The organism is Enhydrobacter sp. (assembly GCF_030246845.1).
Classification (GTDB): domain Bacteria; phylum Pseudomonadota; class Alphaproteobacteria; order Reyranellales; family Reyranellaceae; genus Reyranella.
On the sequence record NZ_CP126889.1, the window covers coordinates 57,672 to 110,359 of the forward strand.

The following is a 52,688-nucleotide window of genomic DNA, read 5'->3' on the forward strand; positions in this document are numbered from 1 at the left end:
GCTCTAGCCCGCAGTCCGGCCAGCGGTGCGCGATCGCGCCCGACGCAGGTGACTGGGCGACGGCCGGTCCCCGAGAAAATGCCGCCGCCGCCCAGCGCCTCACGACGCGTCGGCCACCACGGCATCCACCACGCATGCGGGCCGGCCGACAACCAGGACATACCAAGCGCCGAAGGAGCGCGAGCGGCAGCTAATGTTTCAGTTGTAAAGGACGAAAATTTCAGAGATACGGAAAGGAGTTGGCGGCCCAAGCCCAACTTGATCCGCGAAAGATCTGGCAAAAGACTGAAAAGACGGTTGTTTTCACAGGTTCAGACGGAATCCAGACCGCCGATACCTGCATATCTGCCTTCGCAGGGTTCGCGCGTTTTCAAGTGACTAGCGTTTCGCTCTAATGCGAGATATGCAAACTTGCAGATCACGGCCGGCTGCGGCCGATGGTAAGAGTCCAGTCCATAAGCTCAGTCGTTCTTTTGATCGAAAGGTATTCAAGCTCTGCACCGCGCCATCCCACACGGCGCCTCGACAGAAACCCAGAGATCCCAAGCCCGCCCGCGGTCACCCAGCCGCGTATCCCCGAAGCCCCCTTCCCACACACCCACAGGCTTCAGGTTGGCGAGCTCACTAGGAAGGCCGGTCGTCCCCAAGCGACCGGCCTTTCGTGTTTCTGGGGACAGGTTCGCGACAATGGTCCCAGATTGATCACCGTTGCGCCCTTGTGTGGCGCGCTTCGTTGCAAACATTCGTTGCCGTTTGGACTAAGAATTATTTTGAAGGTTCGGGGGTCATGGCTGGCGATCGAAGCATGGGCAAGGGCACGGGCCTGCCGCCGCTCACACCGCGACCGGTCCACAAGCCGACGCCTGAGGAAGTCGATCGCCGCGGCGACGAGATCTTCAAGAAGTCGATCGCCGATCTCGCGCAACGCCTGAGCGAGCGCGCCAGGGAGCAGCCGGTCGATCTGCGCACCGAGAACGAGAAGCGCCGCGCCGCGCTGCTGGCCTACGAGCTCGCGCGCAAGCGGCGGCTGAAGCTGATCGCGGGAGCGAGCGGCGCCCTGGTCGCCGTCGTCTGCATCGCCTGGTTCGTGGTGACGATCAGCGCGCCCGGGCCGGTGGCGACGGCAAGCGCCGCGCCCGAGCCATCGCCCGCGACGCGGGTCGAGACCGCGAGCCTCGTGCCCTCGGCCGCGCCGCCGGTGGCGACGGCCCCTGCCCCGGCTGCGCCGGCGCCTGCCGCACCGATGGCGTCTCCGCCGACGCCTCCTCCGTCAGCGCCCCCTCCCTCGACGCCGCAGGCAACGACCTCGCCCTCACCTGCGCCGACTCCACCGGCGCCGCCTGCAGCCGCAGCGCCGGCCGCGACGCCCGAAGTGACGGCCTCCCCGCCGTCATCGCCGCCGCAACCGCCGCCGGCATCGACAGCGGCATCGCCGCCGGTATCGACAGCGCCGGCATCGACAGCACCGGCATCGACGGCGCCGTCGCCGGCCTCACCGCCGGCCAGCGCGCCGCCGCCTGCCGTCGCCGACGCGCCGGCTGCGCCGGCCCAACCGGACACCAGGCCGCTGCAGCGCGCGGAGATCCAGGAGATCCAGACGAAGCTCTACACCTTCGGCTTCAATCCCGGCCCGATCGACGGCGCGGAAGGACCGATGACCAAGGCGGCGGCGATGCATTACGAGGCCGATCGCGGCCTGCCGCAGAGCGGCGAGATCGATCGCGCGCTGCTCGAGACGTTGCGCCACGACCCCGCGCCGCAGGTGGCCCAGGCGCCACCGCCGCCGCGGCGCTCGCCGCGCGCCTATGCCCAGCGCCGGTCGGACGATCCCTTCGCATCGCTTCGCGCCGCCGGCGACCGCCTCGGCCGCTGGCTCGAATCGCTCAGCCGCTGATTTGCGTCACCGGCTATGTGTCCGATACGTCGACGCCGAGCTGCTTCAGGATCTCCGACTGCTCGCTCTCGCTGATCGTGACGCCGGCATAGTCGGCGAGCCGCGCGAGGTTCAGCCCGGAGAGGCGCGAGCCGCGAAGGTCCGCCTTGGCGAGCCGGGCGCGGTCCCAGTCGATCCGGTCGAGCGCGCAGGCGAGCATCGTCGCATGGCTGAGATCGGTGCCGATGAACGACGCCTCGGACAGGCGGCACGACAGGAACTCGCAATTCTGCAACACCAGGTCCGAGAGATCGGCGAAGCTGAGGTTGCACTTGTCGAACAAGGCCTTGGTCACCGTCGATCGCCGCGACAGCGCCTTGGTGAAGGACGAGCGATGGAAGCGCGCACCGCGGAAGCTGCATTCGACGGCGCGCAGATTGTGGAGATCGCAGCGCTCGAAGGAGCTGGTCGCGAAGTTGCACTTCTCCGCCTCGACCGCAGCCATGTCGCAGAACGCGAAGCTGCATCCCGTCCGATGCTGCACGTCGAACAGGTCGCAGCCCTGGAAATGCGCGTTGCCGAGCCTGCAGCTGGCGAAGCGTGTCTGCTCGAAACGACAGTCGCGAAAAGCCGCCCCCGAGAAATCCGCATTCTTGATGACCGGCAAGCGAAACAGGCAGCGCTCGAACCGGCTTTCCGTCAGGTCGAGATCATCCAACGCAAGAGGTACCGCGAACAGGAAACCGATAAACGTCCTGCCCCGTGCGATCGTTGCCTGTAATTCTTCCCGATCGATCGAGCGATATGCCGGCGCTGCGCCCCTCTCTTCGCCTATCATATGACCGTCACCGCGAGGAAGGAGGAATGCCGGAGGCGCCGCCTCTCTACGTCTTCCAATGTCCTGTCACGAAGACGAACGTGAAGGTGCTGGCCGACGATGCCCTGCCGGTGGGTGGCTGCCGGCTGCGCTGGCGCGTGGCGTGCGTGGCCTGCGGCGGCTGGCACCTCGTCAATGTCGCGACCGGCCGCGTGCGCGTGACGGTCGCGCCGGAGCCCGCGGCCCCCGGACCGTCGAACGATCAGGCGGCGAGCGCGCGATAGCGCCGCGCCTTGCCCTCGAACTCCTGCGCCAGCCGCAGCATGGTCTCGATCGTGGCGCCATCGTTCACCGCCATGGCGAGCCGGCGGCATTTCTGCGCCTGGCCCTGATGGAAGGCAGCCAGCTCGGCGAAGGGAAGCTCGACCAGCGCGTTCACCGCGCCGATCAAGGCGCGCGAGCCGTCGACGATCGGCGTCGGGCAGGCGAGGAAGCCGAGCCGCGTGCCGTCCGGCCGCTCGGCGATCGCCGCCAGCCCGCGCACGCGGCGACGCTCCTGGATCGCGATCGCCATCGGGCATCGATCGTGCGGCAATGCCGCCCCGTCCTCGGTGTAGAGCCGCCACGTCACGCACCAGCGGTCGCGCCCCGCCGCGGGCCGGCGTCCGGCGAGGCCGATGCAGGCCGCGTTGAAGTGCGTCAGCAGGCCCGCCGCGTCGGTGGCGTAGATCGCCGTCGAGGCGCCCTCGATCTCGCGTGGCAGCACCGCGCCTGCGCGCATCAGCGCCTCGGTCGCGGACTGGAGGAGACGTTCGGCCGTGTCGAGCCTGGCGGCAAACATGGGAGGGAAGGATTCTCGCGCCGCCGCCGCATTGTCGAGGCCGGAATGATCGCGCGCCGGCGCAACCTCGACCCCGACGCCGGCGTTTTACGGGCCCTGACAAGGAGCCTTTGCATGACGCCGACCGATGCCCGTCCCGCCCTCGCGTGCCTGCTGGCCGCCGCCTCGCTGGCTACCGTCTTGGCCGCCTGCAGCGTGCGCACCGAGGAGCGGGTGGTGAGCCCGCCGCCTCCGCCGGTGCAGCCCACGACCGTCTACGTGCCCGCGCCCGCGCCGCCGCCGCCGGTGCAGCCCGACACGGTGAGCCCGAGCCGCGACGAGTACGGCTTCCGCTACGACGCCAAGGGCAACCGCATCGACAGATACGGCAACATCATCTCGCCCCACTCCACCACGCCGTGAGCGATGTTTGTCTCGACATCGCATGAAGGCGCAACTGGAGTTGCGCCTGTCCTGAGCGAAGCCGAAGGGCGCTCCTATGAGCGCTCAGCGGAGCGCGCCACCAACAAGAAGCAAGAGAGGCGCCCAATCAGTGTCGTGTCATCCCGAGCGAAGCGAGGGATCTTTGGTTGGCGCCGATCAAGGATCCCTCGCTACGCTCGGGATGACACCCATCTTGCGGCAGGGGACGGAGTTTCATTCCCGAGGGTCTGCCTCTGGCCGGTGACGGACTCCGGTGGCGCAATCATGGCCGCGGGCGCGGCGCGGGAAAGAGCGGCGCACGACTCGCGCGTCGAGCCAGGTGCCGGCCCATGCCTCGATGTCGGCGATCGGGTCGTCTGCGCCGGGAAAGTCGAGGATGCGGCTCATCTCGATGGCGAAGATCGGGATGTCCTGCGGACCGATGGGATCGAGGCGGCTGCGCGCCTCCAGGGCGGCGTGGACCGCCGCCCGCGCTTCGCTTCGGGTCAACATGCCTTCCTTGTCGTCCAGCGCCGGGCGCGGCCAAACAGGCTTTGTGCGACCCCGAACGCCGTGCAGCGAAACCTCCATATCTTGCCGCCGGCCCGGCCTTGGCCCCAAGCCCTTGCAAGCAACGGTGGTCCGATACAAACCTCCGCATTCTGTGATTGAACATCGCGTGTCATGGCGATAAAGCGGGAGCATTGTGGGAATGGGAATTCATTTGGGGATTTCGCATGAATCGCCAATTCGAGCTGACGCATCGGGGTCGTGCGTTGGCGGTGCGGGTACGCCCGATCGATGATGCATGGGAACTCTGGCTTTACGAGAACGGGCGGGAGCTGGCGCTGGCGGACGTGCTGTCCATCGATGACGCCACCCTCGCCCGACGCAACGGCTCGGCCGATCCGGTCGCCGACGCCGTGAGCCGCATCCGCCTGCGCCTCGACGCGGGCGAGATCCGCCTCCCTTCCTGACGCCTTTTCCGTCTTCTTCCGACACTCCGTACGATCGGGCAACCGCGCGATGCGCGGTCGCGTTCTTGCGTATGGATGCCGAACCCTTCGCGCGTTCTCCTCATCGCCGGCCTGACGGCGAGCTGCTGGCTCCTGCCGTCGCCGGCCTTCGCTTGGGCGTTCACGGCACCGCACGCCGCCACCTTTTCCCTGCTCGAGACGTCGCACGCTGACGCCAACCTTCTGCAATGCCGCGGCGGTGGAGGTGGTGGGGGCGGCAGTGGTGGCGGCAATGGCGGTGGCGCCGGCGCGGCCGCCGGTGCGAGCGCGGGCGCCGCAGGTGCCGGTGCAGGTGCGGGCGCCAGTGCCGGAGCCGGTGGCGCCTCAGCCGGCGCAGGGGCGGGCGCGAGTGCCGGCGGCGCCAGTGCCAGTGCGGGCGCCGGCGCCAGTGCCGGAGCCGGCGGCGCAGGCGCGAGCGCGGGCGGTGCCGCCAGTGGCGCGAGCGCGGCTTCTGCCGGAACAGGAGCCGCCGGCGCAGGCGGCACGAGCGCCGGCAGTGCCGGTACCGGCGCGGGCAGTGTCGGCAACGGCGGAACCGGAACCAGCGCTGCATCGGCGACGAGTGCCGCGGACCCGGGCGGGACGGCGCCAGGCGCGGCAGCGACGGCGGCATCGCTCGGACCGGCATCGCCGGCTGCCGCAAACGATGCAGCGGCCGCCGCCGCTACATCGGCCGGCGCCGGTGCCGGCGGCGCGGTCGAAGGCTCGGAGGCTCGTGCCCGCGACGATCGCTACAGGCAAAGCTATCCTTCGACCGCGCGAAGCGCGCCGGGCGGCTCCTACTCGCTGCGCGGCGTCTACTTCCGGCGCGAGTGGTTCCAGAGCACCGCCGACTGCCTGACGGCGGCCTCGGCGCGCAACCTCCCGCTCGAAGTCTGCCGGTGATCGCCACACCCAGCCGCATCTCGCCGGTCGCGCTCGCGACGTCGGCCTTGATGCATGCCGCGCTCGCGGCTTCGTTGCTCTCGGCCCTGCCGCGCATGCCGGTCCACCTGCGACCGCAGGCCATGGAGATCGCCGTCGACGTTGTCGCTGCCGAGCCTGCGACGGCGGCGCAATCGTCCCGGAACCTCGCGATGGAACTGCCGGCGCCGCCGCCTCCGGCGATCGCTGCGCCGGCCGGGTTCGGGTCGCCGCCGCCCGATCCCGCCGCGCCCGAGATCGCGACGCGGACGATGGCGCCGCTCGCGCCGCCTGCGCCGCCGGGACCGCGCGCGCAGCAGGCTGCGACCGCACGGACCGTGCCGCCGCCGCGGCCCGCGCTCGAACGGATCCTGCCGTCGGTCGAGGCGCCGCCTGTTCCTTCCGCGCAGGACTTTGCCGGCAGCGGTCCCCACAGCGCGCCGCCGCCCGTGGCGAAGGCGCCGAAACCGCAGGCGCCCATCCCGAAAGCGCATCTGCCGCGCGCGGCAGCGGCCGCGGCCGGCCACGCGGCCCGCTCGTCATTGCCGCTCACCGGAAGCGACGGCGGCCGCCGCCTGGCGCGCGAGGATTATCTCTGGCAGGTCATCCGCAAGCTTTCGCAGTACAAGGTCCAGCCCGTTTCGCGTGCGGCGAGCGAGCAGGGCCTCGTCGTGCTGCAGCTCACGCTGGCGCGGAACGGCCGGCTGGTCGGTCTCGCGCTCGCGCGCTCGAGCGGCTTTCCCGATCTCGATCGCGGCGTGATGGATGCCGCGCACGCCGCCTCCCCCTTCGCCCCGCTTCCGCCCGGCATCGCCGACGCGAGCACCACCTTTGTCGTGCCGATCCGCTACGTGCGCGACCGGTAGGCTGGCGGCACAGCTTTGTCGCGGGAATGTTCCGCCGATGCCCTCGCCGACGCGCGACGATGGCCGCGGGTGCACGACAAGGCGGAGAGAAGCGCGATGTCGCTCCTGCGCAGCAAGATCACGATGGCGGCGGCCGCGCTCGCCGTCGCCGCCTCGATGGCGGCCCGGCCGGCGGCGGCCGGGGACGACGGCACCGCGGCCTGGGGCAGCGTCGGCGGCTGGCAGATCCGCGTCGACCGCAGCATCGGCAACGGCTGCTTCGCCCTGCAGGGCTATCGCGACGGCAGCGTGCTGCGGCTGGGCTTCGACATGACCCGCAAGGCGATCTATCTCGTGCTCGGCAACGCGAGCTGGCGCTCGATCGAGCTCGGCAAGCTCTACCGCATCGACTTCGTGTTCGACGGCGCGACGCGCTACAGCGGCGACTTCCGCGGCGTGCGGCTGGGCGGCAGCGCGTTCCTCGCCGGCACCAGCCTCAGCTTCGACTTCACGCGCGACTTCATGGAGCGCAACGAGGTGCGGATCTACTACCGCGGCGCCCTGGTCGGCGACCTCTCGCTGCGCAACACCTACGCCGCCGTGGCCGAGGTGGTCCACTGCCAGCGGGAGATCGCCGCCAGCGGCTCCGGCGATCGTCCGTCCGGCGCGTACCGCAACACCGCCGGACCGTTCGCCGGCGCCTCCGGCGCCGTCCGCGATCCCTTCGCGCGCTGAGGCACCGCCGCCGGAACTGCCGGTCGTCGGAACTGAAAGGGCGGCGCCGCGCGTTGTCGTTCGGGCAATGCAGGGCGAGGCACCCGATGACGAGCTCCGACACCCCGCCACCGGCGACGATCCTCGTGGTCGAGGACGAGGTCCTGATCCGGACCGCCGTCGCGGGCTATCTGCGCGACTGTGGCTATCGCGTTCTGGAAGCGGGAACGGCGGAGGAAGCGCAGAGGATCTTCGCGTCCGACGAGCCGGTCGACATCCTCTTCGCCGACGTCGACCTCGGACCGGGCGCCAGCGGATTCGTCCTCGCCACCTGGACGAGGCAGAAGCGTCCGGCCGTGCGGATCCTGCTGACCTCGGGCGTGGATCGGATGGCGGAGAAGGCCGGCGATCTCTGCGACGGTCCCTTTCTCGCGAAACCCTACACGCACGAGAGGCTGGCCGAGGAGATCAAGCGCCTGCTCGGCCGCGCCGGAGACCGGTGACGCTCAGCCGCGCCGCCGCCTGGCAAGGACTAGGGCCTCGATGTTCACCGCCAGCTCGACGTAGGAATAGGGCTTGGTCATGAACGGCCCGTCGGAGAGACGCTCGCTCTCGCCGACCGGTCGTTGCCCGCCCGAGACGAGAAGGATCCGGATATCGGGATGGTGCTCGCGGATCCGGCGCGCGAGCGCGAGGCCGTCGGCCTCGCCACCGAGATCGATATCGGAGAACACGACCTCGACGGGCTCGCCCGCCGCCAGCAACCGCTCGGCGTCGTTCGCCGTCACCGCCTCGAGGACGCGATAGCCGCAATCGCGCAGATAGTCGGCCGCCGTGAGCCGAGTCAGCGTCTCGTCCTCGACCACGAGGACCGTCGCCGGACGCCGCTTCGCCGCCCGACGTTCGCGGGGCGTCGCTGCCAGAATGCCGTCGTCCTCCGTCCCGGGCTCCGGCGCAAACGCCGGGCCGATCGTGCTCCCCTGTTCGACTGCAACGCCGAGGCCCCGGCAATCGTTCCGGAACGGCTGCCTCAGCGCCGCTCGCAGGCGGCCAAGGGTACGTGATCGGCATAAGCGGCCGTCAGGCAGTCGGCGGTGGTCCGATAGGCGCCGCGGTCGAAACGGGCCTCGCGTCCGGCCTGGGCCAGGCCCAGCGGGCCGCCCGTCGATTCCGGCCACAGGCAGGGCAGGCCCGCCATGCGGCGCGCCTCGCAAAACTCCGCCGATGGCATCGCGGCGCCGGTGCTCGCGGCCGCCGACGATCCTGCGCTGCCGGCCGAACCGGCCGATCCACCCGACGCGCTGCCGCTTGCGGCGCCGGCGCCCGCAGCGGCTCCGGTCGCCCCGTTGGCCCCGCCGCCAGCCGCCGCCCCGCCGGCACCTGAAGAACCCGCCGCGCTCGCGCTGCCTGCGCCACCGCCGGCCGCGCTGCCTCCGGCGCCACCCGCGGCCGAGCTGCCTGCGCCACCGCCCGCACCTGAGGACGCGCCCGCGCCGCCTCCCGCTGCTCCGCCAGCCGCGCCGCCGCTGGCACTTCCGCTGGCGCTTCCCGCGCCACCACCGGAAGAGCTTGCCGAGCCCGAACCGCCGCTGCTGCCGGAGGCGCCGGCGCTACCACCGGCTGATGCTCCGCCCGAGCCACCGGCCCCGCCGCCGCTGGCACTTCCGCCGGCGCTTCCCGCGCCACCACCGGAAGAGCTTGCCGAGCCCGAACCGCCGCTGCTGCCGGAGGCGCCGGCGCTACCACCGGCTGATGCTCCGCCCGAGCCACCGGCCCCGCCGCCGCTGGCACTTCCGCCGGCGCTTCCTGCGCCACTGCCGGAAGAGCTTGCCGAGCCCGAGCCGCCGCTGCTCGCGGCCGCACCGGCCGCGCCCCCGCCCGCGCCTCCACCGCCCGACGCGCCGCCATTGCCTCCACCACCACTACCACCACCACCGGCGCCCGAACCGTCGCTGCAGCCGCCGCTCCCGCCGCCACTGCCACTGCCGCTACTCCCGCTGCTGCCGCCGTGGACCTTCACGAGCGGCACGGTGGCGGAGCCAGGCGCGACAGGAGATCGTGAATCGACGACGCCGGACCGAGGCACGACCAGGATTGGCCCGGCCGCCGCACTCGTCGTCGCGAACGAGAGCACGGCAACGGGCGCCGCAAAACTCGCGGCAAAAAGACCACGGACAATCATTCCACACCCACCTTCAATGACCCACGGCACCGTCAACGCAGGACAGAGCCGCGGGATGCACAGGGGGTCGACCTCACGGTGCAGCTGCAACCGTCCACGCCTCTGGCCGTTTACGTACCGAAGACGCCGGAAACAGCCGATGATTCCGAGGGCGAAGGACACCGATACGCGGCCTCAGGACACCGTCCTGCTGGCGCTCGCGGCGTCGTCGGTCGCCCGCCGCATGGCTGACTACCTGCGCGCCCGCGGCTTCCGGGTGGAGCAGGCGGAGAATTCGGAGCAGGCGCTGGCGCAGTTGCGAAGGCACCGCTTCAACGCCGTGCTCGTCGATGCCGAGATCCCCGGGCCGCTCGACGGATTTTCCGTTCTCCAGCATGTGCGACGCCAGGCCGCCGCGTCGGACGTGGCCTTGATCCATGGCACGGGGCATCTGCTGAGGGCCGTCGCGCGCTTGTGCGAACGCGCGCTGGCGCGGCGGCCGCCGCTTTCGCGATCCTCGATGCTCGACGCCAAGGCCTAGGCGGCGCGGCGCCGCCTTTTCGTCAGCGTGCCCGCTCGCGCAGGGAATCGGCGACCATCGCGAGGAGATCGCCATGGTCGACGGGCTTGCCCATGTAGCGGGCCTCGCGCAGCGCCGGCGGGAGGTATTCGCGGTCGTTCGCCGCGACGACCACGAACGGCACGCCGCGAGTCGCCAGCAGCGTCGCGATCGGCTCGGCCGAGCCGTCGGCCAGCTCGGCGTCGAGCACCGCGCCGTCGAACGGCTCTCCGTCGACCAGCAGCAGGCCGGCAGCGCGGCTCCAGGCCGGACCGACCACCGTGCCGCCGGCGCGTTCGATTCGCCGGCGCAGCATCGTCGCCTGCAGGTAGTCGTCCTCGACGATCAGGATCCGGCGACCCTCGAGCGACATCTTCTTGTTGGTCATGACGGAGCGCGGCGTGCGGCGAACCGCGGCGCCCGGGATTTTGCGGGCCGGCAAGTTGAACTACCCCCTTCCCCTACAACAGCAAATACCCCTCGCCTCCAATGCGCAGCAGGCACCGCCCTGTCGAGCCCTTGTTATTCACAGGCTGGGGAAAATCGGACTGGCCTGCCCGTAAAGCCGATCGCGGTGGACAGGATCGCCGCCCGTCTGGCAGCGTGGTCGAACCGACAGCCTCGTTTTCAACCCGCGGAGGCGATCATGGGTCTGATGGACATCCTGAACGGCATGCAGAACGGCCCGCGCGGCGGCGCCGCGCGCTCGGAAGGCGGCGGCATGTCGCCCCTCACCATGGCGCTGCTCGGCCTGCTCGCCTACAAGGCGATCAAGAGCTTCGGCGCAGCGTCGGCTCCCGCGACGGCTCCCTCGGCGACGCCCACCGCTCCGGCCGGAACGCCGGCGGCGGGCGGTCCGTCTTCCGGCGGCGGCCTGACCGCGGGGCTCGACGATCTGCTGCGCGGCGGCGCCGGCGCGGCATCGACCGGGCTCGGCGGATTGCTGGGAGGCCTGCTGGGCGGCCTCGGCGGCGCGGGTGCGGCCGGATCGGGCGCGGGCGGGCTGGGCGGCCTGCTCACCGGCGGCCTGGGCGACCTGCTCGACCAGTTCCAGGGCGCCGGCAAGGGCGCGGCCGCGACCTCGTGGGTCGGCACCGGCCAGAACCATGCGATCTCGGCCGACGATCTCGCCCAGGTCCTGACGCCCGATCAGATCGATTTCCTGACGCAGCACAGCGGCATGTCGCGCCAGGCGCTGCTCGACGGCTTGAGCCAGCACCTGCCCGGCCTCGTCGATCAGCTCACGCCGGGCGGCCGCCTGCCGACCGCCGACGAGATGAACCGCGCCGTCTGAGGGAGGCCACCATGGGCGGCTTTCTCTGGATCGTGCTGATCGGCTTCGTGGCGGGCATCATCGCCCGCCTGCTGTCGTCGGCGCCGAACAAGCCCACCGGCTTCATCCTGACGACGGTGCTGGGAATCGCCGGCGCCTTCCTCGCCACTTTCGTCGGCCAGGCGGTCGGCTGGTACGCGCCCGACCAGGGCGCGGGCTTCATCGCCGCGACCGTGGGCGCGATCGTCGTCCTCTTCATCTGGAACCGCATCGCCGTCGCCCGGGCGCGGTAGTTGTGCAGCATTGGTATCATCCCTCGCTTCGCTCGGGATGACACCTTTTCCGTGTGGGCCATGAAGCGACCGGGATAGCGCCGCCTACAGGTCGACGCGGTCGACGCCCCAGGTGATGCCGGCGATGTCGGGGAGCTCGCGGCCGTCGTCCTTGCCGATCTCGCTCCTGATCAGCGCCTCGAGCTTGCCGTTCATGGCCGCAAGCAGATCGGCGTTCTTCGCGCGATCGATCGCGAGATTGGCCATCTCGCCCGGATCCTCATCGAGGTCGTAGAGCTCGACGTCGTTCCATTTGAAGAGCTCGTCGAGCGTCGTCGGGCTGTTGTGGTCGAGCGGCGAGAAATAGCGCGTGAATCGGTACCGCCCGTCGAACGCCGAGCGGACGTGGCCGCGCTTCGTGAGGTCCGGCTTGTAGCCCACCCGCTTCGCTTCGGCCTTCGGATCCTTGCCGGCCATGACCGCCCTGGCGGCGAAGTCGAAGACGCCGCCGTCGTTGCTGGCGAGTCCCGAATAAGTGAAGAGCGTGGCCGGCCGCGCCGCGTCGACCGTCCGGCTGCCGGGATTGGCGAGCAGCGGCGACAGGTCCTTGCCGGGAAGCGCGCGGCCGGCGAGCTCCGCCGCCCGATCGGGCGCGACGCCCGCCATCGAGAGCAGCGTCGGAACGAAATCGATGTGGCCCGAGAGCGAGCGGCACTGCTGGCCGCCTTGGACGTCGGGATGGACGATATGGAGCGGCAGGTGCGTGGTCTCGCGGTAGGCGAACGGCCCCTTGCCGCGCAGGCCGTGGCTGCCCGCCATCTCGCCGTGGTCGGCGGTGAAGACCACGATCGTGTCCTGCGCGAGCTTCAACGCGTCGAGCTCGGCCAACAGCGCCTCGATCTGCTGATCCACGTTGCGGATGCAGTTCATGTAGTAGTCGTTGAAGCGCTTCCAGCGCGCGTCCTCGAGCGGCACGTTGCCGAGGATATAGTCCCAGATATGGTCGAACTCGCCATGCGCCCCGGGCCGTCCCGGCGCATCGAACGGCTGGCGCAGGCTCGCCGGGATCGGGATGTCCCAGCTCGCCCTGTAGAGGGCGTGCTCCGGCGCGCGCGCCGCGCGCAGACGCAGCCGGCCGGTATCCTGCACGCTCTCGCCCGGCGCATCGGTGTTGAAGTACATGACGTCGTGCGGATTGACGAAGCTCACGAACATGCACCACGGCTTGCCGTCGTCGCTGAGCGGCCGGCCCTTCGTGCGCAGCCAGTTGATGGCGCTGCCGGCCGTGATCTGGTCGAAGCTGTAGCCGCCCAGCGTATGGCCGATCAGGTCGCCCGGCGAGAAATTGTCGGCGAAGCCGTATCGCTCCATGCCCGGCGTCATGAACTTCTCGACCGAGTGCGTGTCGAAGTCGCGGCTGAGGTGCCACTTGCCCTTGTAGGCCGTGTAGTAGCCGGCCTTGCGCAGCATGTGGCCGATGGTCGGATGGCTGGTCGACAGGTCGCGCATCCACGGCACGTCGAGATTCTCGAACATGCCGTTGTCGGCCGTCTGCAGCCCGGTGACGATCACCGAGCGCGACGAGGTGCACATGGTCGCCGGACACTGGTGATTGGTGAAGGTGACGCCGCTCCGCTGCAGCCGCTCGTGGCCGGGCAGCGTGAGACCCTTGGGCCAGCTCGCGTGATAGCGCTCCTGGTCGGTGAAGACGAACAGGATGTTGAGCCCGGCCCGCGCCTTCGCCGGTGAGGGCGCCGCCGGCGTTTGCGCCCGCGCCGTGCCGATCAGGCCGGCGGCGAGAACCGACGCGGCGCCCGCGGCCTTCAGGAAATCGCGACGTATCGTGCCTTCCTGCACCGACAGGTCGTCCGACATCGTCTCCTCCATGATTTCTGATGCGTCGATGCAATCTTATAGGCTTTGCCGTTTTTTAAACAACAGCTAAAAAATGGAACGGTGCGCCGAACCCTGTCCCAGCCGCTGCCGCCCCTGCCCGCCGTCCTGGCCGACGGCCCGCTTGCCGGACCGCGCCCGCGCAAGCGCGAGCGGACGCGCCGGAACCTGATCACGGCGGCGGCGCGCGTCTACACCGCGCGCGGCGTGAGACGGGCCACCATCCGCGAAATCGCGGCGGCGGCGGAGATGACGCCGGTCACGATCTACAACCACTTCCGCTCGGAGGCCGAGATCGTCCAGGCGGTCGGCATCTGGATCGCGGACACGTTCTGCCGGCGCATCGTCGAAAGCTATGCCGACGTCGCGCGCGGCGCCGAGCGGATGGCGATCGGCTGCCGACGATTCCTGTGGCTGGCCGAGCAGAGCCCGCCCTGGGCGCTGCTGATCGCCGACGTGGCCGCGACAACGCCTGCCCTGATGGAGAAGATCGGCCACTACGTGCTGGCCGACCTGCGGCTCGGCCTGAGACAGAGGGAATTCCGTGCCGTCGGCGAGGCGGCCGCGCTCGACCTGGTGAGCGGCGCCATCCTGCAGGCGATGCGCCGGATCGCGAGCGGCCGGGCGCCGGCCGGTCACAGCACGGCGGTGGCGACCACGATCCTGCGCGGCCTCGGCCTGCCTCCCGCCCGGGTACGCGCGATCCTGCGCCGGCCGCTGCCCGCGATGCCGCTTGCTCGCGGGGAAATGTAGGCAGCGGATCGCAGAGAGAAGGTCCCCCGACCTCACTCCTGTAATGGCCTCTTCCTTCTCCCTTTCCGCTGCGAAACACCCTTCGTGTCATCCCGAGCACAGTGAGGGATCTTTCACAGCGTCGATCGATGATCCCTCGCTCCGCTCGGGATGACACCGTTCTTGCAACCTGCGTCTCTCGACCTCGCGGCGCCCGGGACGACGATGACATCGTCCTGGACGCGGCGCGCTCTACGCGAACCCGGCGACCGGCACCGAGGGGCGGCGCTCGGGCTTCTGCGCGGCGACGAGCTTGCGCGCGGCGGGGGCGCGGCCGGCCTTGATGTAGGCGGCGATCAGCGTGTTGCGGATCAGGTCGCGCTGGGCGCGGCTGCCGCCGATGCGGACCGTGCCGGCGAGCGCCGCTTCGAGCTCGGCGACGGCGCCCGGCCAGTCGCCCCTGCCGTAGGCGGCGAGCCCGCGCGCGAGCTGCGGCACGACCTCGCCGGCCGGCGATCGGCCGGACGCCGCCCGTTCCTCGAGCTCGGCCACGATGCGCGCGAGCGTCTCGCTATCGCCCGCCGCCACGGCGGCGAGCGCGCGATGGACATCGACGAAGGCGACGCCCGCCCTGGGAAAGGATTTCTGGGTGTAGCCGTGCACCGCCTGCCACGCCTCGGCCTCGTGCGGCTCGCCCGCCAGCTCGGCGCGCCACAGGAAGGACGGCGCATCGGTGGCGACGTTCAGCGCCGGTCCCCAGGCCCCGCCGGGACGGACCTGCGCCTGGTAGATCCGCCACGCCCGCGCCGCGTCGCCCAGCGTCAGCGCGAACATCGCGATGTGCCAGGAGATGTGGCAGTGCATCAGCCCCTCGCGCGGATAGTCCGGCAGCCAGGCGTCGAGATAGTCGAGCGCGGCGCGGTCCTCGCCCTGCTCATAGAGCACATGCGCCTTGATGTGCGCGCCGTGCGCGTTCCCGGGATTGGCCGCCATGCTGCGCTCGATCAGGTCGCGCGCCTCGTCGAGCCGGCCGACCTCCTCCAGCGCGAAGGCGTAGACCGACTGGAACCACCAGTCCTCGGCGAGATGGGGACGCAGCGTCTCGAGGAATTGGACCTGCTCGGGCTCGCGTTCCTGCCGGCCGCTGAAGCCGATCAGGCCGAACACGCCGGTGGCCGGCGCCGCCACCATGGCATCCCGCGGATGCTCGGCGAGATGCGCGCGCGTGGCGGCGAGCGCCTCGACCGGCTTGCCCTCGATCGCGAGGCAGAGCGCCTCGACATGGCTCTGCTCGCGCGGCGTCGCCGCGGCGGCGAGCGCGCGCGCCTTCGCCGCCGCCTCGCGCGCGCCGGCGACATCGGCCATCAGGAACAGCGCGCGGGCGAGCGCGGCATGGGCGAGCGCGAAGCCGGGATCGGCCTCGACCGCCCGCCTGAGCCGGGCCTTGTCGCCGGCGCCGGCGGCGAGCACGCCGTCGCAGCCGGCGATATAGGCCTCGCGCGCGGCGTCGGAGGCGGTGCTGATCGAAAGTCCGTAGCGGTCGGTGAGCATGGCGGTCACTCAACCGCAAAAAAGACCCCGCCGCAACGAGGGCAGCGGCGGGGCAAGTCTTCGCTCATACGATCGGGGACCCCTCTGATCGCTGGCACAGCGGCGAACCACACCCGGATTTTCGCCGCCCGCGAAAGTTGCGCGAGGCGCCGGCGCGGAGCCAGTGACCGTTCGGCCACACGCGCGGCCAAAGCTGTGGCCGTGCTGTCGGAACACGACAACGGTGTCACGGCTTTCCGCTCGGATGACACCGTTCGTCGCCGCGCTATAGTCACAAGGAAACAGCGCGGCAGAAGGAGCAAGAACATGGTGCAGTTGAACGAGGTGCGCGCCGGCGAGCGCACGGTGGCGCTGCCCGCGCACACCGACGCGGGCATCTACTTCATCGGCACGATCCGCACGCCCTGGACCGACCGTCGCGCCGCGCCGCGCCAGGGCTGCACCGATGGACCGCCCTGCCGCATCGAGGTCGCGCCGCCGTGGGACCAGGGCCTCGACGGCATTGCCCGGTTCGCGCGACTCGAGGTGCTCTACTGGCTGCACCGGTCGCGCCGCGACCTCGTGCTGCAAAGCCCGCGCGACGACGGCGCGGTGCGCGGCACCTTCGCGCTGCGCTCGCCGGCGCGGCCCAACCCGATCGGCAGCGCGATCGTCGAGCTCGTGACGGTCGAGGGACCGGTGCTGGTCGTGCGCGGCCTCGACTGCCTCGACGGCACGCCGCTCGTCGACCTCAAGCCCGACCGCAGCCTGTTCCGGCCGCCCGCGCGCGAAGGCGGCGCCTGAAAAAAGCCCCGCCGCGAGGAAGCGGCGGGGCAGTTTCTCATCGGGACACATGATCGAAAGCACGTGCGGCAGTCACACCCAGAAGACCTGCCGCGCCCACACCCTGCGCCGGCCCCTCCCGCCCCGCCAGTGACCGTTCGGCCACACGCGCGGCCAAAGCTGTGGCCGTCTGTGCTAAGCTCGGGCGCGGCGATGGAGGCGGCCATGGACCGGCAGACGTTCGAGGCGGAACTCAGGCGCGAAGGCTACGATGTGCTGACCAGCACGACGGCGGCGGCGAAGGTCAATCCCGAGCACAGCCATCCGTTCGACGTGAAGGCGCTGGTGCTGAAGGGCGCGATCACCTTGACCTGGAACGGCAGGAGCCAGACCTTCAAGCCGGGCGAGACCTTCGGCATGCCGCGCGGTTGCCGGCACTTCGAGAGCTACGGCCCGGCAGGCGCGGTGCTCCTGCTCGGCCGCCGGATGTGACGGCGATCAGGGATCGGTCGCGCCGGTCCTATCGGGCCGCGCCGGCATGGACCACCGCGCGGCCCTTGAGCCGCTTGCCCTTGTCCCACAGGAAGCCGGTGAAGACGCCGATGTCGCGCCGGGCGCCGGTGCGCGCACAGTAGTCGGCGAACTCGTCGGCCGTCACCTCGACCAGGCGCACCTCGTGATGACGCGCGACCAGCCGCGCGATCTCGCGCTCCTGGCGCTCGCGCCAGCGCGCATAGGGCTCGGCCGGATAGAGCCTGATCGAGCGCTGGAGCGCCAGATGCTCCGCCTCGTCCCGGACATCGGCCAGATAGCGGGTCGCCATGAACCACCCTCGGGGTGACAACGCACTATCTGCAACCATATGACAAATTCTCAAGAAAACGGAATAAGAGACTGATCCAGCTACATCTTTGTCACCACAGTGTGGCCGCCCGGCCACAGCCTCCGAACGTCAGGTCGAGGCCAGATACGCTGCCGGACCAAGAATCTGCACACCGCGCCATGGGTTCAGGATCTGGAGATCACTGTCGCTGCTGACGATGATGCCTGCACCGGCGGCGAGGGCCAGTTCCAGATACATGTTGTCCTTCGGGTCGCGGCACTCGGCAATTCGCACGGAAGGCTCGAACCAGATCGCCGTGCTCCTGAGAGCGTCCAGGAAGCGTTGACGCCGTTCGGCAGAAAGCGCGCGGGCGAACTTTGATCTTCCGAGAACGGCGGCTATCTCTGCGGCGACATCGGCCGACAGCGCAAGAAGATCGATCTCCTCGGCACGCATAGCGCCCGTTCGGGAACGCTGTCGGATTTCAAGGCGGCGCCGACAAGGGTCGAGGCGTCGAAGATGATCAAGTCTTGCGGCCGCGATCATTCTTGTGGGCCGCCAGCTCGGCGTCGATCTCCATATCGCTTAGCCCGCCCTGGCGCGCCTCTGCCTTGAGGTCGGAGATCGCCCGCGCCAGCGGGCTCGGGCCAGCTCGAGGGCGCAGGACGCGGCTTACCAAGCGGCCGACCGCTTCCCGGTTGCGCGCATCGGCCATTGCCGCCGCCACCTCGGGCTCGACCGGGATGGTTACGTCCACTGTCTTGTTCATCGCCGCCTCCAGAATTGTAACCATAACAATCCGACAATCTCCTGCATATCGGCTGCGACCGCTGCCCGGACCGGCGCGTCCGAGATACACAGAATATGACCTCGCTGGTCAGAGATCCGACATGTCTTTTTCGGATCCGAATCGGATAAAAATCGCATATTTTCGTCCAATCGTCCGACGGCAGAGCGTCATCGCCCTGCAACATCCTGGCCTTAAGACGGCAGAACCAATGCCGTGTCGTTCGTCTCCCGGGGAGAACGCGCCATGACGATCCGTGCCCTGCAGGAAATGCTGCTCCTGGGCGGCCTCGCGCTCATCGCGACGGGCCTGCCCGCCCTGGAGATCTTCCTCAACCGGAAGTATCCGCTCCCGCCCGAGCAGGAGGAGCAACGCCGGCGGGCGATCGCCGCCGCCCGCGACCGCCGTCCGCACGCGCCGGCAACGCCGGTGCGCGGCCCGGCGCCGATCGCGGCCGGACGGCCTGCCTGAGACTCGCTTCCTTTCCGCGACTCAGCCGTCGCGGGCGGCGGCCATGGTCGCGGTCCAGCGCGCCAGCGCCGGGAGCACGACCCGGTCGTAGATCGCCTGTTCCCGGGCGCTGAGCGACGCCAGGCCCTGGTGTGCGGCCTGTTGCGCAATGGCGTAGGCCGGCGTGCCGCTCTCGATCTCGCCGTCCGCCAGCAGGCCCTCGATTGCCCAGAGCAGATCGCTGTCGGGTTGATGTCCGCTGACTGATGCCATCCTCGCCCCCTTCCCGCGCAGATGGTGTCGGCTTTCGCCGGCAGTGCACGAACCGCATCGATTGTAGGTCGCGGCCCGGGCGGGGCAAGGCAAAACGGACTCTTTTCGTCAACCGGCCGGCGTCCGGCGGGCCATCAGCTTGTCGATGCGGCGGCCGTCGAGATCGACGATCTCGAAGCGCCAGCCCTCGTGGTCGAAGGTCTCGCCGACCTCGGGCAGATGGCCGAGCCGCATGAGCGCGAAGCCCGCGATGGTATGGTAGCCGCCGTCCGGCTCGGGCATCCGCAGCCCGAGCCGCTCGAAGGCGTCGTGCGCCGGCATCATGCCGTCGATCAGCAGCGCGCCGTCCGCGCGCTCGACGATGTCGGGCTCCTCGCCCTCCGCCTCCGGCAGCTCGCCCGCGATAGCGCCGAGAAGGTCGCTGCGCGTCACGATGCCCTCGAGGCTGCCGTACTCGTTCACGACCATGGCGAGCCGCATCGGCGCCTGCTTGAACAGCTCCAGCACCTGGAAGACCGGTGCGCCTTCGTGGACGACCGGCGGCGCACGCACGACGGCCAGCGGATCGACCGGCTTGCCGTCGAGCACCTGGTCGAGGAGATCCTTCTTCAGCACCATGCCGAGCGGCTCGTCGATGTCGCCGCGGCCGACCAGGAGCTGCTCGTGCGGACAGGCGCGGACGTCGCGCAGCATTTCTTCGCGGTCGTCGTCGGCGTCGATCCAGTCGATCTCGGGCCGGGGCGTCATGACGTCGCCGATGCGGCGCTGGCCGATATTGAGCGCGCGCACGACGACCTCGCGCTGCGCCTGCTCGAGGATGCCGGCTTCCTGGCTCGCGCGCACCAGCAGCTTCAGCTCCTCCGGCGAATGCAGCGTCCCCTCGCCGCCCGTGCCGGGCCGGAGCCCCGCGGCCTTGAGCACGAGATTGCCGAGCCCGTTCAGGGTTACGATCGCGGGCCTGAGCAGGAAGAGGAACAGCCCGAGCGGCCGCACGACCCAGAGCGCCGTGCCTTCGCTTCGCTGCAGGGCGAGGCTCTTGGGCGCCAGCTCGCCCAGCACGATGTGCAGCGCCGTGATGACGACGAAGGCGATCGCGACGGCGATGGTGTGCGCGCCGGCGGCGGCCAGCGCGCCCGGCAGGCCCGCCAGCAGCGGCTCGATCAGGTGCGCCAGCGCCGGCTCGCCGATCCAGCCGAGCGCCAGCGAGGCGATAGTGATGCCGAGCTGGGTGGCGGCGAGATGGGCGTCGAGCCGGTCGAGCGCGCGGCCGAGCGCCGCGGCGTTCATCCGGCCCGCGGCGGCCAGCTCGGCGACGCGGCTGCGGCGCACCGCCACCAGGGCGAACTCGGCGGCGACGAAAAAGCCGTTGGCCAGCACCAGCGCGAGGACCGCAAGCAGTCCCAGGATGTCGGCCGGCATGATCTTCTCCTCTAAGAGCCTATCCGGAAAGAACTTGAGTCGGAAGAATCTGTTGTGATTCATTGTTCGGCACTCTGTGGTTTGAGACAGGTGCCAGATGTGGACGACAGAGCATCGTCGGGCTCATGAGCGCAAGGCGCTGCGCTACCCCAGCGATTTGACGGATGCGGAATGGGCACTGGTGGCGCCGCTGATTCCCCCCGCCCGCCGTGGCGGGCGGCCGCGCGACGTCAATATGCGGGAAGTGCTGAACGCCGTGTTCTATCTGCTGTCGACCGGTTGCCAGTGGGACGCCTTGCCCAAAGACCTGCCGCCCAAGAGCACGGTGTACGACTATTTTGCGCTCTGGCGCTCGGATCGGACTCTGCTGCGCCTGCATCAGGCCCTGTATGTCCAGGTGCGCGAGGCGGCGGGACGCAAGCCCGAGCCGACAGTAGCAATCCTCGACAGTCAGAGCGCCAAAGCGGCGCAAAAAGGGGGGCCTCGATCGATCCGCAAGGCTACGACGCGGGCAAGAAGGTGACCGGTCGCAAGCGACATATCGTCGTCGATACGCTCGGCCTGTTGCTGAACGTCGTCGTCCATCGCGCCAATGTGCAGGATCGCGACGGCGTCCGCCGGCTGCTGCGCAACGCAAGACGCCGCTTTCCCTCGATCCTCAAACTCTTCGCTGATGCCGGTTATCAAGGGCCACGCGTCGCCCAAGTCGTTGCCGATATCGGCTCCTGGCAGATCGAAATCGTCAAGCGCACCGAGGCGCACAACTTCAGCGTTCTGCCCAAGCGATGGATCGTCGAGCGAACCTTCGCCTGGATCTCTCGCAACCGCAGGCTCGCTCGTGACTTCGAACGCTACGCCTGCACCGTCGTCGCCTTCATTCGCCTTGCCATGATCCGACTCATGCTCAGGCGCTTGACCAGGCCAATACATTGTTCCTGAATCACAACTTCTCGGATCGGCTCTAAGGTGACCTGTAGGACGAGCGACCACAAAGATCCCTCGCTCACGCTCGGGATGACACAGCATTGTTGTTCTGGACAAACCGTCGCGCGCAGCCAAAAGAAGCCGTGTCATCCCGAGCGTGAGCGAGGGATCTTTTGTGGGGTGTCGATCAAGGATCCCTCGCCACGCTCGGGATGACACCATTTCCCGAAGCCCCAATGCGCGCGGGCTGCGATAAAATGCGCATGACGGAGCCTTCGGGCGGGCGTAGCGTTAGCCCACCATGCCCAAGTCATCCTGGTCGGTCCTGGCTCAGGAGTCGAAGAGCCATCATCTGGTCGTCGTGCAGGTGCCGGCCGGAGTGGCCGAAGATCCGCTGGCGCTGGTCGGGCGCCTGATCGAGGAGCTCGCGCCGGTCGGGATCTACGCCCTGACGGCGCAGAAAGAGACGGCTTCGACCACGGTGTTCTGCGCCTTCGGTCTCGCGACCGACGCCGACCAGATGATCGACGTGCTGAATGCGCAGGAGGACAACCTGCATCTCGGCTGGGCGAGCGAGCACCACTGCGTCATCGACAAGTCGATCGCCGAGGCGATCGCGGGCCTCGTGCCGATCGTCATCCGGCCGCCGGGCGATCCCGCCGCCGACCCCGCCCTCTCCTCCGACTGACCGCACGCGACGGCGGAGCGACAAAAAGACCCCGCCGGGTTTGACGCCGGCGGGGCGATGTCTCTTGCGAAAGGGGAGAACTCACGATTGAAAGCTACGACCGCGGCAAGCGTATCCGACCGATTGCCGCAGCATCATCATGCGCCTGCCTGCACCGCCGCGCCAGTGGCCGCGCGGCCCCGGCCGCGGGCAAATCCGTGACCTTTCGCGGCAGGGACAGGACGGCGCCGAGGATGGGGAGAACGGACAGGTGGTGGCCGAAGGGATCGCGCTGGGCGCGACCGGAATGTTCGCGGGACTCGCGCTGCAGGTGTCGCTGGCCGAGCAGCCGGCGCGGCTCGCGCTGCTCGCGCGGGCGCGGCTGCAGCACTGGCAGGCCTCGGCCGGCCGCGCGCAGACGCTCGCCCTGCCCTTCGCCCTCGCGGGCTGCGCCGGCGGGCTCGCCGCCTGGGCGCAGTCGGGCGGGCCGCTGTGGCTGGCCGGCGCGCTGCTGGTCGGCGCGACGGTTCCCGTCTCCCTTCTGATGATCGCGCCCACCGCCCGACGACTCCGCGCGCTCGATCCCCGCGAGGCGGGCCCGACCAGCAACGCCCTGATCGCGCGCTGGGGCCGCCGTCACGCCGCCCGCACCGCGCTGGCCGTCGGCGCCGAGGCGCTGCTCGCGCTGGCGACCTTCGCGTAGTGGCGCGGAGCGAACAGCGAGCCTCAAAGAAACCGGTGCAACCACGCGGCGAAGGCGGCGATGGCAACGAGCACCGGTCCGTTGCCCATCCTTCGAGACGCGCTTCGCGCTCCTCGGGACGAAGTGATCCAGGTCGACCGGAATGCGGCTCTACCGCGCCGCCTCGATCGCGCTCAGCAGCTCGGCGGTGGTGAGGGTGCGGCAGTAGCCCTTGAAGGCAGCGAGCGCGTTGTCGTGGCGCGCCTGGCTGTGGGTCGCGCAGGCGTCGGCGATGCACACCGGATAGAAGCCGCGGTCGGCCGCGTCGCGCACGGTGAGGTCGACGCACTGGTCGGTCAGGAAGCCGGTGACGACCAGCGTGTCGATGCCGATGTTGCGCAGCAGGTACTCGATGCTGGTCGAGTTGAAGACGCCGGACGAGGTCTTGGGCAGCACGATCTCGTCCGCGCCGGGCGCGACCGCGTCCAGCACCTTCGCCTCCCACGAGCCCCTGGCGACGAAGAAATCGCAGATCTTGTAGTCGAGGCTCCTGTCACGACCGTCCTGCGTCAGGTTCTCGATCACCGTGTACATGACCTCGCCGCCGGCGCCACGAAAGGCCTCGATCAGGCGGCGCAGGTTCGGCAGCACGACCTCGCGCACCTGTTGGTCGAAGTACGGCAGCCTGCGCGCGATCTCCGGATTCCAGGTGTAGTTCTGCACGTCCACCAGCAAAAGGCAGGTACGGCCGGCCTCGAACGGCCGGATGCGGGTGAACGGACCCTGTTCGCTCTGGCGCATGCCGACCGCTCTCTGTCCGTGTCAGAACTTGTAGAAATGCTGCGCGAGCTCGAAGGCCTGGTCCTGGGCGGCGAAGGCCTTCGCCTCGGAGCGCTTCACGGCGAGGAAGGTGCGGCCCAGCAGATCGCCCAGCGCCCCCATCAGCACCGCGTCGTGCTCGAGCGCCTCGAGGGCGGCGGCGAGACTCTCCGGCAGGCGGCGGATGCCGAGAGCGGTGCGCTCGCCCTCGCCCAGCGCGCCGGGATCGACGGTCACGGGCTTGCCCGGATCGAGCCCCTTCTCCACGCCGTCGAGTCCGGCCGCGATCAGGGCGCCGAGCGCGAGATAGGGATTGTTGCTGTTGTCGGACGGCTTCAGCTCCATGTTGAGCGACGGCGTCGCCTCGTCCCACAGGCCCGAGGCGATGCGCACGGCGGCCTCGCGGTTGTCGAAGCCCCAGCAGGTGAAGGCCGAGCTCCACATATGCGGCTTGAGCCGCCGGTAGGAGTTGCAGCTCGCGGCGGTGAGCGCCACCAGCCCCGGCAGATGCGCCAGCACACCCGCGATCCAGCGGCGCCCGAAGTCGCTCAGCTCGTTCGGCTTGCCCTCGGCCGCCATGAGGTTGCGCGCCCCGTCCGCATCCCAGGCGCTGAGATGGATGTGGCAGCCGTTGCCGGCCTGGTCGACGAACGGCTTGGGCGCGAGCGAGGCGACGAAGCCGTGCTTGCGCGCGACGGCGCGCACCGTGTCGCGATAACGGACGTGGTTGTCGGCGGCGCGCAGGGCGTCGGCGTGGCGGATGCTGAGCTCCTGCTGGCCGTGGCCGAGCTCGGGATAGAACTGCTCGACCGGCATCCCCTGCGCCTCGAGCGCGGCGACGATGTCGTCGATCACCGCGACCGAGGTCTCCCAGCCGACGGTGCTGAAGCAGAGGCTGCGGTCGGCGGGCGCGAACGAGCCGTCCTCCCGGGCGACGGCCAGCGTCCATTCCGGCTCGAAGGCCGCCTGGATGGAGACGCCCGCCTCGCGCGCCCGCCCGATCATGCGCTGCAGGAAGGTGCGGGCGCAGGCGTCCCAGGGCTTGCGGCCCAGCGTCACCATGTCGGCCATCATGCCGGCGCTGCTGGGCGCATAGGGCAGCGGCGCGTAGCTCCCGGGATCGGGCACGAGGCGGATCTCGCCCACCGGCCCCAGCCCCTCGACCGGCTGGAGCTGGTCGAGCATGTTCATCGCCGGCATCGCCACCGTGAGGCCGATGCCGCCCTGCATGCGCTCGACCAGCTTGTCGACATGCACCGCCTTGCCGCGGATGATGCCGCCCGGATCGCAATAGAGGAACCGCACGAAGCGCACGCCGTCATGGCGGACCTTGCGTTCGAAGGCGTTGAGATCCATCGGCCGGCCTTTCGCGGATGCGCTCGGGGGTTGCAGCGATACCGCGCGGCGCCTGCATTTTCAAACCGGCGTTTTCAAACCGGCGTTTTCAAATCGGCGATGGACCGAGGCGAAGCGTCAGCAGGGCGGCAGCGCCGGCTGGCCGGCGATGGTACCGGGATAGCTGCGGCACGCGCCGGGCGACGGCGGCAGCGGCGGCTGGCGAAACGGCGCCTGCGACGGGCCGGCGGACGGCGGCGGATCGACCGGCGCGGGCTTGGGCGCGGACGCCGCGGGCGGCTGCATCCCGGGCACCGTCACAGGTGAAGGAATGGTCACCGGCGACGGGACATAGGGGCCGGACGCGGGTCGTCCAGTCTGCGCCCAGGCCTCTGGCCACGGCGCCGCCCACGCCAGCGCAAGGCAGGCGCCGGCCGACACGAACGCGCGACGCATCGTCATTGCCCTCGCTTTCCGAGCCGGCAGCATGCCCGGACACTGGCCCCGCCGGCGACGCTTTCCATGTGGCTCGACACGGCGTCGCTTTCCAGGGGCGCCAAATCCGATCATCGTCGATCCCGGGCCGCGCGCCGTCGGGCCGGTGCCGGCCCGGACCGATCGGGGGAGCCGCTCCATGTCCAGATTGCTGTTCAAGGATTTCCGCGGGTGGCGGAACGGCAGGGACTTTCCCGACGTGACTCTCACACGGGTATCCTTGGACTCGGCTCCGGAGAAGGCGCTGGCCTTCGTGTTCTTCGGTCACGTGAACCTCGATTTCGACGGCTCTCCGACCGCCTACGGTCCGCTCCGCCTCAATCCCGACGACACGCTGGGAAACGCCGGCAACGCCGCGCAGGGCTGGTTCGGCGTCGCGAGCGCCGCCCCCGGCCATCCCTTCGTCGTGCGCAAGCTGGTCGAGATCGACCAGACCGCGCCCGGACTTCATCCCAACGGCGACACGAAGCTGGCGGCCGAATTTCCCGTGGTGCAGCAGGCGAAGTTCGGCGATCCGAGGCCCGGCTTCTACGTCTCGACCACGCCGCGAAATCTCGCGCACAGGCTGGGCGCGATCACCGCTTTTCGCCAGAACTCCTTCGTCGATGCCTCGAAAGTCGCGTTCGGCGCGCTCGACCGGTTCCTGCGCAGCGAGCACGACGTTCAACTGGGCGATTTCGGGCTGGCGGTCCGTCACGATCAGAACCGACAGTGCGGCTTCTGCTTCGTCGACGTCGGAGGCTGGAAACATGCGCTCGGCGAGTGCTCGCACCGCGTCGGTCTCGACCTCGGCGTCCGCAAGTTCGGTCCGGGGCGGTGGGACAACAACTTTCCGGTGAGCTTCATCGTCTTTCCGCGAACGGCGATCTCGACTTCCTTCGATGCGGTGTGGGGCGACGAGCGGATCGAGGCCAGCCTGAAGGCCGTCCTGCGCGGGCTGGCCGAAGCGGAGAACGCACACGATCTGCCGCTGCTGATGGCGACCAACGAACGGAGCCCGGCGGGCGTCGCCAAAGGCAAGGCGGGCCTCGACGCCTTCCTGAGGGCCAAGGGCGCTCACGTAGGCAGCGTGGCGACGATCAATCTCGGCCTCGCGACCTTCGGCTTCCTGAAGCCTGGAGCACGCCCTCTGATCATATGACGGCGGTTCGCCATCGTCGCGCAGCCGGTCGGGCCGGCGCGACGCCCGACAAAAAAGCCCGCCGGGCATGAGCTCGGCGGGCAGGTCGATCGCTCGTCACGATCGAAGGGAAATATGATGAAGCGGCGCGACGGCCTGTACATCCGAGGACCGCCGCACCAAGGCCAGCATGACCGGGCGCTCCGATCCGCACCAGTGACCGGACGGTGTTTTCGCCGGCGCAAAAGGGGGATCGCCCGATATTGGCAAGGCGCTCGCGATGGCGGACCATGCACATTCCTTGGGGGAGATCGACATGAAGCTTCGATATCTCGCGCTCGCCGTGGCGCCGCTCGTTGCGTCCGCGGCGCCCGCGCCGGCGCAGTCCACGAGCGCGTTCGACGGACAATGGTCGGTCACGCAGGAATGTCCCGCCTCCGGCACCGCGCGCGGCTACACCATTCACTATCCCATGACCGTGACCAGAGGCGTCGCCCGCGCCCAGCACGGCAGCGAGGGCAAGCCGGGCTCGTGGACGGTGAGTGGCCCCATCGCCGCCGACGGCAGCGCGACCTTCTCGGTGCGCGGCCTCACCGGCGCCGCCGATCTCACGCCGCGCAATCTGGTGGAGGGCAGCCCGTTCTCCTATTCCTTCCCGGCGCACTTCGAGGCGCGGCGCGGCATCGGCAAGCGCACCATGCAACGCCCCTGCACCTTCACCTTCGAGCGGATCTGAAGCTTTCTTCTTCCGCTTCGTCTCCGCTTCGCTCGGCACGACACTGCCGTACGCGAAGCGGGCAGGGCAGCGCCGAGAGCGATCCTGGAACCCGATCCTGCCGGTCGCTTGGCAATTCGGGGCTCGGGATGGTAACGCGCATGATGTCCTACGAAGTGCTCGTGATCGCCGCCGTGGCACTTCCCTTCGCGGGAAGCGTCATTGCCGCGCAGTTCCGCACCAACGCCCGCAATGCGGAAGCATACCTGGCCGGCGCGATCGCACTGACGGACCTGATCCTCGTCGCGGCGTGCTACCCGCAGGTCGTCGACGGCGGGATCGTCGATTTCGAGGCCGGGTGGGCGCCCAGCCTCGGCCTTTCCTTCGCGTTGCGCATGGACGGCCTCGCATGGATGCTCGCCGCGCTGGTCAGCGGCATCGGCTTTCTGGTCGTGCTCTACGCGCGCTACTACATGTCGCCGGCCGATCCGGTGCCGCGCTTCTTCTCCTACCTGCTGGCCTTCATGGGCTCGATGCTGGGCATCGCGCTGTCGGGCAATCTGATCCAGCTGGTCTTCTTCTGGGAGCTGACCAGCCTCTTCTCGTTCCTTCTCATCGGCTACTGGCATCAGTCGGGCCAGGCCCGGGAGGGCGCGCGCATCGCGCTGACGATCACGGCGGCGGGCGGCTTCTGTCTCTTCGCCGGCGTGCTGATCGTGGGGCACATCGTCGGCAGCTTCGATCTCGACCGGGTGCTCGCCTCGGGCGCCTTGATTCGCGCCGACGACCTCTATGTCCCGGCGCTCGTCCTCGTGCTCCTCGGCGCCTTGACGAAGAGCGCGCAGTTCCCTTTTCACTTCTGGTTGCCGCAGGCGATGGCCGCGCCGACGCCGGTGTCGGCCTATCTGCACTCCGCCACGATGGTGAAGGCCGGCGTGTTCCTTCTGGTCCGGCTGTGGCCCGCGCTGGGCGGGACCAACGAATGGCTGTGGCTGGTCGGATCGGCCGGCCTCGTCACCTTCATACTCGGGGCGTTCCTCGCCATCTTCCAGCATGACCTGAAGGGCCTGCTCGCCTACTCGACGATCAGCCATCTCGGGTTGATAACGCTGCTCACCGGGCTCGACAGCCCGCTCGGCCAGGTGGCCGCGATCTTCCACATCATGAACCACGCCACGTTCAAGGCGTCGCTGTTCATGGCGGCCGGCATCATCGACCACGAAAGCGGCACGCGCGACATACGGCGCCTGAGCGGGCTGCGCCGGTTCATGCCGATCACGGCGACGCTGGCCATGGTGGCGGCGGCGGCCATGGCCGGCGTCCCGCTGCTCAACGGGTTCCTGTCCAAGGAGATGTTCTTCGCCGAGACGATCGAGATGCACGACAATTCGCTGGTCGACCGCATGCTGCCCTACATCGTCACCGCCGCCAGCATGTTCACGGTCGCCTACTCGCTGCGGTTCATCCTGGACGTGTTCTTCGGGCCGGCGCCGACCGATCTTCCGCGTACGCCGCACGAGCCGCCGGTCCTGATGCGGCTTCCGGCCGAGCTCCTGGTGCTGGCCTGCCTGATCGTCGGAGTCGCGCCCGCCCTGTCGATCGGGCCCATTCTCGAGAACGCGGTGCGCGCGGTCCTGGGGCCGGCGATCCCGCACTACAGCCTCGCCGTCTGGCACGGCTTCACGCCCGAGCTGCTGATGAGCGCCATCGCCATGGCGGGCGGCGCCGGCCTGTACTTCATGCTGCGGTCGTACCTCGCCGGCAGCGACGGGCCGCCCGTCCTGCGGCACATCCGGGGGCAGCGCATGTTCGACCGCGGTCTGGTGTTCGTGTCGTGGCGACTGGCGCGGGGGCTCGAGCGAACGCTCGGCACGCGCCGCCTCCAGCCGCAGTTGCGGCTTCTGGCGGCGGTCGCGCTGCTGGCCGGGGCGGCCCCGATCTGGACGCTGGGGCTCGTCTCCGCCGGCTCCGCGACAACCGGCCTCGATCCCGCCTTCGCGGCGATGTGGGCGGTCGGGATCGTCTGCGCGCTGGCCGCGGCCCGGCTGGCGAAGTTCCATCGCCTCGCGGCGCTCGTCCTGGTCGGCGGCACGGGCCTCGTGACCTGTCTCAGCTTCGTCTGGCTGTCGGCGCCCGATCTCGCGCTGACACAGCTCGTCGTCGAGACGGTGACCACGGTGCTGCTCCTGCTCGGCCTGCGGTGGCTGCCCAAGCGCGACGAGCAGATCGCGCCGCCGCGCCGCATCCGGTGGTACCGCGCCGTCGACTTCGCCATCGCCGTGGCCGCCGGAGCGGGACTGGCCGCGCTCTCCTGGCTCGTGATGACGTACCCGGCGCCCGACAGCATCGCGCGCTACTTCGTCGAGAACGCCTACGTCCGGGGCGGCGGCACCAACATCGTGAATGTCATCCTGGTCGACTTCCGCGGCTTCGACACCTTCGGCGAGATCACGGTGCTCGGCGCCGTGGCGCTCACGGTCTATGCGCTGCTGCGGCGCTTCCGCCCGGCGCCGGAAAGTCTCGCCGTTCCCGAGCAGCAGCGCGCCGGGGACATGGGCGCCGCGCTGGTCGTGCCGGCATTCATCATGGCGCTGCTCTTCCCGGTGATCGCCGCGGTCGCCGTCTTCCTGCTCCTGCGCGGGCACGACCAGCCCGGCGGCGGCTTCGCCGCCGGCATCACCATGGCGGTCGCCTTCATCGTCCAGTACATGGCGCGCGGAACGGCCTGGGTTGAGACGCATCTGCGCATCCTGCCGGTGCGCTGGATCGGCGCGGGCCTGCTGCTGGCCGGCGGCACGGGAATGGCGGCATGGCTGTTCGGCCATCCGTTCCTGACCTCGTCGTTCTCCTATCTCGACCTGCCGCTGATCGGCAGCGTTCCGCTGGCGAGCGCCCTGCTGTTCGATTTCGGCGTCTTCTTCCTCGTCGTCGGCGCCACCGTGCTGATGCTCGTGGCGATCGCGCACCAGTCGATGCGAAGCCATCGCGCGGCCCGTGGCCGGCCCGGTGCGGCGGCGGAGGCCCCGATGGCCGAGGCGCCGTGATGGAGATCGTGCTCGCCATCGGCATCGGCGCGCTCGCGGGCTCGGGCGTCTGGCTGCTGCTGCGGCCGCGCACGTTCCAGGTCATCATCGGCCTGTCGCTGCTGTCGTACGCGGTGAACCTGTTCATCCTGGCCATGGGCCGGCTGCGCTCGGGAGCGGCGCCGATCCTGCCGGCCCCCGGCGTCGGCGACCCGGCGCGGTTCGCCGATCCCTTGCCGCAGGCGCTTATCCTGACCGCCATCGTCATCGGCTTCGCCACCACGGCGCTGTTCCTGGTGCTGCTGCTGGCCTTGCGCGGGCAGTCGGGCACCGACCACGTGGACGGCCAGGAGCCCGAGGCGTGAACGGTCTCGGCGCCCACCTGATCGTCGCGCCGGTGGTGCTGCCGCTGGTAGCCGGCGCGGCGATGCTGGTCGTGGGCGGCGAGCGCCAGCGCGCCTATCAGATCGCGATCGGGCTCGTCTCCACGTTCGGGCTGGTCGGTATCGCGCTCGCCCTGGCGATTGGCGCCGATGCGGCGCCCGACGGGCTGCTGGATGTCTATCGGCTCGGCAACTGGCCGGCACCGTTCGCGATCGTCCTCGTGGCGGACCGGCTGTCCGCGCTCATGCTGCTGCTGGCGAGCCTGATCGCGGCGGCCGCCGCGGTGTTCTCGATCGCCCGCTGGCACCGGGCCGGACCGCATTTCCATCCGCTCTTCCAGTTTCTCCTGATGGGCCTGAACGGCGCGTTCCTGACCGGCGACCTGTTCAATCTGTTCGTGTTCTTCGAGGTCCTGCTGGTCGCCTCCTACGGCCTCGCGCTCCACGGCTCCGGACCGGCGCGCATCAGGGCCGGCCTGCACTATGTCGCGGTCAATCTCGCGGCCTCGCTGCTGTTCCTCGTCGGCGTCAGCCTGATCTACGGCGTGACCGGGACCCTCAACATGGCGGATATCGCCGCGCGGATCCCCGCGGTGCCCGCCGAGAGGCGCGCCCTGTTCGAGGCGGGCGCGGGCATCCTGGGCATCGCCTTCCTGGTCAAGGCCGGCATGTGGCCGTTGTGCTTCTGGCTGCCGTCGACCTACGCCGCCGCGAGCCCGCCCGTGGCGTGCGTCTTTGCGATCCTCACCAAGGTCGGCGCCTACGTCGTTCTGAGGCTTTGGCTGCTTCTGCCCGGCGCGGAGACGGGGACGCTGGCGCAGTTCGGCGGCGACTGGCTGCTGGTGGGCGGCCTTGCGACCGTGGCCTTCGGCGCCATCGGCAGCCTGGCGTCGCAGGACATGGCGAGACTCGCGTCCTTCTCCGTCCTCGTCTCGTCCGGCACGGTGCTCGCGGCCATCGGCATGGGAGGGACCGACGTCACGGGCGGGGCGCTCTACTACCTCGCCAGCTCGACGCTCGCGATCGCCGCGTTCTTCCTGCTGATCGAGCTCGTCGAGCGGGGGCGCGAGCCCGGAGCGGACATGCTCGCCGTCACGCGCGAGGCGTACGGCGACGACGATTCTCCCGAGGGCGACGAGACGGAAGCCACGATCGGCATCGCCGTCCCCGCCACGATGGGCCTGCTCGGTCTCGCCTTCGTCGGTTGCGCGCTCGTGATCGTCGGCCTGCCGCCGCTTTCGGGCTTCGTCGCCAAGTTCGCCCTTCTCAGGGCCGCGCTCGACACCACGGGCGGGCCGGACACCGCCGTTCCATTCGCCTCCTGGGCGTTTCTGGCCATGCTCCTGACATCCGGCCTGGCGGGCCTCATCGCCATGACCCGCGCCGGCATCAGGGTCTTCTGGGCGGCGCCGGACCGGGCGGTGCCCCGCGTCGGTTTGATCGAAATCGTTCCGGTCGCCGCACTTCTTCTTCTGTGCGCGGCCCAGACGGTCGCCGCCGGGCCGCTCATGCGCTACGCCGAGGCCGCCGCCCAGTCGCTGCATGCGCCTCACGATTACCTGCGCGCCGTGCTCGCGCCGGCGACCGACCGACCCCCGCGCCCGACGGAGGGAAGATGATGCGGCTTCTCCGCTTTCCCCTCGCAACCGTGGGCCTTCTGCTCCTTTGGCTGGTCCTCAACCAGAGCCTCTCGCCCGGCCACGTGCTGCTCGGCATCGTCGTCGCGGCGGTCGGAGCCTGGACGCTCGGGACATTGCGGGTGCCGCAGGGGCGGGTCCGGCGACCCGTCGCGATCCTGCGTCTCGTGGCCCTGGTCCTCGTCGACATCGTGCGCTCGAACCTCGCCGTGGCCCGCATCATCCTGGGCGGCCGACGCGGGATGACGTCCGGCTTCGTCCGCATCCCGCTCGAGCTGCGCCATCCGTACGGGCTGGCGACGCTCGCCTGCATCATCACGGCCACGCCGGGGACCTTGTGGGTCGCCCTCGACGAGGCGGAGGGGATCCTGACGATCCACGTGCTCGACCTGATCGACCACGATGCCTGGATCCGCACCATCAAGGGCCGCTACGAACGCTCGCTGCTGGAGATCTTCCCATGAACCTCGTTCTTTTCTGGTCGATTGCGTCCGCGCAGGTGATGCTGGGCCTCGCGATGGCCTGCGCCACGTTCCGGATCCTCCGGGGACCGCGCGCGCAGGATCGCGTCGTCGGGTTCGACAGCCTGTACGTCAACGCCATGCTGCTGATCCTGACCTTCGGCATCCGCTCGGGCAGCCCGGTCTACGACGAAGCGGCGCTGATGATCGCCCTGCTGGGCTTCGTCGGCACCGTTGCGCTGGCGAAGTTCCTGCTGCGCGGCGAGGTGATCGAATGAACGAGGCGGCGGACATGTCCGCTTTGGCGACGATCCTGGTGTCGGTCTTGGTGGTTGTCGGAGCGGCATTCACCCTGGTCGGGACGCTCGGCCTCGTGCGGCTGGACAGCTTCTACCAGCGGATCCATGCGCCGACGCTCGGCACGACGCTCGGAACCGTCTGCATCGCCGTCGCGTCGATGATCTGCTTCACCGCCACCGGGACGCGCCCCGCGATCCATCAGCTGATGGTGATCGTCTTCATCACCGTGACGACGCCCGTCGGCCTCGTCATCCTGGTTCGCGCCGCCCTGTTCCGCGACGGCTCCCGGCCGCCCGGCGCCGACCCCGCACCGGACGGTCGCTAGTGCCCGGCCCCGCCGACGGCAATGTGACGATCGAGACTTTGCAGCGCGCCGTGGCGCCCGTCGGCCGCAAGGTGCAAGTGGAAATCGTCCGACGTTCTTTCGTCTCGGCACCACACGAACGCAACCGGGCTTCCCTGGGCCATAGGAATTGGAGTGTTTCATGATAAGAATCCGTATTGCCAAGGGATCCCGGTGAACCATGCGGTCTGACATTGGAGAGAAGCGCGACGATCTTGCCGCAATCTGCCGCCTCCATGGCGTTGCACGGCTGGAGGTCTTCGGTTCGGCTGCCCGCGGCGTCGATTTCGACCCGGAGCACAGCGATGCGGATTTCCTCGTGACCTTCGCCTCCACCGCCCGGAACGATCCCGGTGCGTTCGGCGATTTGAAGGACGCACTGGAAAGGCTGCTGGGACGCCCTGTCGATCTCGTCGAGCGGGAAGCGATCGAGACCAGTCGCAACTTCATCCGCCGCCGTGCCATCCTGAGAGAAGCCGAAACAGTCTATGGCTGACTTGCCCGAGCGGGATGCGGCGCTTCTGCTCGATATGCTGCTGGCGGTACGCGACGCGAAGGCCTTCGTCGAAGGGCTCGACGAAGCGGCCTTCCTTGCGAGCCGACTCCATCAGAATGCCGTCATCCGGTCCCTGGAGGTTCTCGGCGAGGCAGCCGGGAAGATCTCCGCCACCACGAAAGCCAGCCATCCCGAGATCCCTGGCGAGAAATCACGGGCATGCGCCATCGTCTCATCCATGGCTATTCCGAAGTTCGCCTCGACATTGTCTGGGTGGTGCTAAGCGACCGTCTCGATCCGTTGACCGCGATACTGCCCGGCCTCATTCCTTTCGATGACGATAGCAATGCGTGATCCGAGGCAGGCGGGCGCCAGCTACGAATGCTCTCCGCCGACGCTGAACGTGCAGCAACTACCTGCTAAAATGAGTTGTCGGTGTGCGCAAACTTGGGCGTGGTGACGACGCCTGTAGCGAGGGAGGTCGGTATGAGGGCTTCGATCCGGACGATCCTGGCGACGGCGACGACCGCCGTCATGCTGTCCGCCTGCACCAGCACGCAAAGCACGCAGACGACGACGCAGAGCGGGCAGACGGCGCAGCTCGCGCAGGGGGTGCCGATCGAGTTCCGGCTGGTGCCGGCCTCGGGCAATCCGGCCGGCTGCACCCAGCTCGATGCCGCGATGTCGCGCGTTCACACCGTCACGCCCATGGGCAGCGACGCCACCATCCGGTCGGCGGGCGGCATCAACGACACGCTGAAGCAGACCTCGCCCAACATCTACACCACGCAGTTCCGCCTCGGCGCCGTGACGCTCGACGTGGTTGCCGACGCCTCGAGGATGCCGCGGACGCTGAACGTCACCGAGCCGAAGATCGGCTGCCGCTGGAACGCCATCGCGCGGTGACGGCCCGGTCGCCCACCAGTTCGCGCGGGCGGATGTAGAGGAAGGTCGCGAGAGCGAGCGCCATCAGGGCCGCGACCAGCGTGAAGGCGATGCCCCAGCCGAGCGGCGACATGCCGCCCGAAAGGTCGAGCGCCCAGCCGACGGCCAGCGGGCCGATGAAGCCGCCGGCATAGCCCAGCATCGAATGCACCGCGAGCGTGGCGCCGCGGCGCGCCGGGTCGGCGGTGCCGGCCGTGCCCGCGGTCAGCGACGAGGAATCCAGCCACACGACGGCGCCGTAGGCCAGCAGCAGGGCGACCGCTGCCGCGTAGGAGGCGGCGCCGACCGAGGCCAGTGTCAGCGCCAGCACGATCGACAGCAGCATCGCACCCGCGACCAGCCGGCGGCGGCCGAAGCGGATCGCCGCCTCGTTGCCCAGCACGCTCGCCGCCGTGCCGATCAGCGCCAGCGTCGTGACGATGACGGTGGGCGACAGGATCCCTTCCGCCGCGCCGGTACGGGCCGCAACCCAGGCGAGGAAGGCCACGCCCCAGCCGCGCAGCGCGTTCATCTCCAGCGTGTGCACGCAATAGGCCAACGCGTAGGCCATGGCCGAGCGGTTGGCGAGCACCGGCCGGAAGTCGAACGGTGTCCCACCTTTCTCCTCGGCCTGCGTCGGCGCACGCGGCGGCACCGCGAGGGCGACGGCGAGCCAGGCGATGGCCGCCGCGCCGCCGGCGAACAGGAACGCGGCCTGCCAGCCGAAGACCGACGCGATCGAATCGCCCAGCACGAACGAGACCGCACCCGAGACGCCGATGCTGGCGGCATGACCGGTGACGGCGCGCGACATCAGCCTGCCATCGACCTGATCGGCGAGCAGTTTCAGCCCGGTCATGTAGGTGCCCGCCCAGCCCATGCCGGCGAGCGCGCGCAGCGCCAGCGCCGACCAGAAGCCGTGCGCGGCGAGGCCGAAGGCGAGGTGCGCCAGCACCGTGCAGCCGACACCGAACAGATAGACACGCCGGGCATCGACGCGGTCGGTGAGCGTCACCAGCACCGGCACGGCGAGCATGTAGGCGGCGTAGAAGGCCGAGGTGATCCAGCCGGCCTCGCTGTTGGTGAGCGACCAGCGCCCCATCATCTGCGGCAGCAGCGCCGGCCAGAAGAAGGCGCCGATCTGCACGAACACCTGGGCGGCGCAGACGAGCGCCACCAGCCGCGCCGGCGCGAGCCTCCGCCCGGACACGGCGGCGCGGTCAATCGGCATGGACGGCGGCCCCCGCCGGACGTCTGAGCAGGCAGAGCGCGCCGCAGGCGGCGAGGCTGAGCGCCGAGGAGACGACGAGGATGCCGGTGCCCATCTGCTCGATCAGCAGGGCAAACCCCAGCGGCGCGGCAGCCGACAGAAAGCGCGCGGGCATCCCCAAGATGCCGAGACGATAGCCGTAGTTGACCGGACCGAAGATCGCGAGCGGGACCGTTCCTCGCGCGATGGTGATGATGCCGTTGCCGGCACCATGCAGCACCGCGAACGCGCTAGCAGCCACACCGCCGCCGGCGGCGAGAATGACGGCGGCCCCGATCGGATGAGTGAGCGTTGCCAGGCGGGCCGAGACCAATGGATGGAAGCGCGCCAGGAAGCTGGCCTCCAGCATTCGGGCGCCCACCTGTGCCGGGCCGATCAACGCGCCGGCGGCGATCGCCTGGGCCTGCGACGCGCCGGTCGCCTCAAGAATGCGGGGAAAGTGCGCCGCCATGCCCGCCGTCACGATCCAGGCCGCCGCAAAAGCAAAGCCGAGCAGGATCATGGGCCGATCGATCGGCACCGGCTGATCCATCGTCTTCTTGTCCTCGCTGGTGACGGTCGGCCGCGGCAGCGCCCAGTAATTGAGCGGCAGGGCGACGAAGAGATGCAGCGCCGCCCAGGCAAGGCAGGTGTCGCGCCAGCCGATCATGGCGGCACCCCACGCCGTCAGCGGCCAGCCGACCGTGCTGGCGAAGCCCGCGATCAGGGTGATGCCGGTGATCGCGCCCCGCGCGTTGGTGCCATAGATTCGCCCCAGCACGGCGAACGCCGCGTCGTACAGCCCGAAGCCCATGCCCACGCCGAGCACCAGCCAGGCGGCAGCCAGCATCGGCATGGAATGCGCGAACGCCAGCAAGACCAGCCCGACCGTGAACAGGAGGTTGGAGCCGGCAAGCATGCGATTGCCGCCGCCGGCGTCGCTCATGCGACCCATGCGCGGCCCGAGCAGTGCCGAGATGATCAGGGCTCCGGAAAAGATGCCGAACAGCCAGTTTGTCGAGACGCCGGTATCGTGCGCGATCGGATCGGCCAGAACTGCCGGCAGGTAGTAGCTCGACGCCCAGGCGAGCGTCTGCGTCGAACCCAGCACGACGATGGTGGACAACCGGCTCCTGTTCATGGAGGGGCGATTCCGAGCTCGTCGGAGCGCTCGACTGACAGGAAACAACTCACGCTCCAAATACTCCTGTGTCATCCCGAGCAAAGCGAGGGATCCTTAACTCGCGCCGCGAAAGATCCCTCACTGCGTTCGGGATGACACCAGGTATATGGATCCGGGACTCCACCACTAGGCGCAGCCGCAGCCGCTGCGGCCTGCGGCCCTCGCCTCGACATCGGCCACGCAGCAGCCCTCGGCCTTGGCCGGCGCCGGGCCGCCGCAGCAATCCTTCTCCTTCGCGGCGAGCGACGGACCCGGACCCGAGCAGACGCCGGTCTCGGACAGCACCAGCTCGACCTTTGCGGCGGCCTCATGGTCGCCCGCGATCTCGGCGACGATGGAGCGTACCTGCTCGTAGCCCGTCATCATCAGGAAGGTGGGGGCCCGGCCATAGCTCTTCATGCCGGCGAGGTAGAAGCCGGGTTCGGGCTGGCCGAGCTCGCGCGCGCCGTGCGGCCGTACCGTACCGCAGCTATGGATGTTGGGGTCGATCAGCGGCGCCAGGGCCGGAGGGCATTCCACGGCCGGATCGAGCGACAGCCGCACCTCGCGCAGGAAGTCGAAGTCAGGGCGGAAGCCAGTAGCCACCACCAGCTCGTCCGCCAAGACATGCCGGCCACAACAGGTGCCACCGGCGCCAATGCGGATCTTGTCTCCTTCACGGCTGAGATGGGAGACGCGGAAACTGCTCTCAACACAGATCACGCCAGTTGCCACAAGCTTGGCGAACGCTTGGCCAAGGGCGCCGCGCGCGGCGAGCTTGTCGTTGGCACCGCCACCGAAAGCCTTCTCGGGCTTGTCGCCGCGCAGCAGCCACATGATCTGCGTGCCCGGCACCTCTTCCTTGAGGCGCGCAAGATCAATCAGCACACCTACAGCCGAATGACCCGCGCCCAACACGGCGACCGCGCGGCCGGCATAGCGGGCGCGTTCGCGACCCAGCACGTCCGGCATGCCGTAGGCGATACGCTCATGCAGCTCTTTCTCGCCGACCGCCGGCAGGCCGTCGGCGCCCGCTGGACTGGGCCAAAACCAGGTGCCGGTGGAGTCGATCACAGCATCAGCCTTTAGCTGCTCGGACCCCTTGCCGTTCAGATAGCGGATGGTGAAGGGTTCGAACGCACGCCCATTACTCTTCATCTTGTCGAAGCCAGAACGACCCACGGCGGTAACCAGGCTGCCGGTGCGGATGCGATCCTTGAGCGGCGTACGCGTCGCCAATGGCTCGAGATAGCGCTCGACCAGCTCATCGCCGTCCGGGTAGTCGCCGGGGACGGGTGCATTCCAGCCGGTCGCCTCGAGCAGGCGCTCTGCCGCCTTGTCGATGTTGTATTGCCACGGCGAGAACATCCGGACATGCCCCCACTGGCGCACCGCATGCGCCGCTTGCGGTCCCGCCTCGAGGACCACCGGTTCAAGGCCGCGCTCCAGTGCATGGGCAGCCGCCGCAAGGCCGACAGGGCCGGCGCCCAGAATGACGATGGTCTTGGGCTTGGTCATCGAGTCGGGCATCGCACTTCCTCTCTTTCGACAATCATCGAAATAGGCGGCTAAATTTTTTTAGGCGACCTTCGGCAATCTGACGGGTGGACATCCGGAGCCTTCGACGCAGCACTCCGCAACGAGGTATTCCAGCAGCTTTCGCATCAGATCGTAGTTGGTATGGCAGATGAGGGTCGTCCCCTCCCGGGTCTGCGTCACCAGCTCCACGCTCACCAAAGTCTTCAGGTGGTGGGAGAGGGTCGATGCGGCAATGTCGAGCTTCTCCTGAAGCCGACCGACCGGCAGGCCTTCCTCTCCAGCGCGCACCAGGGCGCGATAGATCTTGAGCCGGGTCGGATTGCCCAGCGCTTCCAGCCGGGCGGCGGCAAGGTCGAGCTTCATGGAAGTGAACCTAGTGAACTCGAAGCAGAAATCAACTATTATTCTAGAAATATTGAAATAATGAATCAGGGTACACCGCCATCTGAAAAGCCTAGAAGATCGCGTCGATGACCGCCGCGCGAAATGCTGCCGGTTCTTCGAAGGGGCCGTTGTGCGCCGAGTTTTCGAGCCAGATGAGGCGCTTGCTCGGGGCTCGGAGCGCCTCGAGATAGGCGACGGCGAGCGGCGAGGAAGTTCTCTGGTCGAATCGTCCGAGCACAAAGGTCACGGGAACGTCGAGCGCCGGGACGGTCTCCGTCAGATCCAGGCGCGCGAAGGACGGCCATAGCGCGCGCTGGGAGAACTCGATCCCCCGCCAGAGCCGGTACAGGTCGCCGATTCCCGCCTCCGGCACCTCGGACAACGCTTCGAACACAATTCGCCACTTGTCGGGCGGCCGGTGGAAGACGCCGCCATACTCCTCGAGCAACCGGTCGCGGACCATCAGGCGATCGAACGTGTAAGGCGGCGGACCTATCTTGCCGAGCCTTGCCAGGGCGGCGCGATCGCCGCGGCGTCGTGCCTCGTCGAGCACGAATCGATAGGCATGTACCTCGTCCTGCGGATTGGACGCGACCTGCCCGGTGCCGATATAGCCCGCCACCTTGGCGGCGTTCCGACGGGCATAGAGCATGCCGAGCGCGCTTCCCCAGGAGTGGCCAATAAGCCAAACGCGTTGCTGGCCGAGGCGCTTGCGCAAGTAGTCGACAACCTGGTCGAGGTCGTCGACGAACTGGGGAATGGTCATCGTTTCCGGCGGGATATTCGGATCGTATGACCGCCCGGTGCCGCGCTGGTCCCAATAAGCCATCGTCAGATGGTCCTCGAGCGGTGCGTTGTACAAGCGCATTGGCGCTGTCTCGCTGCCTCCGGGGCCGCCGTGAAGGAAGATGGCGACCGGCGCCTCGCGGTTGAGCCCGCGCACCAGCAGATACTCGCGTGCGCCCTTCATCGGCAGCAGCACTTCTTCCGCGATGCTGTCCGGCCGTCGCTCGCCGCGGCTGTCGGTAAACGGCGGCGTAGGACGCGCGCAGGACGCGAGAAGAGTGGCGCCGGCACCCAGGAGCATGCCGCGGCGACCGAGAGAGCCCGGGCCTTGCGCGAGGTGGCTTCTGCTGCTACACATTCTATCCGAATGTATATACATGTGGAACGCATGCAACCGAATAATCCCCGGCCGCACCTCGAAAGGCGTGAGCGGAAAACAAAAGCCGCCCAGGCCGAAGCGACCCGCAGCGTCATTCTGGAAGTGGCCGAGCAGCTGTTTGCGGAGCGCGGCTACGCCGGGGCGCCTGCCGACGATGTCGCCGACTACGCGGGCGTGACCCGCGGCGCGCTGCAGCATCACTTCGGGGACAAGAGAGGCCTCTTCCGCGCGGTCGCCGCGCGCGTCTCGGACAGGCTTCTGTCGCGCATCGTCGCGGCGACGTCGCGGGAGCAAATCGATGCTTTGCAGGCAGTCGAGGCCGGGTGCCTCGCCTACCTCGACGCGTGCACCGACCCGGCGACAAATCGGATCCTGTTTCAGGATGCGCCGAGCGTGTTGACGCCTGCAGAAATCGACGGCCTGTCGATTTCGGCAGGCTCCGGTTTGCTGGTGTCCGGCATAGAGAAGGCAATCCACGACGGCTTCATCGACGCGGTCTCGGCGGAGGCATTGGCCTGCATGCTGCTGGGCGCGTTGAACTGCGCCGGGCTGGAGATTGCACGCTCGGCCAAAGCCAAAGCGACCCATCGCGCCTACTCGCAACTCCTGTCGCGCCTGCTTCGCGGTCTTCGCCCGGATCGCGGGGTTGGAGCGCCAGGTTCACGAACCCCCGCCGGCGAGCCTTCGCGCAGGAGGCGGGCGGCCGGTTCTTCGCGCTCGTAATGACGGCGGCCCCGGATCGAACAGCACAGGAGCGTTGCAATGCCTGCAGATAGTCTCGTGGACTTGTACGACTCGACAACGTGGTACTGGGATTCGCTGCTCTATCGCAGCGTCTACCGGCAATCCTATTCGGCGCTGTTCGACAAACTCGATCGACGCGGATGGCTGCAGGAGCGCGGCTCCCCGCTGCGTGTCGCCGATTGCGGAATAGGCACCGGGCTTCTCGCCACGTCGTTGATCGGCTCTGTCGACAGATACCTCGATCTCTCCGGAGTCGATACGTCGCCGGGCATGCTCGAGCACGCCCGAACGCGGTCACGCCGCACCGGAACGGAGTCGCGGCTGATGCTGGCCGACATCACCCATCTTCCGTTTCAGGATCGGGAGATGGATCTCGTAATGGCGGCCCTCGTTCTGGAACACGTCCCGCGGCCGCTCGACGCGCTTCGCGAGATGGTCCGGGTCGCGGGCCCGAATGCAACTGTGCTCCTGATCGCCACGCGCAGAGGCGCGCCCGACTGGCCTTTCCGGCTTTGGTTTCGCTATCGGCCGTTCGCAAGGGACCAGGTGGTCCAATGGATGATGGAAGCGGGCATCCGCAACGTCTGCGTGGAGCCGCTGTCGGGCGCGGCGCGTCCGTTCGCGCGCGCCTATATCGGCCATGTCGGCGCCAGCTCCGGCAGAGGTTGACTCCATTCGATTATTCCATATATATTAAAATATGGAATCGATCGAAGCCGTCGCCGCGCTCGGAGCGCTCGCCCAGGAAAACCGTCTCGAGGTGTTCCGGCTGCTTGTGCAGGCCGGTCCCGAGGGACTTCCGGCCGGACAGATCGCCGAGCGGTTGAAACTCGCGTCGCCGACCTTGTCGTTTCACCTCGCCCAGCTCAGGCATGCGGGCCTGGTGACGGCCAAGCGCGATGGCCGTTCGTTGATCTATGCCGCCGATTACGACGGCATGGACGATCTCATGAGCTTCCTGACCGAGAATTGCTGTGGCGGGAAGGCAGAAGGCTGCGGCATCCCCGCCTGCGAGCCCGCTTCCCGCACCGTCATCCATCGCAGAACCAAGAGAGGAGCATCCAGACAATGAAGCGCCTTCACGTTCACATGTCGGTCGAGGACCTCGACCGGTCCATCCGCTTCTATTCGACGCTGTTCGCCAGCGAGCCGACGGTCGTCAAGCCCGACTACGCGAAATGGATGCTGGAGGATCCACGCGTCAATTTCGCCATCTCCACGCACGACGGCCAACCTTCCGGAATCGATCACCTCGGCATTCAGGCCGAAGACACGGCCGAGCTGCAGGAGGTGTACGGGCGCCTGCAGGCCGCGGACCGGCCGGTGCTGAACGAAGGCATGACGACCTGCTGCTACGCCAAGTCCGAGAAGAGCTGGATTTCCGATCCGGCCGGCGTCATGTGGGAGACGTTCCACACAGTTGGCGATAGCACGGTCTATGGCACGGCCGCTCCGGTCGAGGAGATCAGGAAGGCCGGCGCGCGCCGCAGCGCTGCGCACGAGGAGGCGACCCCGCCGCCAGGCAAGGCCTGTTGCGGGTGAGCCCGCAGATGCGCGCCTTCAATGTCCTCTTCCTTTGTACCGGCAACTCCGCGCGCAGCATTCTGGGCGAAGCGATCGCCAACGACATCGGTCAAGGCCGGTTGATCGGCTTCAGTGCCGGAAGTCACCCCAAAGGCGAGGTCCATCCGCTGGCCCTCGATCTGCTGCGTCAGATGAAGCCGCCGGTCGAGGGCCTGCGCTCGAAGAGCTGGGACGAGTTCGCGGTCCCCGGGGCCCCTCAAATGGATTTCGTCTTCACGGTCTGCGACAGCGCCGCCGGTGAAGCGTGTCCGGTGTGGCCCGGCCATCCCGTGACTGCGCACTGGGGCCTCCCCGATCCTGCGGCCGTCGAAGGCTCCGAGGTCGAGCGGCGCCGTGCCTTCCGCCAGACCTTCGCTGCGCTCGGGAATCGCATCAGCCTGTTCGCGAGCCTGCCCTTCGAATCGCTCGACCGTCTTTCCCTGCAGAACCGTCTCGACGCGATCGGCCGGCGCCCGGATCGCCGTGATACGGATCAGTGCCATCCCGAACGGCGTGAGGGATCTTTCGCGGCGCCGATCAACGATCCCTCGCCGCGCTCGGGGTGACACTGCAAATGGAGAGCCGAGTCCCATCGATGTCGCGCTTCGAGCGCTATCTCACGCTCTGGGTGGCGCTGTGCATCGCGGCCGGCGTGGCGCTCGGGCATTTCCTGCCGGCGGTCTTCCGGGCCATCGGCTCGGCCGAGGTCGCGCGCGTCAACCTGCCGGTGGCGGTGCTGGTCTGGCTGATGATCGTGCCCATGCTGGCAAAGATCGACTTTGGCGCCCTCGGCCGGGTGCGCGCGCACTGGCGCGGCATCGGCGTGACGCTCGCCGTCAACTGGCTGGTGAAGCCGTTCTCGATGGCGGTGCTGGGCTGGCTGTTCATCGGCCGGCTGTTCGCGCCCTGGCTGCCGGCCGGGCAGATCGACAGCTACATCGCCGGGCTGATCCTGCTCGCGGCGGCGCCGTGCACGGCCATGGTGTTCGTCTGGAGCAATCTCTCCGACGGCGAGCCGCATTTCACGCTGACGCAGGTGGCGCTCAACGACACCGTCATGGTGTTCGCCTTCGCCCCCATCGTCGGTCTGCTGCTCGGGCTCTCGGCCATCACCGTGCCGTGGCAGACGCTGGTCCTGTCGGTCGGACTGTACATCGTCGTGCCGGTGCTGATCGCGCAGGGCCTGCGCCGGCGGCGGCTCGCGCGCGGCGGCCCGACGGCGCTCGCGCGCCTGCTCGGGGCGTTGCAGCCGCTGTCGCTGGCCGCCCTGCTGACAACGCTCGTCCTGCTGTTCGGCTTCCAGGGCGAGCAGATCATCGACCAGCCGCTCGTCATCGCCCTGCTCGCGGTGCCGATCCTGATCCAGGTCTACCTCAACTCGGGACTCGCCTATCTCCTCAACCGGATGGCCGGCGAGGCGCATTGCGTGGCCGCGCCGTCGGCGCTGATCGGCGCCAGCAACTTCTTCGAGCTCGCCGTCGCCACCGCCATCAGCCTTTTCGGCTTCAACTCGGGAGCGGCGCTGGCCACCGTGGTCGGCGTGCTGATCGAGGTGCCGGTGATGCTGTCGGTTGTGAAGATCGTGAACGCGAGCAAGCCCTGGTACGAGCGCGCCGCCGCGAGGTAGCGATCCCGCGCCTTCGTCTCCTCCCCGGCGGAGCCGGGGAGGCAGGGCCTACGCCGTCGCCTTGAGCTCGGCGACGGGGGCCGGCGGGGAGACCGGCGCCGCGTCGGGGCCGGTGTTCAGGAACACGCGCGCGGGCTCGCGGGCGAACTCGATGCCGAGCTCGGGGAAGGTGCGGTACATGCGCTTCACCGCCTCGCGCTGGATCGCGCCCGGATTGCCCGGCCGCGCCGTGAACTTGAAGCGGACGAGCAGCGCGTTCTCGGTGATGTCGGCCACACCCTGCATCTTGAAAGGCGTGAGCACCGCCTCCTTGATCTCGGGGATCTCGAGCATCTCCTGGCCGATCTTCTTCGCCGCCTTGCGCAGCTTCTCGAGATCGGTGTCGCGCGCGAAGCGCAGGTTGAACTTCACCGTGATCCAGTCGCGGCTGAAGTTGGTGATCTGGCCGAGCTGGCCGAACGGCACGATGTGCAACTGGCCGTTCTGGTGGCGCAGCTTGATCGAGCGGATGGTGAAGCCCTCGACCGTGCCCTTGGCCTTGCCGCAATCGACATACTCGCCGACGCGGAAGGCGTCGTCGGTGAGGTAGAAGATGCCCGACACGATGTCGCGCACCAGCGTCTGGCTGCCGAACGAGATCGCGATGCCGAACACCGAGGCGCCGGCGATCAGCGGCGTGACGTTGATGCCGAAGCTCTCCAGCGCCACCATCACGGCGATGACGCCGATCAGGATCGCCGTTGCCATGCGCAGCAGCGGCATCATGGTGGTGATGCGCGAGGCGGGCGGCGGCGTGGCGTCGCCGTCGGCGATCGCCTGCGCCGCGCTCTTCTGGCGGTGCGCCATGTAGGGATCGGTGACGTACTTCAGGAACTCCCACAGCACGAAGGCGAGGAAGAGCGTGATGCCGGCGGTGCGCGAGGCGCGCGTGATGGCGAGCCACTCGCTTTCGCTGGCGAGGCCCAGCACCCGCACCACCCAGCTCTCCGCGATCACGATCAGCGCGCCGATCAGCACCGCCACGCGCACGCAGCGCGCCACCACGTCCGGCAGCCTGGGATAGGCGCTGGCGGGCGTGGCGCCGGCGAGCTGCGAGTCGAGCCGCCGCACGAACGCCTGCAGGAAGGTCTCGAACACCAGCACGCCGACCACGATGCCGAGCGTGAGCAGCATCGTCTGGCCGATCTTCTCCTGGCCCTCGATCGCGCCGTAGAGCTGGGCGAGCGCCAGGATCACGATGAAGGTGACGGCGCTCGGCACCCAGTGCCGGCCCACCGCGCCGGCCAGCCGCGCCGCGCCGCCGAGCCCGCCGAACCACTGCCGCGCGGCGATCCGCGAACGCAGCACCAGCCACAGGAAGGCGGCGAGCAGAATGGGCAAGACGCTGATGCGATAGGCCGCGATCTCGTCGGCCGAGGCGCCGATCGCCAGCAGCACCTTGGCGAGCAGCGTCCCCAGCATGATGAGCAGCAGGATCGCCGAGATGCGCAGATAGAGCGGCCTCGCCTCGCGGTCCTCGGCCTTGCAGAGCCGCGCCGCCGGCATGTCGGGCTGCAGGATGATGCGGAACAGCAGCACGTCGAGGCGCCACGCGAAGATGCCGACCAGCACCGCGGCGGCCAGCCGGTCCTGGCCCGTGGTGCCCGCGAACCATGCGCCGGCGGCGCCGTTGCAGACCACCCACACGGCGAGCACGCCGATGCCGTCGAGCATCGCCAGCAGGCCGAGATTGCCCAGCGAGGCCAGCCCCCGCTCCGCGCCGGCGCCCGCCGCGAGCCGCGCGCGATACCGCGCCAGCAGCGCGCGCAGCGCCGCCTCGACCAGCACCGCGACGACCGCGACCGCGCCCAGCAGCAGCAGGAAGGCCGACGTCCCCCGCCCGCCTTGCGCGCGCTGGTCGAGCAGGCCGGGGATGGAGGTGAGCCTCGCGCCATAGGCGGGGAACGCCGCGGCGACCGCGCCCGCGCGATGCAGGAAGGCGGCGAACGCGCCCGGCCCCTCCTCGATCGGGCGCTCCGCGAGCGGCGTCCGTACGACCTTCGGCGCGGCAGCGGCATTGCCCTTGCCGGACTTCTTCGCCGCGGGCGCGGGCGCGGCAGGCGCCGGCGGCGATGCCGTCATGCCTTGCGCCTTCAGCTTCTCGGTGACGGAATTGCTGATCGCCTCGACCAGCGCGTCGAACTGCTGCTGAGTGAGGCCGGCGGGCGGAGTCTCAGGCGCCTGGGCGCGGCCGATGCCCATGCCGCCGATCAGCAGCAGCACGGCCAGCACAACCGAACGGAACATCGTCATCGCGCCCTTCCGTGACTCGACCCATGACGGCGAGCATGTGGGCCGCCCGCCGTCGGGTCAAGCGCGCGGCGGCCCTGCCGGACGTTCGACAGCCCCGCCGCCTGCACCTGCTGCGCAGCCTGCCGGCCCTTCGAGGGATCGCCGGTAACGCACGGTCGATGCTCGTCGCCAGCCAAGGGGCAGACCCTCGGGAATGAACAAGTACTCAGGACTGTGTCATCCCGAGCGGAGCGAGGGATCCTTTGTCGACGCTTGCGAAAGATCCCTCGCTCCGCTCGGGATGACACGACGCTGATTGGGGGTGCGCTTGTTTTTTGTTGGCGGCGGCGTCCGGGCCTCATGGCGGACGCTGTGGACAGTCGGCGGAAAGAGGTTGAGGCTGCCGCCGCCCGCCGTTATTGGCGTTGGCCATATTTCGCGAAATCATATCGGATCCCGCCGCCATGCCCGTTCGTTTGCACATCTCGCATGGCGACCGACTCGCGACCATGGTGGCGGAGGGCAAGGTCGAGGCGGCCGATCTCGGCGCGCTGGTGGCGCGGCTGGCGCAGGAAGGCGCCATGTCCTACGGCAAGCTGTTCGATATCCGCGGCGTGCCCGTCGACCTCGTGGACAGCGGCCTGCAGATGCATGCCGGCAGGCTCGCGGCCCACGGCCAGGAGAGCGAGATCGGCCCCCTCGCGCTGGTCGTCGACGAGGCGACCAGCATCGATCCCGCGGCGCTCGCCGCCCTCGCCGCCGCCTCGCGGCGGCCGTGCCGGACGTTCGACGGCATTGCCGCCGCCCGCGCCTGGCTGCGCAGCCTGTCGGGCAGGCCTGCGCGGGACCGCCGATAAGGCGCGATCGATACCCGGACGAAGATGTGCCACTGGAGTGCGTCACCGGCCAAGGCGGACTTGCCAAGGCTGTGTCATCCCGAGCGCAGCGAGGATCCTTTGTCGGCGCCGCGAAAGATCCCTCGCTGCGCTCGGGATGACACGGAAGTGGCTGCAGCGCGTGACCTGTTTCTGTTGGTGGCGCGCTCCGATGAGCACGCCACTCCAGTTGCCTACGGCTCCTCCTCCGAGGGGCGGGCGCGCACGGCGCGTTCGGAGCGGCGGTCGGGGACGATCCAGAGCGCCGCCACGGCGACATAGAGCAGGCACGAGAGCCACGGCCGGAAGAAGGCCACCGCGATGGCGCTGCTGTAGAGGACTGGCGAGATCCTGTCCTTGAAGGTCGCCGCGAGCTCGCGCCGCAATGGCGAATCGGCGGGCTCGATGGCGAGGATGGCGCGCTCGAGGATCACGTAGGCGATCGCCGCCATGAACAGGATGGCGCCATAGGCCGCGGTTGGCGCCGGCGCGAACGCGTTCTCGCCCATCCAGCCGGTGACGAACGGGACGAGCGAGAGCCAGAACAGCAGATGCAGGTTCGCCCACATGATGGCGCCGTTGACGCGCCGCGCCGCCGCCAGCAGGTGATGGTGGTTGTTCCAGTAGATGCCGACATAGATGAACGACAGCAGGTAGGAGAGCAGCACCGGCAGCACGGGCAGCAGCGCATGCCATTCGGCCTCGTGCGGCACCTTGAGCTCCAGCACCATGATCGTGATCACGATGGCGAGCACGCCGTCGCTGAACGCCTCCAGCCGGCCCTTCTTCAGAACGGGTTCGGGTCTGCGCATGGCGTCATCGTATCGGCCCGACGCCGCGCGCTTCCACCACAAACGACGCCGGCCCGGCGGCTAGCCGGAAGCAATCGCCTGCGCCTGCAGGACCTCGGCCAGCAGCTCGGGCGCCTTCGCGCGGGCGGCCTCGAGGAAGCGCTCGACCACCTCGGGCCGCGACACGTCGCCGGGATTGAGCCAGCCGATGATCGGGTCGATCGGCCCGGGCGTGCGGCTTTCGCTGAAGCGGCGGTTGAAGTCGGCGATCGCCTTGGCCGCCTTGGCGATGGCCGCCGCCTCGTCGTCGAAGAACTTCTGCGGCACGTAGGTGAGCTGGCCGTTGACCGGGATCGGCAGCGCCGTGTGCATCACCTGCCCGCTGCCGATGAACTTCTCCTCCAGCACGAGATAGACGACGTAGTTGCGGTCGGCCGGGTCGTTGCGCAGCGTCACGTGCAGCCGGTCGGCCTCCCAGTCGAGCTGATAGTCGATCGTGATCGACGCCTCCTTCACGTCGCGATGCTGGCCGTCCCAGTCCTGCGCGCCGCTCTTCCAGAAGAGCTCGGGGATGAGATCGAGGAAGGAACTCCGGTAGGCGAGCGAGGGGCCGAGCAGATCGTCGTTCGACATGACCTGCATGGCGCCGTCGTCCCCGGGCTCGACGAAGGTCTGGCCCGCGCCGGCGCGGACGGCCACCCGGCGCAGGACGTCCGGGCCGGCAACGCCGCCCGGCACCTGCTTCAGCATGCCGCCGCCCACGCCGCGCAGCTCGGCCAGCGTGACCTTGAAGTCGTCGTGGATGGTGAAGGGCGACTTGACGGGGATCCACCAGTCGAAGGTGTGGGCCTTGAGGTTGAGGGTCCCCTCGGCGCGCAGCGGCGCCTCGCGCGGGCTCGCGTTCCAGCCGGGCAGCAGCAGCGCGTCGTCGAGCGCCGCCGAGGTATGCGTAATGGCCAGCCGGAAGAAGCCCGGGTTGGCCGGATCCTGCTCGTACTGCGCCCACTGGTACTGGTCGTAGGTGGTCTCGTTCCAGCCGTTCCTGCCCGACAGCGAGTGCAGCGTGCGCAGGCGGACCTGGTACTGGACCGGCCGCGGCCGCTTGATCGGCTGCGTCCATACCGTCGCGTAGGCGGCGCACTTCTGCGGCTCCCGGGTCGCGCTCGAGGTGATGATGCCCGTGCCGAGGATGTCGTTGCTCGACACGGTGGCCGGGCTCGACGGCTGCGGATCGCGGTACAGCACGGGCTTCTGCGGCTGCACCGTCTGGCTGCGGTCGGGCTCGGTCGCCTCGTGATGGAACAGCGCCGAAAGCTGCAGCAGATCGGTGTAGCCGCTGACCGACAGCAGGTCGGCATAGTCCTTCTCCGCCTGCGCGTTGGCCGCCGCCGCGCATTCCTCGGGATTGCTGATCACCCAGTTGCCGAACGGTCCGGCCTCGAGCTTCGCCGGCGGCGTCCAGCGGAAGTCCATGCCGGCGTGCCGCGTCTCGTGCGGCCAGCCGAACGCCTCGCCCTTCCACAGGGCGTCGAAGAAGTCGTGGAAGAAGGCGTCGTCGTGATAGAGCAGGTCGAGCGCGCCGACCGGCCAGCGGCTGCACTTGGGCGAGACCATCGGCTGGCCGAAGCCCGGCAGGATGCCGCTCCACACCACGTCGTAGGGCGCGACCATCACCGGATAGGCGAAGTCGGACGGCTTGTAGACGGTGCGCGCCAGGCAGCTCTCGCGCATCGCCTGGGCGATGTCGTCGAGCTTGCGCGCCAGCCCGCGCAGCTGGTCGCGGAAATCGCCGGAGGTGCGGTACTCGGGCGAGATGCCGCGCAGGCAGGCGAGATAGGTCTCGGCCGCCATCGACGCCAGCGGCACCATCAGGCGATGGTCGAAATGGGGCGTGCCCTGCGCCGGCAGCGGCGCCGGCACGGGCGCCGACGGCCCCTTGGGCAGGGTATGGAGCCAGGGCGCCAGCGGCCCCCACGACTGGCCGTGCAGGTTGCGGTCGAACACCGACAGCCAGGTCTGCTGGTCGAGCAGCTTGGAGATGCCGCCGATATGCTGATCGTGCATGCCCCACAGCATGGTGCGGTCGGCCTCGAGCTGGGCCACGCTCGGGTTGCTGTTCTTGAGCTGGTTGACGTAGGTCTTGACCGCGTTGCTGAAGTTCTCGACGTCGATGCGGCCGTCGCGCAGATCCTGCGACACGATGAGCTGCGCCACCGCCTGCACCGTCGTCTCGAGCTCGTCGAAGCGCTGCTTCACGAGCAGCTCCAGCGCCGACGGGCCGTCCTTGAACACGCCGAACAGCTTCAGCGCGTCGACGACGAAGGAGGCGACCATGAAGACGGGCGCCACCATGCCGGCGATCTTGCCGACGCCGGACAGGATGTCGAGCACCTTCAGCGGCAGGCCGAAATCGTCGAACTTCTGGATGACGTCGGGATCCTTGTTGATGTCCTTCAGCGCCTTCTTGACCCCGTCGAGCGCGTCCTTGACCTTCGACGGCTCGACCGGGAGTTGAAAGGGCGGGCTGTAGACGGGTGCGTTCTGCGGCGCGCCCTGGATCAGATTGCCCTTGCTGTCGAGATAGAGATTGCCGGTGAGATGAACGGCAAATGCAGTGTCGGCCATGGAGTATCTCCCAAAAAGGCGGGTTGCCTGGCACCACGCTTGAAAAACATCGAAAATATCGACGGCGCGCGCGGCAAAGTCCGCACGCCTATGGCCCCCTCTTTACGGCATTCCCGGCCGCCTCGCCATACCGCTCTGCATGGCGGCGCCTCGCCCTTGCGCCTTGCGACCACGGGGATAACCGGCGGTTGAGACTCCATGTCGTGATGCGATATAAAAAGGCACTGAAAGAAGTCGGGGAGTACCGGGGAGTGACCCACCATCGCGTCAAGTGGTACCTGTTCTGGTTCGTCGTGTCGGTTCTGGTCGTCATGGTGGTCGGCTACGAGGCCGAGCCGTTCCTGGGAATGACGGGGCGCTGCGTGCATTCGGACGGCGACTGCTGATCGGCGCGCGCGCACAAAAAGACCCCGCCGTTCGGAGGAGCGGCGGGGCGATGTCTCTTGCTGAATGGGGAGAACTAACGAATGAAGATCACGACTGGCGGTGACCTCAATCAAGTCACCGTGTCGCCATCCTGCGCCTTCGCCCGCCGCCTGACCAGTGACCGTTCGGTAGCCGTCCCCGCCAAAAATGTCTCGATTGTATTGGCCCCGCATGAGCCCTTCGGCAGACCTCAGGGCTGGCGCAACTGGAGTTGCGCGCTCCGATGAGCGCGCTCGGGGGAGCGCGCCACTCCAGTGGCGCAATCTTCCGTTTCGTTTCCTCGGCTCAGTTACCAGCCCAGCTCCCTGAGCGCCCAGCCGGAGTTCCAGATCTTGGTCATGTGGCGGATCTTGCCGTTGCCGTCGAACTCCATCGAGTAGACGTAGTCGGAGCGCGTGCTCTTGCCGGTGGGCGGCGGGCCGCCCTCGCCGGTGTGGGTGGCGCTGAACACGGCGTAGGCCGTGACGTTGCCGCGCTCGGCGTCGGTCGCGAAGGAGCGCAGCTCGTAGCGCCCGTCGGGCATCATCTTCATCAGGCCCTTCATCCAGTCGGCGTATTGCTGCAGCGTCTTCAGGTCGGCCAGCGGCTCGGCCTGGCTGGCGAAGGTCGCGTCGGGCCGGCAGTAGGCCTTGCAGCCCTCCCATCCCTTGCCCGCCTCGCAGGCGACGAAGAACCGGGACGCGACATCGGCGATCTGCGACATGAACCCCTCCCTCGCACACGGTTGGAACTCCAGAAGACCTCGCCCGCCTCTGCATGACCCGTTTGGGCTATGCGCCTCGTGACTCCGCGCGCGACTGCAGCAGCGCGCTGAGCATCGCCACCAGCTCGGGCTGGCGGTGGGTGCCGGTCTTGGCGAAGATGCTCTTCAGGTGGTTGCGACCCGTCTCCTTGGCGATCCGCAGGCGCTCGCACGTCTCGTAGAGCGGCTCGCCCGCGCCCAGGAACGCCGCCAGCCGCGCCTCGGCGTCGGTGAGGCCGAAGGCGGAGCGCAGCAGCGCGGCGTCGGGCCGTCGGTGGGCGTCCGGATCGACCAGCACGACCACCGCCTGGCCGTCCGCCAACGGATTGGACGTCATGGCCGGCAGCCGGCCCGGATAGGCGAGCAGCGGACGCTGGCCGAAGCGGGGCAGCCCGACCGGCGGCGCGAGACCCGCCGCCGGACGCCGGAAGATCATCTCGTGCAGGGCGCGGTCGAGCGCCAGCGTCGCCGCGGCGTCGGCGGCCGCGATCCTGCCGCCCCGGAGGCGCACGTCGCCCTGCAGCAGGGCCTCGGCGGAGGCGTTCGCGCGGATGACCTTGCCCTGCCGGTCGATCAGCACCGCCGCCGTCCGGCCGAGCTCGAAGGCGTCGAGGACGCTGGCGCCGGTCGCGGCACCGAGCGCGCGCGCGATGGCGACGCTGGTCGGCAGGGAATGCGCCAGCCGGACGAGGCGCTCCTTCTCCGCGGGCGAGAACGGGCCCTGCCGGATCGTCCGCTGGATCGAGAGCACCCACAGCTTCTCGCCGCACAGGATCCGCACGCCCGCGAACCAGTGCAGCCCGTGCGGGCGCAGGAACTCCTGGTAGTAGGGATG

64 protein-coding genes and 1 pseudogene (2 of these 65 cut by a window edge) are annotated in these 52,688 nt (G+C 69.0%); 39 read left to right on the forward strand and 26 right to left on the reverse strand.

From position 1 onward, the window contains the following. Together OJF58_RS00305 and OJF58_RS00310 are read left to right on the forward strand one after the other, a co-directional pair. On the forward strand, positions 1-7 hold the 3' portion of the coding sequence (locus OJF58_RS00305) for a hypothetical protein (RefSeq protein ID WP_300781053.1). 179 nt of this gene lie to the left of the window's left edge; the window shows 7 of its 186 coding nt (coding positions 180-186); its start codon lies off the left edge, out of view; the stop codon is at positions 5-7. A gap of 798 nt (positions 8-805) precedes the next feature. Next, positions 806-1,894, forward strand: a complete 1,089-nt coding sequence (locus OJF58_RS00310) for a peptidoglycan-binding domain-containing protein (RefSeq protein WP_300781054.1) — start codon at positions 806-808, stop codon at positions 1,892-1,894. Positions 1,895-1,907: 13 nt separating this feature from the next. Here the strand turns inward: OJF58_RS00310 and OJF58_RS00315 are convergent, their stop codons facing one another. Next, positions 1,908-2,711, reverse strand: coding sequence for a pentapeptide repeat-containing protein (locus OJF58_RS00315; protein WP_300781055.1), 804 nt, complete (start codon positions 2,709-2,711; stop codon positions 1,908-1,910). A 26-nt stretch (positions 2,712-2,737) separates the two neighbouring features. Here OJF58_RS00315 and OJF58_RS00320 point away from each other — a divergent pair, with 26 nt between their 5' ends. After that, a complete protein-coding gene (locus tag OJF58_RS00320) occupies positions 2,738-2,974 on the forward strand; it encodes a hypothetical protein (protein ID WP_300781056.1) in 237 nt (78 codons plus the stop codon). On the opposite strand, the gene OJF58_RS00325 is transcribed toward OJF58_RS00320, so the two are convergent. After that, entirely contained in the window at positions 2,953-3,531 is a 579-nt protein-coding gene (locus OJF58_RS00325) for a hypothetical protein (protein ID WP_300781057.1), read from the reverse strand. The genes OJF58_RS00320 and OJF58_RS00325 overlap by 22 nt on opposite strands. A 114-nt stretch (positions 3,532-3,645) precedes the next feature. Here OJF58_RS00325 and OJF58_RS00330 point away from each other — a divergent pair, with 114 nt between their 5' ends. Continuing rightward, positions 3,646-3,933 carry a hypothetical protein gene (locus OJF58_RS00330; RefSeq protein WP_300781058.1) on the forward strand — a complete coding sequence of 96 codons (288 nt, stop codon included), beginning with the start codon at positions 3,646-3,648 and terminating at the stop codon, positions 3,931-3,933. 234 nt (positions 3,934-4,167) lie between these two features. Here OJF58_RS00330 and OJF58_RS00335 read toward each other — a convergent pair whose 3' ends face one another. Further along, a complete protein-coding gene (locus OJF58_RS00335; protein WP_300781059.1) occupies positions 4,168-4,446 on the reverse strand; it encodes a hypothetical protein in 279 nt (92 codons plus the stop codon). 224 nt (positions 4,447-4,670) lie between these two features. Here OJF58_RS00335 and OJF58_RS00340 point away from each other — a divergent pair, with 224 nt between their 5' ends. From OJF58_RS00340 to OJF58_RS00360, 5 genes are all read left to right on the forward strand, one after another. Then, positions 4,671-4,910 carry a hypothetical protein gene (locus OJF58_RS00340; protein ID WP_300781060.1) on the forward strand — a complete coding sequence of 80 codons (240 nt, stop codon included), beginning with the start codon at positions 4,671-4,673 and terminating at the stop codon, positions 4,908-4,910. Between the two features lie 75 nt (positions 4,911-4,985). Continuing rightward, positions 4,986-5,834: a hypothetical protein gene (locus OJF58_RS00345; RefSeq protein ID WP_300781061.1), complete on the forward strand. Its 849-nt coding sequence runs from the start codon at positions 4,986-4,988 to the stop codon at positions 5,832-5,834. Beyond that, entirely contained in the window at positions 5,831-6,718 is an 888-nt protein-coding gene (locus OJF58_RS00350) for an energy transducer TonB (RefSeq protein ID WP_300781062.1), read from the forward strand. The genes OJF58_RS00345 and OJF58_RS00350 overlap by 4 nt, the downstream gene beginning before the upstream one ends. A gap of 96 nt (positions 6,719-6,814) precedes the next feature. Next, positions 6,815-7,432, forward strand: a complete 618-nt coding sequence (locus OJF58_RS00355) for a hypothetical protein (protein WP_300781063.1) — start codon at positions 6,815-6,817, stop codon at positions 7,430-7,432. An 86-nt stretch (positions 7,433-7,518) separates the two neighbouring features. Continuing rightward, positions 7,519-7,914 (forward strand): response regulator, encoded by a 396-nt coding sequence (locus tag OJF58_RS00360; protein ID WP_300781064.1) that lies wholly within the window; start codon positions 7,519-7,521, stop codon positions 7,912-7,914. Between the two features lie 3 nt (positions 7,915-7,917). Here the strand turns inward: OJF58_RS00360 and OJF58_RS00365 are convergent, their stop codons facing one another. Continuing rightward, positions 7,918-8,277, reverse strand: coding sequence for a response regulator (locus OJF58_RS00365; protein WP_300781065.1), 360 nt, complete (start codon positions 8,275-8,277; stop codon positions 7,918-7,920). Between the two features lie 164 nt (positions 8,278-8,441). After that, complete coding sequence (locus tag OJF58_RS00370) at positions 8,442-8,642, reverse strand: hypothetical protein (protein ID WP_300781066.1); 201 nt, start codon at positions 8,640-8,642, stop codon at positions 8,442-8,444. A 1,090-nt stretch (positions 8,643-9,732) separates the two neighbouring features. Here OJF58_RS00370 and OJF58_RS00375 point away from each other — a divergent pair. Continuing rightward, positions 9,733-10,113 carry a response regulator gene (locus OJF58_RS00375; RefSeq protein WP_300781067.1) on the forward strand — a complete coding sequence of 127 codons (381 nt, stop codon included), beginning with the start codon at positions 9,733-9,735 and terminating at the stop codon, positions 10,111-10,113. 22 nt (positions 10,114-10,135) lie between these two features. Here OJF58_RS00375 and OJF58_RS00380 read toward each other — a convergent pair whose 3' ends face one another. Continuing rightward, positions 10,136-10,573, reverse strand: coding sequence for a response regulator (locus OJF58_RS00380; protein ID WP_300781068.1), 438 nt, complete (start codon positions 10,571-10,573; stop codon positions 10,136-10,138). Positions 10,574-10,777: 204 nt separating this feature from the next. Between OJF58_RS00380 and OJF58_RS00385 the strand changes: the two genes are divergently transcribed. Continuing rightward, positions 10,778-11,425 carry a YidB family protein gene (locus OJF58_RS00385; protein WP_300781069.1) on the forward strand — a complete coding sequence of 216 codons (648 nt, stop codon included), beginning with the start codon at positions 10,778-10,780 and terminating at the stop codon, positions 11,423-11,425. A gap of 11 nt (positions 11,426-11,436) precedes the next feature. Then, positions 11,437-11,697: a GlsB/YeaQ/YmgE family stress response membrane protein gene (locus OJF58_RS00390; RefSeq protein WP_300781070.1), complete on the forward strand. Its 261-nt coding sequence runs from the start codon at positions 11,437-11,439 to the stop codon at positions 11,695-11,697. Between the two features lie 84 nt (positions 11,698-11,781). Here OJF58_RS00390 and OJF58_RS00395 read toward each other — a convergent pair whose 3' ends face one another. Next, the gene (locus OJF58_RS00395; protein WP_300781071.1) at positions 11,782-13,551 is read right to left on the reverse strand and encodes a sulfatase-like hydrolase/transferase; all 1,770 of its coding nucleotides are present in this window, start codon (positions 13,549-13,551) and stop codon (positions 11,782-11,784) included. A gap of 81 nt (positions 13,552-13,632) precedes the next feature. Between OJF58_RS00395 and OJF58_RS00400 the strand changes: the two genes are divergently transcribed. After that, a complete protein-coding gene (locus tag OJF58_RS00400; protein WP_300781072.1) occupies positions 13,633-14,322 on the forward strand; it encodes a TetR/AcrR family transcriptional regulator in 690 nt (229 codons plus the stop codon). 231 nt (positions 14,323-14,553) lie between these two features. Here OJF58_RS00400 and OJF58_RS00405 read toward each other — a convergent pair whose 3' ends face one another. Further along, entirely contained in the window at positions 14,554-15,861 is a 1,308-nt protein-coding gene (locus tag OJF58_RS00405) for a tetratricopeptide repeat protein (protein ID WP_300781073.1), read from the reverse strand. Between the two features lie 297 nt (positions 15,862-16,158). Between OJF58_RS00405 and tsaA the strand changes: the two genes are divergently transcribed. Continuing rightward, the gene (gene tsaA / locus OJF58_RS00410; protein ID WP_300781074.1) at positions 16,159-16,635 is read left to right on the forward strand and encodes a tRNA (N6-threonylcarbamoyladenosine(37)-N6)-methyltransferase TrmO; all 477 of its coding nucleotides are present in this window, start codon (positions 16,159-16,161) and stop codon (positions 16,633-16,635) included. A 204-nt stretch (positions 16,636-16,839) separates the two neighbouring features. Continuing rightward, positions 16,840-17,106, forward strand: coding sequence for a cupin domain-containing protein (locus OJF58_RS00415; protein WP_300781075.1), 267 nt, complete (start codon positions 16,840-16,842; stop codon positions 17,104-17,106). Positions 17,107-17,134: 28 nt separating this feature from the next. On the opposite strand, the gene OJF58_RS00420 is transcribed toward OJF58_RS00415, so the two are convergent. From OJF58_RS00420 to OJF58_RS00430, 3 genes are all read right to left on the reverse strand, one after another. Then, a complete protein-coding gene (locus OJF58_RS00420; protein WP_300781076.1) occupies positions 17,135-17,437 on the reverse strand; it encodes a hypothetical protein in 303 nt (100 codons plus the stop codon). A 129-nt stretch (positions 17,438-17,566) separates the two neighbouring features. Continuing rightward, positions 17,567-17,893 carry a putative toxin-antitoxin system toxin component, PIN family gene (locus OJF58_RS00425; RefSeq protein WP_300781077.1) on the reverse strand — a complete coding sequence of 109 codons (327 nt, stop codon included), beginning with the start codon at positions 17,891-17,893 and terminating at the stop codon, positions 17,567-17,569. 67 nt (positions 17,894-17,960) lie between these two features. After that, positions 17,961-18,206 carry a hypothetical protein gene (locus OJF58_RS00430; RefSeq protein WP_300781078.1) on the reverse strand — a complete coding sequence of 82 codons (246 nt, stop codon included), beginning with the start codon at positions 18,204-18,206 and terminating at the stop codon, positions 17,961-17,963. A gap of 264 nt (positions 18,207-18,470) precedes the next feature. On the opposite strand from OJF58_RS00430, the gene OJF58_RS00435 reads away from it, so the two are divergent. After that, positions 18,471-18,695 (forward strand): hypothetical protein, encoded by a 225-nt coding sequence (locus tag OJF58_RS00435; RefSeq protein ID WP_300781079.1) that lies wholly within the window; start codon positions 18,471-18,473, stop codon positions 18,693-18,695. A 21-nt stretch (positions 18,696-18,716) separates the two neighbouring features. On the opposite strand, the gene OJF58_RS00440 is transcribed toward OJF58_RS00435, so the two are convergent. Continuing rightward, on the reverse strand, positions 18,717-18,947 hold the full coding sequence (locus OJF58_RS00440; protein WP_300781080.1) for a hypothetical protein: 231 nt from the start codon (positions 18,945-18,947) through the stop codon (positions 18,717-18,719). A gap of 108 nt (positions 18,948-19,055) precedes the next feature. Then, entirely contained in the window at positions 19,056-20,366 is a 1,311-nt protein-coding gene (locus tag OJF58_RS00445) for a hemolysin family protein (RefSeq protein ID WP_300781081.1), read from the reverse strand. A 97-nt stretch (positions 20,367-20,463) separates the two neighbouring features. On the opposite strand from OJF58_RS00445, the pseudogene OJF58_RS00450 reads away from it, so the two are divergent. The 3 genes and pseudogenes from OJF58_RS00450 to OJF58_RS00460 all read left to right on the forward strand — a co-directional run bounded on the left by OJF58_RS00450 (position 20,464) and on the right by OJF58_RS00460 (position 22,660). Then, positions 20,464-21,305: pseudogene (locus OJF58_RS00450) on the forward strand (IS5 family transposase). Between the two features lie 286 nt (positions 21,306-21,591). Further along, entirely contained in the window at positions 21,592-21,978 is a 387-nt protein-coding gene (locus tag OJF58_RS00455) for a hypothetical protein (RefSeq protein ID WP_300781082.1), read from the forward strand. A 139-nt stretch (positions 21,979-22,117) separates the two neighbouring features. Beyond that, positions 22,118-22,660, forward strand: coding sequence for a DUF1772 domain-containing protein (locus tag OJF58_RS00460; protein ID WP_300781083.1), 543 nt, complete (start codon positions 22,118-22,120; stop codon positions 22,658-22,660). Positions 22,661-22,810: 150 nt separating this feature from the next. Here OJF58_RS00460 and OJF58_RS00465 read toward each other — a convergent pair whose 3' ends face one another. From OJF58_RS00465 to OJF58_RS00475, 3 genes are all read right to left on the reverse strand, one after another. Beyond that, positions 22,811-23,440, reverse strand: coding sequence for an isochorismatase family cysteine hydrolase (locus OJF58_RS00465; protein ID WP_300781084.1), 630 nt, complete (start codon positions 23,438-23,440; stop codon positions 22,811-22,813). A 21-nt stretch (positions 23,441-23,461) separates the two neighbouring features. Then, complete coding sequence (locus tag OJF58_RS00470; RefSeq protein WP_300781085.1) at positions 23,462-24,814, reverse strand: glutamine synthetase family protein; 1,353 nt, start codon at positions 24,812-24,814, stop codon at positions 23,462-23,464. Between the two features lie 117 nt (positions 24,815-24,931). Continuing rightward, complete coding sequence (locus OJF58_RS00475) at positions 24,932-25,255, reverse strand: hypothetical protein (RefSeq protein WP_300781086.1); 324 nt, start codon at positions 25,253-25,255, stop codon at positions 24,932-24,934. Positions 25,256-25,427: 172 nt separating this feature from the next. Between OJF58_RS00475 and OJF58_RS00480 the strand changes: the two genes are divergently transcribed. From OJF58_RS00480 to OJF58_RS00530, 12 genes are all read left to right on the forward strand, one after another. Next, positions 25,428-26,429 (forward strand): hypothetical protein, encoded by a 1,002-nt coding sequence (locus OJF58_RS00480; RefSeq protein WP_300781087.1) that lies wholly within the window; start codon positions 25,428-25,430, stop codon positions 26,427-26,429. Between the two features lie 295 nt (positions 26,430-26,724). Continuing rightward, positions 26,725-27,144 carry a hypothetical protein gene (locus OJF58_RS00485; RefSeq protein ID WP_300781088.1) on the forward strand — a complete coding sequence of 140 codons (420 nt, stop codon included), beginning with the start codon at positions 26,725-26,727 and terminating at the stop codon, positions 27,142-27,144. A gap of 140 nt (positions 27,145-27,284) precedes the next feature. Next, positions 27,285-30,167: a monovalent cation/H+ antiporter subunit A gene (locus OJF58_RS00490; RefSeq protein ID WP_300781089.1), complete on the forward strand. Its 2,883-nt coding sequence runs from the start codon at positions 27,285-27,287 to the stop codon at positions 30,165-30,167. Further along, positions 30,167-30,511 (forward strand): Na+/H+ antiporter subunit C, encoded by a 345-nt coding sequence (locus OJF58_RS00495; protein ID WP_300781090.1) that lies wholly within the window; start codon positions 30,167-30,169, stop codon positions 30,509-30,511. Before OJF58_RS00490 ends, OJF58_RS00495 begins: the two co-directional genes overlap by 1 nt. Then, entirely contained in the window at positions 30,508-32,148 is a 1,641-nt protein-coding gene (locus tag OJF58_RS00500) for a monovalent cation/H+ antiporter subunit D (RefSeq protein WP_300781091.1), read from the forward strand. Before OJF58_RS00495 ends, OJF58_RS00500 begins: the two co-directional genes overlap by 4 nt. Then, positions 32,145-32,630: a Na+/H+ antiporter subunit E gene (locus OJF58_RS00505; RefSeq protein ID WP_300781092.1), complete on the forward strand. Its 486-nt coding sequence runs from the start codon at positions 32,145-32,147 to the stop codon at positions 32,628-32,630. Before OJF58_RS00500 ends, OJF58_RS00505 begins: the two co-directional genes overlap by 4 nt. Continuing rightward, on the forward strand, positions 32,627-32,905 hold the full coding sequence (locus tag OJF58_RS00510) for a K+/H+ antiporter subunit F (RefSeq protein ID WP_300781093.1): 279 nt from the start codon (positions 32,627-32,629) through the stop codon (positions 32,903-32,905). The genes OJF58_RS00505 and OJF58_RS00510 overlap by 4 nt, the downstream gene beginning before the upstream one ends. After that, positions 32,902-33,252, forward strand: coding sequence for a monovalent cation/H(+) antiporter subunit G (gene mnhG / locus OJF58_RS00515; protein WP_300781094.1), 351 nt, complete (start codon positions 32,902-32,904; stop codon positions 33,250-33,252). Before OJF58_RS00510 ends, mnhG begins: the two co-directional genes overlap by 4 nt. A gap of 199 nt (positions 33,253-33,451) precedes the next feature. Next, entirely contained in the window at positions 33,452-33,766 is a 315-nt protein-coding gene (locus OJF58_RS00520) for a nucleotidyltransferase domain-containing protein (RefSeq protein WP_300781095.1), read from the forward strand. A 1-nt stretch (position 33,767) separates the two neighbouring features. Continuing rightward, complete coding sequence (locus OJF58_RS00525; protein ID WP_300781096.1) at positions 33,768-34,049, forward strand: HepT-like ribonuclease domain-containing protein; 282 nt, start codon at positions 33,768-33,770, stop codon at positions 34,047-34,049. Next, positions 33,986-34,120, forward strand: a complete 135-nt coding sequence (locus OJF58_RS27040; protein WP_366526803.1) for a HepT-like ribonuclease domain-containing protein — start codon at positions 33,986-33,988, stop codon at positions 34,118-34,120. The genes OJF58_RS00525 and OJF58_RS27040 overlap by 64 nt, the downstream gene beginning before the upstream one ends. A 132-nt stretch (positions 34,121-34,252) precedes the next feature. After that, on the forward strand, positions 34,253-34,672 hold the full coding sequence (locus OJF58_RS00530) for a hypothetical protein (protein ID WP_300781097.1): 420 nt from the start codon (positions 34,253-34,255) through the stop codon (positions 34,670-34,672). Here the strand turns inward: OJF58_RS00530 and OJF58_RS00535 are convergent. The 5 genes from OJF58_RS00535 to OJF58_RS00555 form a co-directional block, all read right to left on the reverse strand. Continuing rightward, positions 34,626-35,921, reverse strand: coding sequence for an MFS transporter (locus OJF58_RS00535; RefSeq protein WP_300781098.1), 1,296 nt, complete (start codon positions 35,919-35,921; stop codon positions 34,626-34,628). The genes OJF58_RS00530 and OJF58_RS00535 overlap by 47 nt on opposite strands. Then, the gene (locus tag OJF58_RS00540; RefSeq protein ID WP_300781099.1) at positions 35,911-37,080 is read right to left on the reverse strand and encodes an MFS transporter; all 1,170 of its coding nucleotides are present in this window, start codon (positions 37,078-37,080) and stop codon (positions 35,911-35,913) included. The genes OJF58_RS00535 and OJF58_RS00540 overlap by 11 nt, the downstream gene beginning before the upstream one ends. 168 nt (positions 37,081-37,248) lie before the next feature. After that, complete coding sequence (locus tag OJF58_RS00545) at positions 37,249-38,619, reverse strand: FAD-dependent oxidoreductase (protein WP_300785123.1); 1,371 nt, start codon at positions 38,617-38,619, stop codon at positions 37,249-37,251. A gap of 60 nt (positions 38,620-38,679) precedes the next feature. Next, positions 38,680-39,003, reverse strand: a complete 324-nt coding sequence (locus OJF58_RS00550) for a metalloregulator ArsR/SmtB family transcription factor (protein ID WP_300781100.1) — start codon at positions 39,001-39,003, stop codon at positions 38,680-38,682. 91 nt (positions 39,004-39,094) lie between these two features. Next, positions 39,095-40,006, reverse strand: coding sequence for an alpha/beta fold hydrolase (locus tag OJF58_RS00555; RefSeq protein WP_300781101.1), 912 nt, complete (start codon positions 40,004-40,006; stop codon positions 39,095-39,097). A 192-nt stretch (positions 40,007-40,198) separates the two neighbouring features. On the opposite strand from OJF58_RS00555, the gene OJF58_RS00560 reads away from it, so the two are divergent. Genes OJF58_RS00560 through arsB form a run of 6 tightly spaced genes read left to right on the forward strand, consistent with a single transcriptional unit; the run spans position 40,199 to position 44,123 of the window. Next, positions 40,199-40,912 (forward strand): TetR/AcrR family transcriptional regulator, encoded by a 714-nt coding sequence (locus OJF58_RS00560; protein ID WP_300781102.1) that lies wholly within the window; start codon positions 40,199-40,201, stop codon positions 40,910-40,912. 39 nt (positions 40,913-40,951) lie between these two features. Further along, complete coding sequence (locus tag OJF58_RS00565; RefSeq protein ID WP_300781103.1) at positions 40,952-41,602, forward strand: class I SAM-dependent methyltransferase; 651 nt, start codon at positions 40,952-40,954, stop codon at positions 41,600-41,602. 31 nt (positions 41,603-41,633) lie between these two features. Beyond that, on the forward strand, positions 41,634-42,005 hold the full coding sequence (locus OJF58_RS00570) for a metalloregulator ArsR/SmtB family transcription factor (protein WP_300781104.1): 372 nt from the start codon (positions 41,634-41,636) through the stop codon (positions 42,003-42,005). Continuing rightward, entirely contained in the window at positions 42,002-42,475 is a 474-nt protein-coding gene (locus OJF58_RS00575) for an ArsI/CadI family heavy metal resistance metalloenzyme (protein ID WP_300781105.1), read from the forward strand. The genes OJF58_RS00570 and OJF58_RS00575 overlap by 4 nt, the downstream gene beginning before the upstream one ends. A gap of 8 nt (positions 42,476-42,483) precedes the next feature. Next, positions 42,484-43,062 (forward strand): arsenate reductase ArsC, encoded by a 579-nt coding sequence (locus OJF58_RS00580; protein WP_300781106.1) that lies wholly within the window; start codon positions 42,484-42,486, stop codon positions 43,060-43,062. Between the two features lie 29 nt (positions 43,063-43,091). After that, the gene (gene arsB / locus OJF58_RS00585; RefSeq protein WP_300781107.1) at positions 43,092-44,123 is read left to right on the forward strand and encodes an ACR3 family arsenite efflux transporter; all 1,032 of its coding nucleotides are present in this window, start codon (positions 43,092-43,094) and stop codon (positions 44,121-44,123) included. Between the two features lie 48 nt (positions 44,124-44,171). On the opposite strand, the gene OJF58_RS00590 is transcribed toward arsB, so the two are convergent. Beyond that, positions 44,172-46,415 carry a mechanosensitive ion channel family protein gene (locus tag OJF58_RS00590; protein ID WP_300781108.1) on the reverse strand — a complete coding sequence of 748 codons (2,244 nt, stop codon included), beginning with the start codon at positions 46,413-46,415 and terminating at the stop codon, positions 44,172-44,174. A gap of 443 nt (positions 46,416-46,858) precedes the next feature. Here OJF58_RS00590 and OJF58_RS00595 point away from each other — a divergent pair, with 443 nt between their 5' ends. Further along, the gene (locus tag OJF58_RS00595; RefSeq protein WP_300781109.1) at positions 46,859-47,251 is read left to right on the forward strand and encodes a hypothetical protein; all 393 of its coding nucleotides are present in this window, start codon (positions 46,859-46,861) and stop codon (positions 47,249-47,251) included. Between the two features lie 212 nt (positions 47,252-47,463). Here OJF58_RS00595 and OJF58_RS00600 read toward each other — a convergent pair whose 3' ends face one another. Both OJF58_RS00600 and OJF58_RS00605 read right to left on the reverse strand, forming a co-directional pair. Then, positions 47,464-48,081 (reverse strand): TMEM175 family protein, encoded by a 618-nt coding sequence (locus OJF58_RS00600; protein ID WP_300781110.1) that lies wholly within the window; start codon positions 48,079-48,081, stop codon positions 47,464-47,466. A 60-nt stretch (positions 48,082-48,141) separates the two neighbouring features. Next, positions 48,142-50,685, reverse strand: coding sequence for a hypothetical protein (locus OJF58_RS00605; RefSeq protein WP_300781111.1), 2,544 nt, complete (start codon positions 50,683-50,685; stop codon positions 48,142-48,144). A 251-nt stretch (positions 50,686-50,936) separates the two neighbouring features. On the opposite strand from OJF58_RS00605, the gene OJF58_RS00610 reads away from it, so the two are divergent. Then, positions 50,937-51,071 (forward strand): hypothetical protein, encoded by a 135-nt coding sequence (locus OJF58_RS00610; protein ID WP_300781112.1) that lies wholly within the window; start codon positions 50,937-50,939, stop codon positions 51,069-51,071. 329 nt (positions 51,072-51,400) lie between these two features. Here the strand turns inward: OJF58_RS00610 and OJF58_RS00615 are convergent, their stop codons facing one another. Both OJF58_RS00615 and OJF58_RS00620 read right to left on the reverse strand, forming a co-directional pair. Beyond that, positions 51,401-51,814, reverse strand: a complete 414-nt coding sequence (locus OJF58_RS00615) for an ester cyclase (protein ID WP_300781113.1) — start codon at positions 51,812-51,814, stop codon at positions 51,401-51,403. Between the two features lie 67 nt (positions 51,815-51,881). Beyond that, on the reverse strand, positions 51,882-52,688 hold the 3' portion of the coding sequence (locus OJF58_RS00620) for a helix-turn-helix transcriptional regulator (protein ID WP_300781114.1). 306 nt of this gene lie beyond the right edge of the window; only the last 807 of its 1,113 coding nucleotides appear in the window; its start codon lies beyond the right edge, outside the window; its stop codon occupies positions 51,882-51,884.

Coding starts and splice junctions, on each gene's coding strand:
- OJF58_RS00325 (WP_300781057.1), bottom strand. CDS start 3,531: ATGTTTGCCGCCAGGCTCGACACGGCCGAACGTCTCCTCCAGTCCGCG.
- OJF58_RS00385 (WP_300781069.1), top strand. CDS start 10,778: ATGGGTCTGATGGACATCCTGAACGGCATGCAGAACGGCCCGCGCGGC.
- OJF58_RS00575 (WP_300781105.1), top strand. CDS start 42,002: ATGAAGCGCCTTCACGTTCACATGTCGGTCGAGGACCTCGACCGGTCC.
- OJF58_RS00490 (WP_300781089.1), top strand. CDS start 27,285: ATGATGTCCTACGAAGTGCTCGTGATCGCCGCCGTGGCACTTCCCTTC.
- OJF58_RS00505 (WP_300781092.1), top strand. CDS start 32,145: ATGATGCGGCTTCTCCGCTTTCCCCTCGCAACCGTGGGCCTTCTGCTC.
- OJF58_RS00335 (WP_300781059.1), bottom strand. CDS start 4,446: ATGTTGACCCGAAGCGAAGCGCGGGCGGCGGTCCACGCCGCCCTGGAG.
- OJF58_RS00330 (WP_300781058.1), top strand. CDS start 3,646: ATGACGCCGACCGATGCCCGTCCCGCCCTCGCGTGCCTGCTGGCCGCC.
- OJF58_RS00315 (WP_300781055.1), bottom strand. CDS start 2,711: ATGATAGGCGAAGAGAGGGGCGCAGCGCCGGCATATCGCTCGATCGAT.
- OJF58_RS00345 (WP_300781061.1), top strand. CDS start 4,986: ATGCCGAACCCTTCGCGCGTTCTCCTCATCGCCGGCCTGACGGCGAGC.
- OJF58_RS00595 (WP_300781109.1), top strand. CDS start 46,859: ATGCCCGTTCGTTTGCACATCTCGCATGGCGACCGACTCGCGACCATG.
- OJF58_RS00360 (WP_300781064.1), top strand. CDS start 7,519: ATGACGAGCTCCGACACCCCGCCACCGGCGACGATCCTCGTGGTCGAG.
- OJF58_RS00440 (WP_300781080.1), bottom strand. CDS start 18,947: ATGGCATCAGTCAGCGGACATCAACCCGACAGCGATCTGCTCTGGGCA.
- OJF58_RS00390 (WP_300781070.1), top strand. CDS start 11,437: ATGGGCGGCTTTCTCTGGATCGTGCTGATCGGCTTCGTGGCGGGCATC.
- OJF58_RS00480 (WP_300781087.1), top strand. CDS start 25,428: ATGTCCAGATTGCTGTTCAAGGATTTCCGCGGGTGGCGGAACGGCAGG.
- OJF58_RS00570 (WP_300781104.1), top strand. CDS start 41,634: ATGGAATCGATCGAAGCCGTCGCCGCGCTCGGAGCGCTCGCCCAGGAA.
- OJF58_RS00375 (WP_300781067.1), top strand. CDS start 9,733: ATGATTCCGAGGGCGAAGGACACCGATACGCGGCCTCAGGACACCGTC.
- OJF58_RS00580 (WP_300781106.1), top strand. CDS start 42,484: ATGCGCGCCTTCAATGTCCTCTTCCTTTGTACCGGCAACTCCGCGCGC.
- OJF58_RS00485 (WP_300781088.1), top strand. CDS start 26,725: ATGAAGCTTCGATATCTCGCGCTCGCCGTGGCGCCGCTCGTTGCGTCC.
- OJF58_RS00425 (WP_300781077.1), bottom strand. CDS start 17,893: ATGCGTGCCGAGGAGATCGATCTTCTTGCGCTGTCGGCCGATGTCGCC.
- OJF58_RS27040 (WP_366526803.1), top strand. CDS start 33,986: ATGCGCCATCGTCTCATCCATGGCTATTCCGAAGTTCGCCTCGACATT.
- OJF58_RS00395 (WP_300781071.1), bottom strand. CDS start 13,551: ATGTCGGACGACCTGTCGGTGCAGGAAGGCACGATACGTCGCGATTTC.
- OJF58_RS00355 (WP_300781063.1), top strand. CDS start 6,815: ATGTCGCTCCTGCGCAGCAAGATCACGATGGCGGCGGCCGCGCTCGCC.
- mnhG (WP_300781094.1), top strand. CDS start 32,902: ATGAACGAGGCGGCGGACATGTCCGCTTTGGCGACGATCCTGGTGTCG.
- OJF58_RS00340 (WP_300781060.1), top strand. CDS start 4,671: ATGAATCGCCAATTCGAGCTGACGCATCGGGGTCGTGCGTTGGCGGTG.
- OJF58_RS00310 (WP_300781054.1), top strand. CDS start 806: ATGGGCAAGGGCACGGGCCTGCCGCCGCTCACACCGCGACCGGTCCAC.
- OJF58_RS00465 (WP_300781084.1), bottom strand. CDS start 23,440: ATGCGCCAGAGCGAACAGGGTCCGTTCACCCGCATCCGGCCGTTCGAG.
- OJF58_RS00435 (WP_300781079.1), top strand. CDS start 18,471: ATGACGATCCGTGCCCTGCAGGAAATGCTGCTCCTGGGCGGCCTCGCG.
- OJF58_RS00475 (WP_300781086.1), bottom strand. CDS start 25,255: ATGACGATGCGTCGCGCGTTCGTGTCGGCCGGCGCCTGCCTTGCGCTG.
- OJF58_RS00320 (WP_300781056.1), top strand. CDS start 2,738: ATGCCGGAGGCGCCGCCTCTCTACGTCTTCCAATGTCCTGTCACGAAG.
- tsaA (WP_300781074.1), top strand. CDS start 16,159: ATGGTGCAGTTGAACGAGGTGCGCGCCGGCGAGCGCACGGTGGCGCTG.
- OJF58_RS00430 (WP_300781078.1), bottom strand. CDS start 18,206: ATGAACAAGACAGTGGACGTAACCATCCCGGTCGAGCCCGAGGTGGCG.
- OJF58_RS00590 (WP_300781108.1), bottom strand. CDS start 46,415: ATGACGATGTTCCGTTCGGTTGTGCTGGCCGTGCTGCTGCTGATCGGC.
- OJF58_RS00600 (WP_300781110.1), bottom strand. CDS start 48,081: ATGCGCAGACCCGAACCCGTTCTGAAGAAGGGCCGGCTGGAGGCGTTC.
- OJF58_RS00455 (WP_300781082.1), top strand. CDS start 21,592: ATGCCCAAGTCATCCTGGTCGGTCCTGGCTCAGGAGTCGAAGAGCCAT.
- OJF58_RS00470 (WP_300781085.1), bottom strand. CDS start 24,814: ATGGATCTCAACGCCTTCGAACGCAAGGTCCGCCATGACGGCGTGCGC.
- OJF58_RS00615 (WP_300781113.1), bottom strand. CDS start 51,814: ATGTCGCAGATCGCCGATGTCGCGTCCCGGTTCTTCGTCGCCTGCGAG.
- OJF58_RS00415 (WP_300781075.1), top strand. CDS start 16,840: ATGGACCGGCAGACGTTCGAGGCGGAACTCAGGCGCGAAGGCTACGAT.
- OJF58_RS00550 (WP_300781100.1), bottom strand. CDS start 39,003: ATGAAGCTCGACCTTGCCGCCGCCCGGCTGGAAGCGCTGGGCAATCCG.
- OJF58_RS00545 (WP_300785123.1), bottom strand. CDS start 38,619: ATGACCAAGCCCAAGACCATCGTCATTCTGGGCGCCGGCCCTGTCGGC.
- OJF58_RS00530 (WP_300781097.1), top strand. CDS start 34,253: ATGAGGGCTTCGATCCGGACGATCCTGGCGACGGCGACGACCGCCGTC.
- OJF58_RS00460 (WP_300781083.1), top strand. CDS start 22,118: ATGCGCCTGCCTGCACCGCCGCGCCAGTGGCCGCGCGGCCCCGGCCGC.
- arsB (WP_300781107.1), top strand. CDS start 43,092: ATGTCGCGCTTCGAGCGCTATCTCACGCTCTGGGTGGCGCTGTGCATC.
- OJF58_RS00420 (WP_300781076.1), bottom strand. CDS start 17,437: ATGGCGACCCGCTATCTGGCCGATGTCCGGGACGAGGCGGAGCATCTG.
- OJF58_RS00370 (WP_300781066.1), bottom strand. CDS start 8,642: ATGCCATCGGCGGAGTTTTGCGAGGCGCGCCGCATGGCGGGCCTGCCC.
- OJF58_RS00495 (WP_300781090.1), top strand. CDS start 30,167: ATGGAGATCGTGCTCGCCATCGGCATCGGCGCGCTCGCGGGCTCGGGC.
- OJF58_RS00560 (WP_300781102.1), top strand. CDS start 40,199: ATGCAACCGAATAATCCCCGGCCGCACCTCGAAAGGCGTGAGCGGAAA.
- OJF58_RS00520 (WP_300781095.1), top strand. CDS start 33,452: ATGCGGTCTGACATTGGAGAGAAGCGCGACGATCTTGCCGCAATCTGC.
- OJF58_RS00445 (WP_300781081.1), bottom strand. CDS start 20,366: ATGCCGGCCGACATCCTGGGACTGCTTGCGGTCCTCGCGCTGGTGCTG.
- OJF58_RS00510 (WP_300781093.1), top strand. CDS start 32,627: ATGAACCTCGTTCTTTTCTGGTCGATTGCGTCCGCGCAGGTGATGCTG.
- OJF58_RS00605 (WP_300781111.1), bottom strand. CDS start 50,685: ATGGCCGACACTGCATTTGCCGTTCATCTCACCGGCAATCTCTATCTC.
- OJF58_RS00535 (WP_300781098.1), bottom strand. CDS start 35,921: ATGCCGATTGACCGCGCCGCCGTGTCCGGGCGGAGGCTCGCGCCGGCG.
- OJF58_RS00565 (WP_300781103.1), top strand. CDS start 40,952: ATGCCTGCAGATAGTCTCGTGGACTTGTACGACTCGACAACGTGGTAC.
- OJF58_RS00540 (WP_300781099.1), bottom strand. CDS start 37,080: ATGAACAGGAGCCGGTTGTCCACCATCGTCGTGCTGGGTTCGACGCAG.